Source organism: Clostridium sp. TJA038 (genome assembly GCF_058310255.1).
Window position 1 is genome coordinate 173015 of record NZ_JBZEFA010000001.1, and the last position, 57671, is coordinate 230685.

55 protein-coding genes (1 of these 55 cut by a window edge) are annotated in these 57671 nt (G+C 28.8%); 50 read left to right on the plus strand and 5 right to left on the minus strand.

All coding sequences use genetic code 11. The features are described 5' to 3' along the window. A protein-coding gene (gene recJ / locus AC4FQV_RS00805; RefSeq protein WP_491163825.1) for a single-stranded-DNA-specific exonuclease RecJ crosses the window boundary here: on the plus strand, positions 1-110 show its 3' end. It extends 1669 nt beyond the left edge of the window; the window shows 110 of its 1779 coding nt (coding positions 1670-1779); the start codon falls outside the window, past its left edge; it ends in the stop codon at positions 108-110. Between the two features lie 154 nt (positions 111-264). On the opposite strand, the gene AC4FQV_RS00810 is transcribed toward recJ, so the two are convergent. Then, positions 265-444 carry an alpha/beta-type small acid-soluble spore protein gene (locus AC4FQV_RS00810; RefSeq protein ID WP_491139359.1) on the minus strand — a complete coding sequence of 60 codons (180 nt, stop codon included), beginning with the start codon at positions 442-444 and terminating at the stop codon, positions 265-267. Between the two features lie 155 nt (positions 445-599). Between AC4FQV_RS00810 and murG the strand changes: the two genes are divergently transcribed. From murG to AC4FQV_RS00845, 7 genes are all read left to right on the plus strand, one after another. Then, positions 600-1676, plus strand: coding sequence for an undecaprenyldiphospho-muramoylpentapeptide beta-N-acetylglucosaminyltransferase (gene murG / locus AC4FQV_RS00815; protein ID WP_491163827.1), 1077 nt, complete (start codon positions 600-602; stop codon positions 1674-1676). Between the two features lie 207 nt (positions 1677-1883). After that, a complete protein-coding gene (locus tag AC4FQV_RS00820) occupies positions 1884-2309 on the plus strand; it encodes a flavodoxin (RefSeq protein ID WP_491163831.1) in 426 nt (141 codons plus the stop codon). 111 nt (positions 2310-2420) lie between these two features. Further along, a complete protein-coding gene (nifJ, locus tag AC4FQV_RS00825) occupies positions 2421-5930 on the plus strand; it encodes a pyruvate:ferredoxin (flavodoxin) oxidoreductase (protein WP_491139532.1) in 3510 nt (1169 codons plus the stop codon). A 474-nt stretch (positions 5931-6404) separates the two neighbouring features. Then, positions 6405-7832, plus strand: a complete 1428-nt coding sequence (gadC, locus tag AC4FQV_RS00830; protein WP_491139356.1) for a glutamate/gamma-aminobutyrate antiporter — start codon at positions 6405-6407, stop codon at positions 7830-7832. Between the two features lie 448 nt (positions 7833-8280). Then, positions 8281-9675: a glutamate decarboxylase gene (gad, locus tag AC4FQV_RS00835; RefSeq protein WP_491139355.1), complete on the plus strand. Its 1395-nt coding sequence runs from the start codon at positions 8281-8283 to the stop codon at positions 9673-9675. 183 nt (positions 9676-9858) lie between these two features. Continuing rightward, the gene (locus AC4FQV_RS00840) at positions 9859-10236 is read left to right on the plus strand and encodes a DUF1292 domain-containing protein (RefSeq protein ID WP_491139354.1); all 378 of its coding nucleotides are present in this window, start codon (positions 9859-9861) and stop codon (positions 10234-10236) included. Positions 10237-10320: 84 nt separating this feature from the next. Beyond that, entirely contained in the window at positions 10321-10962 is a 642-nt protein-coding gene (locus tag AC4FQV_RS00845) for an HAD-IB family hydrolase (RefSeq protein ID WP_491139353.1), read from the plus strand. A gap of 38 nt (positions 10963-11000) precedes the next feature. On the opposite strand, the gene AC4FQV_RS00850 is transcribed toward AC4FQV_RS00845, so the two are convergent. Further along, positions 11001-12650 (minus strand): putative manganese-dependent inorganic diphosphatase, encoded by a 1650-nt coding sequence (locus AC4FQV_RS00850; RefSeq protein WP_491139352.1) that lies wholly within the window; start codon positions 12648-12650, stop codon positions 11001-11003. Between the two features lie 244 nt (positions 12651-12894). Here AC4FQV_RS00850 and AC4FQV_RS00855 point away from each other — a divergent pair, with 244 nt between their 5' ends. Next, positions 12895-15444, plus strand: a complete 2550-nt coding sequence (locus AC4FQV_RS00855; protein ID WP_491163835.1) for a calcium-translocating P-type ATPase, PMCA-type — start codon at positions 12895-12897, stop codon at positions 15442-15444. 33 nt (positions 15445-15477) lie between these two features. Here AC4FQV_RS00855 and AC4FQV_RS00860 read toward each other — a convergent pair whose 3' ends face one another. Then, complete coding sequence (locus AC4FQV_RS00860) at positions 15478-15885, minus strand: hypothetical protein (protein WP_491139350.1); 408 nt, start codon at positions 15883-15885, stop codon at positions 15478-15480. Between the two features lie 257 nt (positions 15886-16142). On the opposite strand from AC4FQV_RS00860, the gene deoC reads away from it, so the two are divergent. The 10 genes from deoC to holA all read left to right on the plus strand — a co-directional run bounded on the left by deoC (position 16143) and on the right by holA (position 25818). Continuing rightward, positions 16143-16817 carry a deoxyribose-phosphate aldolase gene (deoC, locus tag AC4FQV_RS00865; RefSeq protein WP_491139349.1) on the plus strand — a complete coding sequence of 225 codons (675 nt, stop codon included), beginning with the start codon at positions 16143-16145 and terminating at the stop codon, positions 16815-16817. 180 nt (positions 16818-16997) lie between these two features. Next, the gene (locus AC4FQV_RS00870) at positions 16998-19280 is read left to right on the plus strand and encodes an AAA family ATPase (RefSeq protein WP_491163840.1); all 2283 of its coding nucleotides are present in this window, start codon (positions 16998-17000) and stop codon (positions 19278-19280) included. 154 nt (positions 19281-19434) lie between these two features. Beyond that, a complete protein-coding gene (spoIIAA, locus tag AC4FQV_RS00875; protein WP_491139347.1) occupies positions 19435-19770 on the plus strand; it encodes an anti-sigma F factor antagonist in 336 nt (111 codons plus the stop codon). A 13-nt stretch (positions 19771-19783) separates the two neighbouring features. Beyond that, positions 19784-20206 (plus strand): anti-sigma F factor, encoded by a 423-nt coding sequence (gene spoIIAB, locus AC4FQV_RS00880; protein WP_491139346.1) that lies wholly within the window; start codon positions 19784-19786, stop codon positions 20204-20206. Positions 20207-20224: 18 nt separating this feature from the next. Next, entirely contained in the window at positions 20225-20980 is a 756-nt protein-coding gene (gene sigF / locus AC4FQV_RS00885) for an RNA polymerase sporulation sigma factor SigF (RefSeq protein WP_491139345.1), read from the plus strand. Between the two features lie 135 nt (positions 20981-21115). Further along, on the plus strand, positions 21116-21583 hold the full coding sequence (gene spoVAC / locus AC4FQV_RS00890; RefSeq protein ID WP_491139530.1) for a stage V sporulation protein AC: 468 nt from the start codon (positions 21116-21118) through the stop codon (positions 21581-21583). A 6-nt stretch (positions 21584-21589) separates the two neighbouring features. Beyond that, complete coding sequence (gene spoVAD, locus AC4FQV_RS00895; protein ID WP_491163844.1) at positions 21590-22606, plus strand: stage V sporulation protein AD; 1017 nt, start codon at positions 21590-21592, stop codon at positions 22604-22606. A gap of 35 nt (positions 22607-22641) precedes the next feature. Further along, the gene (spoVAE, locus tag AC4FQV_RS00900) at positions 22642-23007 is read left to right on the plus strand and encodes a stage V sporulation protein AE (protein WP_491163849.1); all 366 of its coding nucleotides are present in this window, start codon (positions 22642-22644) and stop codon (positions 23005-23007) included. A 65-nt stretch (positions 23008-23072) separates the two neighbouring features. Beyond that, positions 23073-24728: a ComEC/Rec2 family competence protein gene (locus AC4FQV_RS00905; protein ID WP_491163852.1), complete on the plus strand. Its 1656-nt coding sequence runs from the start codon at positions 23073-23075 to the stop codon at positions 24726-24728. A gap of 43 nt (positions 24729-24771) precedes the next feature. Continuing rightward, a complete protein-coding gene (gene holA / locus AC4FQV_RS00910; protein ID WP_491163855.1) occupies positions 24772-25818 on the plus strand; it encodes a DNA polymerase III subunit delta in 1047 nt (348 codons plus the stop codon). A gap of 95 nt (positions 25819-25913) precedes the next feature. Here the strand turns inward: holA and rpsT are convergent, their stop codons facing one another. Further along, positions 25914-26177: a 30S ribosomal protein S20 gene (gene rpsT / locus AC4FQV_RS00915; protein WP_491139340.1), complete on the minus strand. Its 264-nt coding sequence runs from the start codon at positions 26175-26177 to the stop codon at positions 25914-25916. 195 nt (positions 26178-26372) lie between these two features. On the opposite strand from rpsT, the gene gpr reads away from it, so the two are divergent. From gpr to ppdK, 31 genes are all read left to right on the plus strand, one after another. After that, the gene (gene gpr, locus AC4FQV_RS00920; protein WP_491139339.1) at positions 26373-27350 is read left to right on the plus strand and encodes a GPR endopeptidase; all 978 of its coding nucleotides are present in this window, start codon (positions 26373-26375) and stop codon (positions 27348-27350) included. A gap of 108 nt (positions 27351-27458) precedes the next feature. Further along, positions 27459-28538 carry a stage II sporulation protein P gene (locus AC4FQV_RS00925; RefSeq protein ID WP_491163857.1) on the plus strand — a complete coding sequence of 360 codons (1080 nt, stop codon included), beginning with the start codon at positions 27459-27461 and terminating at the stop codon, positions 28536-28538. 59 nt (positions 28539-28597) lie between these two features. After that, positions 28598-28960, plus strand: coding sequence for a sporulation-related protein NgaS (locus AC4FQV_RS00930; RefSeq protein ID WP_491163859.1), 363 nt, complete (start codon positions 28598-28600; stop codon positions 28958-28960). A gap of 120 nt (positions 28961-29080) precedes the next feature. Beyond that, a complete protein-coding gene (lepA, locus tag AC4FQV_RS00935) occupies positions 29081-30883 on the plus strand; it encodes a translation elongation factor 4 (RefSeq protein WP_491139336.1) in 1803 nt (600 codons plus the stop codon). A 198-nt stretch (positions 30884-31081) separates the two neighbouring features. After that, entirely contained in the window at positions 31082-31351 is a 270-nt protein-coding gene (locus AC4FQV_RS00940) for a hypothetical protein (RefSeq protein ID WP_491163863.1), read from the plus strand. A 130-nt stretch (positions 31352-31481) separates the two neighbouring features. Further along, the gene (gene hemW / locus AC4FQV_RS00945; RefSeq protein WP_491163866.1) at positions 31482-32615 is read left to right on the plus strand and encodes a radical SAM family heme chaperone HemW; all 1134 of its coding nucleotides are present in this window, start codon (positions 31482-31484) and stop codon (positions 32613-32615) included. A gap of 195 nt (positions 32616-32810) precedes the next feature. Beyond that, positions 32811-33830 carry a heat-inducible transcriptional repressor HrcA gene (gene hrcA, locus AC4FQV_RS00950; protein WP_491139333.1) on the plus strand — a complete coding sequence of 340 codons (1020 nt, stop codon included), beginning with the start codon at positions 32811-32813 and terminating at the stop codon, positions 33828-33830. Positions 33831-33859: 29 nt separating this feature from the next. After that, entirely contained in the window at positions 33860-34489 is a 630-nt protein-coding gene (grpE, locus tag AC4FQV_RS00955) for a nucleotide exchange factor GrpE (protein WP_491163868.1), read from the plus strand. A 53-nt stretch (positions 34490-34542) separates the two neighbouring features. Further along, the gene (gene dnaK / locus AC4FQV_RS00960; RefSeq protein WP_491139331.1) at positions 34543-36393 is read left to right on the plus strand and encodes a molecular chaperone DnaK; all 1851 of its coding nucleotides are present in this window, start codon (positions 34543-34545) and stop codon (positions 36391-36393) included. Positions 36394-36508: 115 nt separating this feature from the next. Then, positions 36509-37663 carry a molecular chaperone DnaJ gene (dnaJ, locus tag AC4FQV_RS00965; RefSeq protein ID WP_491139330.1) on the plus strand — a complete coding sequence of 385 codons (1155 nt, stop codon included), beginning with the start codon at positions 36509-36511 and terminating at the stop codon, positions 37661-37663. 135 nt (positions 37664-37798) lie between these two features. Next, positions 37799-38503: an ATP-binding cassette domain-containing protein gene (locus AC4FQV_RS00970; protein WP_491163872.1), complete on the plus strand. Its 705-nt coding sequence runs from the start codon at positions 37799-37801 to the stop codon at positions 38501-38503. Next, on the plus strand, positions 38478-39305 hold the full coding sequence (locus AC4FQV_RS00975) for a hypothetical protein (protein WP_491139328.1): 828 nt from the start codon (positions 38478-38480) through the stop codon (positions 39303-39305). Before AC4FQV_RS00970 ends, AC4FQV_RS00975 begins: the two co-directional genes overlap by 26 nt. Positions 39306-39319: 14 nt before the next feature. After that, positions 39320-40486, plus strand: a complete 1167-nt coding sequence (locus AC4FQV_RS00980) for a hypothetical protein (protein WP_491163874.1) — start codon at positions 39320-39322, stop codon at positions 40484-40486. Positions 40487-40488: 2 nt separating this feature from the next. Further along, complete coding sequence (locus AC4FQV_RS00985) at positions 40489-40845, plus strand: GntR family transcriptional regulator (RefSeq protein WP_491139326.1); 357 nt, start codon at positions 40489-40491, stop codon at positions 40843-40845. 201 nt (positions 40846-41046) lie between these two features. Next, positions 41047-41988 carry a 50S ribosomal protein L11 methyltransferase gene (gene prmA / locus AC4FQV_RS00990; RefSeq protein WP_491163877.1) on the plus strand — a complete coding sequence of 314 codons (942 nt, stop codon included), beginning with the start codon at positions 41047-41049 and terminating at the stop codon, positions 41986-41988. A 22-nt stretch (positions 41989-42010) separates the two neighbouring features. Next, the gene (locus AC4FQV_RS00995; protein ID WP_491163879.1) at positions 42011-42760 is read left to right on the plus strand and encodes a 16S rRNA (uracil(1498)-N(3))-methyltransferase; all 750 of its coding nucleotides are present in this window, start codon (positions 42011-42013) and stop codon (positions 42758-42760) included. Further along, positions 42761-44065, plus strand: coding sequence for a tRNA (N(6)-L-threonylcarbamoyladenosine(37)-C(2))-methylthiotransferase MtaB (gene mtaB, locus AC4FQV_RS01000; protein ID WP_491139323.1), 1305 nt, complete (start codon positions 42761-42763; stop codon positions 44063-44065). A 62-nt stretch (positions 44066-44127) separates the two neighbouring features. Next, the gene (locus AC4FQV_RS01005; RefSeq protein WP_491139322.1) at positions 44128-44472 is read left to right on the plus strand and encodes a histidine triad nucleotide-binding protein; all 345 of its coding nucleotides are present in this window, start codon (positions 44128-44130) and stop codon (positions 44470-44472) included. Positions 44473-44591: 119 nt separating this feature from the next. Next, the gene (gene rpsU / locus AC4FQV_RS01010; protein ID WP_003451446.1) at positions 44592-44768 is read left to right on the plus strand and encodes a 30S ribosomal protein S21; all 177 of its coding nucleotides are present in this window, start codon (positions 44592-44594) and stop codon (positions 44766-44768) included. 49 nt (positions 44769-44817) lie between these two features. Continuing rightward, positions 44818-45267: a GatB/YqeY domain-containing protein gene (locus AC4FQV_RS01015; protein WP_491139321.1), complete on the plus strand. Its 450-nt coding sequence runs from the start codon at positions 44818-44820 to the stop codon at positions 45265-45267. Between the two features lie 165 nt (positions 45268-45432). Then, complete coding sequence (gene yqfC / locus AC4FQV_RS01020; RefSeq protein ID WP_491139320.1) at positions 45433-45714, plus strand: sporulation protein YqfC; 282 nt, start codon at positions 45433-45435, stop codon at positions 45712-45714. 1 nt (position 45715) lies between these two features. After that, positions 45716-46849 carry a sporulation protein YqfD gene (gene yqfD, locus AC4FQV_RS01025; RefSeq protein WP_491163883.1) on the plus strand — a complete coding sequence of 378 codons (1134 nt, stop codon included), beginning with the start codon at positions 45716-45718 and terminating at the stop codon, positions 46847-46849. Positions 46850-46885: 36 nt separating this feature from the next. Next, positions 46886-48940 carry an HD family phosphohydrolase gene (locus AC4FQV_RS01030; protein WP_491139318.1) on the plus strand — a complete coding sequence of 685 codons (2055 nt, stop codon included), beginning with the start codon at positions 46886-46888 and terminating at the stop codon, positions 48938-48940. Beyond that, positions 48941-49447 carry an rRNA maturation RNase YbeY gene (gene ybeY / locus AC4FQV_RS01035; RefSeq protein WP_491139317.1) on the plus strand — a complete coding sequence of 169 codons (507 nt, stop codon included), beginning with the start codon at positions 48941-48943 and terminating at the stop codon, positions 49445-49447. A gap of 30 nt (positions 49448-49477) precedes the next feature. Beyond that, the gene (locus AC4FQV_RS01040; RefSeq protein WP_491163887.1) at positions 49478-50176 is read left to right on the plus strand and encodes a diacylglycerol kinase; all 699 of its coding nucleotides are present in this window, start codon (positions 49478-49480) and stop codon (positions 50174-50176) included. 43 nt (positions 50177-50219) lie between these two features. Continuing rightward, positions 50220-50618 carry a cytidine deaminase gene (locus AC4FQV_RS01045; RefSeq protein ID WP_491139315.1) on the plus strand — a complete coding sequence of 133 codons (399 nt, stop codon included), beginning with the start codon at positions 50220-50222 and terminating at the stop codon, positions 50616-50618. Between the two features lie 8 nt (positions 50619-50626). Further along, positions 50627-51517 (plus strand): GTPase Era, encoded by an 891-nt coding sequence (gene era, locus AC4FQV_RS01050; protein WP_491139314.1) that lies wholly within the window; start codon positions 50627-50629, stop codon positions 51515-51517. Positions 51518-51538: 21 nt separating this feature from the next. Then, the gene (gene recO / locus AC4FQV_RS01055; protein WP_491139529.1) at positions 51539-52270 is read left to right on the plus strand and encodes a DNA repair protein RecO; all 732 of its coding nucleotides are present in this window, start codon (positions 51539-51541) and stop codon (positions 52268-52270) included. 5 nt (positions 52271-52275) lie between these two features. Continuing rightward, complete coding sequence (locus AC4FQV_RS01060; RefSeq protein ID WP_491139313.1) at positions 52276-52902, plus strand: DUF4342 domain-containing protein; 627 nt, start codon at positions 52276-52278, stop codon at positions 52900-52902. Between the two features lie 183 nt (positions 52903-53085). Continuing rightward, positions 53086-53718 (plus strand): transcriptional regulator CcpN, encoded by a 633-nt coding sequence (gene ccpN / locus AC4FQV_RS01065; RefSeq protein ID WP_491139312.1) that lies wholly within the window; start codon positions 53086-53088, stop codon positions 53716-53718. Between the two features lie 100 nt (positions 53719-53818). After that, entirely contained in the window at positions 53819-56449 is a 2631-nt protein-coding gene (ppdK, locus tag AC4FQV_RS01070; RefSeq protein WP_491163889.1) for a pyruvate, phosphate dikinase, read from the plus strand. 37 nt (positions 56450-56486) lie between these two features. On the opposite strand, the gene AC4FQV_RS01075 is transcribed toward ppdK, so the two are convergent. Continuing rightward, positions 56487-57542 carry a CotS family spore coat protein gene (locus AC4FQV_RS01075; RefSeq protein ID WP_491163893.1) on the minus strand — a complete coding sequence of 352 codons (1056 nt, stop codon included), beginning with the start codon at positions 57540-57542 and terminating at the stop codon, positions 56487-56489. Between the last annotated feature and the right edge of the window lie 129 nt (positions 57543-57671).

Sequence of the window (57671 nt, forward strand, 5' to 3'; positions counted from 1 at the left end):
TAGATGGGGGAAGTTGTAATTTTAATATTGATTTAATTTATTATCCTAATATAAATGAATTTAATGGAAATAAATCAATTCAAGCTAATGTAAAATATTTTAGAATATAAAATTAAAGGAGCAATATTTTTATATTGCTCCAGTAATTTTAAAATAAATATTTTTGCAAATATTTTTATATTTTAATTGTTAATTTTATTTAAAAGTTAAGCTTTATTTAATTGTTAAAGTTTATTTAATTATTAAAATTAAATTAGATATAAATTAAATTCCTTTTTCGTATTTTTCAACCATTCTTTTAACCATTTCTCCACCAACACTACCGCATTGTTTAGAACTTAAATCTCCATTGTAGTTTGAAAATGGTACTCCCATTTCAGCTGCTACCTCGTTTTTGAATTTAGATAATCCATTTTTTGCTTCTGGTACTAAATGTTGTGCCATTTTTAATTCCTCCTTTGTATTGATTGAGTTTGCATTTATATATTGTGCAAAATAGAGTAAAATATGATAGGGAATTGAAGGGGTTATTACAAAAAAATATTTATAATACCATTGTTAATTAAAATAAAATCACATTTTATAAGGGAGTTGATTTTTTGAAAAAATATAAAATAATTATGACAGGTGGAGGTTCAGCAGGACATGTTACTCCAAACTTAGCCTTAGTGCCTAAACTAAAAGAGTTAGGCTTTGATATAAAATATATAGGCAGTAAAAATGGTATAGAAAAAGAGATAATAACTAAGGAAAATATACCTTACTATTCAATATCCTCTGGTAAACTTAGAAGATATTTTGATGTTAAAAATTTTACAGACCCTCTTAAGGTTTTAAAGGGGGTAATGGATGCAAAAAGAATTCTTTCAAAGGAGAAACCAGATGTTATTTTTTCAAAGGGAGGCTTTGTTACTGTACCAGTTGTAATAGCAGCTTCTATGAAAAAAATTCCTGTAGTTTCCCATGAATCTGACTTAACACCAGGCTTAGCAAATAAAATTGCATCTCCTTTTTGTGATACACTTTGTGTTACCTTTCCAGAGAGTTTAAAATATATAAAGGATAATAAAGGTAAATTAACAGGTACACCTATAAGAGAAGACCTTTTAAAAGGTGATAAAGAAAAAGGAAGAAGATTTTGTGCTTTTAAAGATAACAATAAAAAGGTTTTAATGATTATTGGAGGAAGTTTAGGCTCTAAAGTTATAAATGAAAGCCTTAGAAAAAGTTTAAAAGAAATATTAAAAAATTATAATGTTATTCATTTATGTGGAAAAGGAAACTTAGATGAATCTTTAAATAATTTAGAGGGATATAGACAATATGAATATATATCTGATGAGTTACCTGATTTAATGGCTTTAGCAGATTTAGTTATATCTAGGGCTGGAGCTAATACAATATTTGAATTATTAGCTTTAAGGAAATTAAATATTTTAATACCTTTATCTGCAAATGCCTCAAGAGGAGACCAGGTTTTAAATGCTAAATCCTTTGAAAAGAGTGGCTATTCAATGGTTATTAAAGAGGAGGATTTAAGTCCTGAATTACTTTTAAAATCAATAAAAGATATAGAGAAAAACAAGGAAAAATACCTAAATTCTATGAAAATGAGCAAAATAGGTAATGGAGTTGACAATATCATAGATATAATAAAAAAATCTGCACATATGTAAATTTTTATGGACAATTCTAAGCATATGGAAGAACTTTTATAAGAATTGTTAATAAACATTAAAAATATGTTTTAAAATATCTAAATATGCAACTTGAAAAATTTCTCTCAAAGAGTATAATTATTAATGTCGAGAAAAATTAGTTTTATATCAATTAATATTGGGCCTTTAAGATAAAATATATTATCAAGTATAAGAGGTGTTTTTATGAGTAAAGTATCAGTAATATATTGGAGCAATGGTGGAAATGTTGAAGTATTAGCAAATACTATTGCAGAAGAATTAACAGACTTAGGGGCAGATGTTTTAATAAAGCATGTTTCAAGTGCGAAGGCAGAGGATGTTTTAGAAGCAGATGCAGTAGCCTTAGGTAGCCCTTCAATGGATAATAACAGAATAGAACAATACGATATGGAACCATTTGTAAAACAATTCAAGTTAACTCCAAATAACAACAAAAAAATGATTTTATTTGGGTCATATGGTTGGGATAATGGAGAATTTATGGTTGAATGGGTTGAAAGAATGAAGGATTATGGATTCGACGTTGTTGGTAGCTTAGCTGTAAATGAATCACCAAATAATGAGGAAATTCAAGAAGCTAAGGAATTAGCAAAAAAATTAATAAAATAATTTACTAAGCTAAAAAGTAGTTTTAATTAATTACTTTAAATATATTATAATTTTTAAGATTTAAATTTATATATCTACAAAATTAATGAAAGAGAGGTCATCTCAATGGCAATGAGAAAAATGAAAACTATGGATGGTAACACAGCTGCCGCTTATATATCATATGCGTTCACTGATGTTGCAGCAATATTCCCTATCACTCCATCATCACCAATGGCAGAGTGGGTTGATGAAAATAGTGCAAGAGGATTAAAGAACATATTTGGTCAACCTGTAAAAGTAATGGAAATGCAATCAGAAGCAGGTGCTGCAGGTGCAGTTCACGGTTCATTACAAGCTGGAGCTTTAACAACTACTTACACAGCTTCACAAGGTTTATTATTAATGATACCAAACATGTATAAAATAGCTGGTGAATTATTACCATCAGTATTCCATGTATCAGCTAGATCACTAGCTACTTCAGCATTAAGCATCTTCGGTGATCACCAAGACGTTATGGCTGCAAGACAAACTGGATTCGCTATGTTAGCAGAAGGATCAGTTCAAGAAGTTATGGACTTATCAGCTGTTGCTCATTTAGCAGCTCTTAAAGCTAGAGTACCATTTGTAAACTTCTTTGATGGATTTAGAACATCACATGAAATACAAAAAGTTGAACTTTTAGAATATGATGAATTAAAAGAATTAGTAGATATGGAAGCTGTAGATGAGTTTAGAAGAAGAGCTCTAAACCCTAACAGACCTGTAACTAGAGGTACAGCTCAAAACCCAGACATCTACTTCCAAGAAAGAGAAGCAGTAAACAAATTCTACGATGCAGTTCCAGAAATAGTTGAGAGCTACATGAAAGAAATCACTAAGTTAACTGGTAGAGAGTATAACTGTTTCGATTACTATGGAGCAGAAGATGCTGAAAGAGTTATAGTAGGTATGGGATCTGTTACAGACTTAGTAGAAGAAACTATAGATTACTTAAACGCTAAAGGAGAAAAGGTTGGTTTAGTTAAAGTAAGATTATTCAGACCATTCTCAAATGAAAGATTATTAAAAGCAATGCCTAAAACTGTTAAAAAGGTTGCTGTTTTAGATAGAACTAAAGAACCAGGTTCAGCAGGAGAACCTTTATACTTAGAAGTTAAAAATGCATTCTACGGATTAGAAAATGCTCCTGTAATAGTTGGTGGTAGATTTGGATTAGGTTCAAAAGATACTGTACCAGCTGACATAGTTGCTGTTTACGAAAACTTAAAGAAAGATGAACCAAAAGATGGATTCACTTTATCAATAGTTGACGATGTAACTAACACTTCATTAGAAGCTGCTGGAGATATCGATACTGCTCCAGAAGGAACTAAAGCTTGTAAGTTCTGGGGATTAGGATCAGACGGAACAGTTGGAGCTAACAAGAGTGCTATCAAAATCATCGGAGACCATACTGACATGTATGCTCAAGGATACTTTGCATATGACTCTAAAAAATCAGGTGGGGTTACAATTTCTCACTTAAGATTTGGTAAAAAACCAATAAAATCATGTTACTTAATAAACAAAGCTGATTTCGTTGCTTGTCACAACCAATCATATGTTAATAAGTACTTCGTTTTAGATGGATTAAAGAAAAACGGAACATTCTTATTAAACACTATCTGGAGTCCAGAAGAAGTTGCTAAGCACTTACCAGCAAGCTATAAGAGATTCTTAGCTGAAAACAACATTAAGTTCTACACTTTAAATGCTGTTAAGATAGCTCAAGAAGTTGGTTTAGGTGGAAGAATCAACATGATAATGCAATCTGCATTCTTCAAATTAGCTAACATAATACCAGTAGAAGACGCAGTTAAATACTTAAAAGATGCTGTTGTAACTTCATATGGTAAAAAAGGTGAAAAAGTTGTTAACATGAACCACGCTGCTATAGATAAAGGAATTGATGCTATAGTTGAAATTAAAGTTCCAGCTGAGTGGGCAAATGCTAAAGACGAAGTTGTTGAAGAAAAAGAAGTTCCACAATTCGTTAAGAACATAGTTGAGCCAATGAACAGATTAGAAGGAGATAAACTTCCTGTATCAGCATTTAACGGAATGGAAGATGGTACTTTCGAACCAGGTACTGCTGCATACGAAAAGAGAGCAATTGGTATAAACATACCAGAATGGATAGCTGATAACTGTATCCAATGTAACCAATGTGCTTACGTTTGTCCTCATGCTACAATAAGACCATTCTTATTAACAGAGGAAGAAGCTAAAAATGCTCCAGCTTCAACTAAGTTAGTTGCTGCTAAAGCATTAAAAACAGAAGAGCCAATGCAATTTACTATGGCTGTAAGTACTTTAGATTGTACTGGATGTGGAAACTGTGCTCAAGTTTGTCCTGCTAAGGAAAAAGCTTTAGTTATGAAACCACAACATACTCAAGAAGATCAAATAGAAGCTTGGGATTACTGTGTAAATGATGTTGCACCTAAGAAAAACCCAATGAACAAAAATACAGTTAAAGGTAGCCAATTTGAGCAACCATTATTCGAGTTCTCAGGAGCTTGTGCTGGATGCGGAGAAACTCCATATGCAAAACTTATAACTCAATTATTTGGAGATAGAATGATGATAGCTAACGCTACTGGATGTTCATCAATCTGGGGTGGATCTGCTCCTTCAACTCCATACACAACTAACCACAAAGGTCATGGACCAGCTTGGGCTAACTCATTATTTGAAGATAACGCTGAGTTTGGATTAGGTATGTTCTTAGGAGTTAAAGCTATAAGAGATAGATTAGTTGACCTTGCTGGAAAAGCAATCGAAGCTGGTGTTAAACCAGAAGCTAAAGAAGCTTTAGAAGCTTGGATAGCTGAAGTTGATAACGGTGAAGGAACTAGAGATAGAGCTGATGCTGTTATAGCTACATTACAAGGTGAAACTAACGAGTTCGCTTTAGAAATCTTAAAAGATCAAGATTACTTAGTTAAGAGATCACAATGGATCTTCGGTGGAGACGGATGGGCTTACGACATCGGTTACGGTGGAGTTGACCACGTTTTAGCTAGCGGAGAAGATGTAAACATACTTGTTATGGATACAGAAATCTACTCAAATACAGGTGGTCAATCATCTAAATCAACTCCAACTGCTGCTATAGCTAAGTTCGCTGCTGCAGGTAAGAGAACTAAGAAGAAAGATTTAGGAATGATGGCTATGAGCTACGGATATGTATATGTTGCTCAAATCGCTATGGGAGCTGACAAGAACCAAACTCTTAAAGCAATAGCTGAAGCAGAAGCATATAAAGGACCATCATTAATAATAGCTTACTCACCATGTATCAGCCACGGCTTAAAAGCTGGTATGGGTAACGCTCAATTAGAAGAAAAGAGAGCTGTTGAATGTGGATACTGGGCTATGTACAGATTTAACCCAATGTTAAAAGAAACTGGAAAGAACCCATTCACATTAGATTCTAAAGAACCAACAGGAGACTTTAGAGAGTTCATAATGGGAGAAGTTAGATATGCTGCATTAGCAAAAGCATTCCCAGAACATGCTGAAGCATTATTCGAAAAGACTGAAAGAGATGCTAAAGAAAGATTAGAAGGCTACAAAAAACTTGCTTCTAACTAGTAAGTAAATATAGCAACTAATTAGGTTTAAATATATAGATTGAAGTATAATAGATAAGAGTTAAGACTTTTTAAAAGACTTAACTCTTATTTTTTTGTTTTTGTTCATAATTTTAAAAGAAAAATATTTATATAAATTTGTAGTATTTTAATATTTATTTTAAATTTTTATTGATAAAATATTAATAAAAATGTTAATAAAATTATATTAATTTAAAATAAAAGAAAAATAAAGAAAATTGAAGTAATAAAGAGTAAAAATGGGATTTTACTAAGTTTTAACATATAACAGATAAAAATTGAAGAAAGGAAGTTTTGAATAAATTGTTAACAAAGGTTATTATTTAATATAGTTAGTAGCTATTATTCAAGAGAAGAATTTATTAAAGTTTAAATTTTTGTCTTAGATAATAGTTGTTGATTAAAGAGTTAAACTTCTAAATTTAAAATTAAAAATTTAAAGGAGGCGTTTGTTATGCCAAGTAAGTCAGGTGCAAGTGGAAAAACATTAACTTTATTTGGATTCTTTGCTATGACAGCATCTATGGTAATGACAGTCTATGAGTATCCTACCTTTGCAACATCAGGATTTCATTTAGTATTTTTCTTAATAGTAGGTGGACTTTTATGGTTTTTACCAGTTGCTCTATGTGCAGCAGAGATGGCAACAGTAGATGGCTGGGAAGAAGGAGGTATCTTTTCTTGGGTTGGAAATACCTTAGGGGAAAGATGGGGCTTTGCAGCAATATTCTTTCAATGGTTCCAAATAACAGTTGGATTTGTTACAATGATTTATTTTATATTAGGAGCTTTATCATATGTCTTTAATTGGCCAGCATTAAATAGTAATCCCTTAATAAAATTTATAGGTGTATTAGTTATATTTTGGGTATTAACTTTTTCTCAATTTGGAGGAACTAAAAATACAGCAAAAATAGCAAAAGCAGGATTTGTTTTTGGTGTTGTTGTTCCTGCTATAATATTATTTGCACTAGGTATAATTTACATAGTAAAAGGTAATCCAATTCATGTTGCTTTAAGTGCACATGATCTTATGCCTGATTTCACTAAAGTAAATACTTTAGTTGTCTTTGTTTCATTTATATTAGCATATATGGGAGTTGAAGCATCTGCATCTCATGTTAATAAATTAGAAAATGCTAATAAAAACTATCCTTTAGCTATGTTTATTCTTGTAGCATTAGCTATAATTCTTAATACTGTAGGTGGATTAACTGTTGCAGCTGTTATTCCAGAACAACAATTAAACTTAAGTGCAGGTGTTGTACAAGCATTCCATCAATTAGTAGTTGTAAATTTTGGAGAAGGTTTTGATTGGATAACAAGAATTGTAGCACTATTACTTGCTTTAGGAGTTATGGCAGAAGTAAGTTCTTGGGTTGTAGGTCCTTCTGAAGGTATGTATGCTGCTGCAAAAAAAGGGTTATTACCAAAAAAATTAACAGAAGTTAATAAACATGAAGTACCTGTACCATTAGTTTTAGTACAAGGAGTAGTAGTTACTATATGGGCAGCTGTTTTAACTTTCGGTGGTGGAGGAAACAATGTTTCATTCCTTACTGCAATTTCATTAACAGTAGTTATATACTTAGTTGGATATTTATTATTCTTTATAGGATATATTATTTTAATATTAAAACATGAAGATTTAAAACGTGCTTATCATGTTCCTGGTGGAAAAACATTTAAAATGATAGTTGCAATAGTTGGTTTCTTAGTATCAGTATTTGCTTTAGTAATATCATTTGTACCACCTTCTCAATTAACAGGAAAAAGTATATCAGAATATCTAACAATATTATCTGTAAGTTTTGTAATAACTGTATTAATTCCATTTGTAATATATGCTTTACATAAAAAATGGGATAAACAAGTAGGATAAAAATTAAGGTAACCAATATTTTTATTGGTTACCTTAATTTTATCTTTTAAAACTTTTAAAGAATATATTTCTAGTTATGGATTAATTTATTTAGATTATGAAATAATAACAGTTATTTTAATTAAATAGCTAAAAGAAACCACTAGGATTTAATAAATCTCTAATAAAATTTACTCTTTAATGCTTTAAAGAGAAAAATGGAGTAATTTAAAGAAAAAAGGAGAAATATGAAGAAAGATACATATTTATAAAAAAACAATAAAGTATTAATAAAATGTAACTGAATTGAGAATTTAATTATTATCTTTAAAAGGTGTATTATATATATAGCTTGATGAGAGAGTCATTTAGGCAATATAAATAAAAATTTATATAACTAAAAATTACTCTTAAATTTTTTTATAAAAGAACTTAAGAGTGGTTTTTGGCTAAATTAGGAGGTATTAAAATGCTTTTTGGAAAAAATCAATTAGGAAGCAAATTTGACACACCAATATTTGGTACTATGGAAAGTAATGAATCTATCCCTAAATATGAATTAGCTAAAAATCCTATCCCACCACAAGTTGCATATAGATTAATTAAGGACGACTTATTAGATGAAGGAAATGCTCGTCAAAACTTGTGTACTTTCTGTCAAACTTACATGGAAGATGAAGCAGTAGCCTTAATGTCAGAAACTTTAGAAAAAAATGCTATAGATAAATCAGAATATCCACAAACTACAGATTTAGAGAATCGTTGTGTAAACATTTTAGCTGATTTATGGCATGCACCAGAAGATGAAAGCTTTATGGGAACTTCAACAGTAGGTTCTTCAGAAGCATGTATGCTAGGTGGTATGGCTATGAAATTTAGATGGAGAAATAGAGCTAAGGCTTTAGGTATGGATGTTACATCTAAAAAACCAAACTTAGTAATTTCTTCAGGGTATCAAGTATGTTGGGAAAAATTCTGTGTTTATTGGGATATAGAAATGAGATTAGTTCCAATGGATGAAGAACATATGAGCATGAATGTAGATAAGGTTTTAGATTATATTGATGATTATACTATAGGGGTTGTAGGAATACTAGGTATAACTTATACAGGAAAATATGATGATATTAAAGCCTTAGATAAGAAATTAGAAGAATATAATAAAACAGCTAAATTATCAGTACCTATGCATATAGATGCAGCTTCTGGTGGTTTATTTGCACCATTTATAGAACCTAAACTAGAATGGGATTTCAAACTTAAAAATGTTGTATCAATAAGTGCTTCAGGTCATAAATATGGATTAGTTTACCCAGGTATTGGTTGGGTATTATGGAGAGATAAAGAATATTTACCTCAAGAATTAGTATTTGATGTAAGTTATTTAGGTGGAAAAATTCCAACTATGGCAATAAACTTCTCAAGATCTGCAAGCCAAATAATAGGTCAATACTACAACTTCTTAAGATATGGTTTTGAAGGATTTAGAGAAATACATCAAAGAACAAAAGATGTTGCTATGTATTTAGCTTCTGAAATTGAAAAAACAGGATTATTTAAAATTTATAACAATGGTGAGAATTTACCAATAGTTTGCTATAAATTAAAAGATGATGCTAATGTTGAATGGACTTTATATGACTTAGCAGATAGATTATTAATGAAAGGATGGCAAGTTCCTGCTTATCCATTACCTGCTAACTTACAAGATACAATAATTCAAAGAATAGTATGTCGTGCTGATTTAAGCCACAACTTAGCAGAACTATATATAAGAGATTTCAACGCTGCTATAAAAGATTTAAATAATGCAAGAGTTTTAAATAAAGAAACTAAAAAAGGCGTTCAAGGATTTACTCATTAAAAATAAAAAAATTCCTAAGGTTTTCCTTAGGAATTTTTTTGTTTTAAATATTTAATATATATTGATTATATTATTATATTGTGTTAAGAATATAATAAAGAATTAAAAATAAAAGACTTTTATTATTTTGTATTTAAGGTTACAATTAATATAAAGTAAATTTTCCACAAGGGAGGAAAGATTATGTCAGATAAAGAATTAAACAAATGTTGTGGAGGCAGCTGCGGTTGCGGAAGCGAAAAAGAAGAAAAGCATGAAGGATGCGGATGCAGCGGACACGGTCATGGACACGATCATCATGGACATCATGAAGGATGTGGATGTGGAGACGAACATGTAGAGCATTTCGTTGTAGATTTAGAAGATGAAGAAGGAAATACAATAACTTGTGATGTTATTGATGCCTTTGAATATAAAGATGAAGAGTACGTTTTAGTACAACATCCTGATGAATCAGTGTACCTATTCAAATCTCAAGGTGAAGAAGGAGAATTAATTCTTCCTTCAGAAGAAGAGTTTGATGAGGTTGTTAAATTCTACGAAGAAAACATGGCTGAATAATAAAAAAAGATGATGTGTTTTACATCATCTTTTTTTTAGTTTATAATATTTTTTATAAATTTGTTTAGAAATGTGGTGGATAAGGTGGAGAAATTAGCTATATTTGATGTTGACTTTACCATAACAAGCAAAGAAACTTTGCTTCAGTTATTTAAGTTTTCCATAAAGGAGCATAAGAAGAATTTAATATACTTACCAAGAGCTGCTTTTTCAGGACTTATGTATGGGTTGAAGTTTTATGATGAGAAAAAAGTAAAAGAATCTTTCTTAAAATTTTTAGATGGAATGAGTGAAGAAGATTTAAAGGTTTTTGTGAGAAAATATTATGATGAAGTTTTAAGCAAAATACTTTATAATGATGCAATTTCCATGATAAAAAAGTTAAAAGGAGAAGGTTATAAGGTTTATTTAATATCTGCATCACCAGAATTTTATTTAAATGAACTTTATAATATAAAAGAAGTAGATTTAATTATAGGAACTAGATTTGCTTTTGAAAATGGAAAATTCAAAAGAAAAATGATAGGAGAAAACTGCAAAGGAGAGGAAAAGGTTAAAAGACTTAAAGCTTATTTAAAGGAAAACAATATAAAGGTGGATTATAAAAATTCTTATATGTTTTCTGATTCTTTATCTGACAAGCCCCTTTTAGATTTAGCAGGAAAAGGATATTTAATAAACTATAAAAAAAGTAATCCAGAATTTGAAGTGTTAAATTGGACTTAAAAAAAGCAATCTCAAATAGAGATTGCTTTTTTATTAAATTACTTACCAACTCTTGTTGTGATTATTTGAGTTAGTGGTGGTACAACTTGTTTCTTTCTAGATAAAACTCCAGGTAAGAAGCAAGTTGAATCTTCTAAAGTAACCTTAAAGGCTTCTTCAGCTATTTCAGGACTTCTTCCTGCAACTAATATTTGAGAACCTTCATTTATGATATCAGTAAGTAATAACATAATCATTTCTAGGTCCATAGAATCAGCTTTTTGATTCATATATTCTAACATTTTATCTTTTAAAGGCATAAATCCTTCTATATCCATAGTGTTAACTTGAGCAACACCTATTTTAACACCTTCAATTGTGAAAGGTTTAAAGTCTGCATTAAATATTTCTTCAATAGATTTTCCTTTTAAAGAAGTTCCAGCTTTAAACATTTCTTTTGCAAAAGTTTCAGGAACTATATTAGCTATTTCTGCTAATTTTCTGCAAATCTTAATGTCTTGTGGAGTGCAAGTTGGTGATTTAAATAATAATGTATCTGAAATTATAGCACCACATAAAAGACCAGCAGCTTCTCTTGAAGGTCTTATTCCATTTTCAAAGAATCTTTTAGCAACAATTGTTGAAGTACTTCCTAAAGGTTCATTTCTAAAGTATATAGGGTTACCAGTTTGTATATCAGCAACTCTATGATGGTCTATGATTTCTAAAACTTCCGCATCTTCTAAACCATTTACTGATTGACCTCTTTCATTGTGGTCTACTTGAATAACTTTTTTCTTATGAGTAGATATTAAGTGGAATCTTGCAATTGAACCAACAACTTTATTGTTTTCATCTATTACAGGATAATTACTATATCTAGTTTCGCTCATTGTTACCTTTGCATCTTCAACTAGTTCATCAGTTGATATAGATACTATATTATCTTTAGTCATAACATAATCTACTGGTAAACTTTGAACTATTAATCTTGATGCTGTGAAAGAATCATGAGGAGTTGTAATAACAGTTATGTTATTTTCTTTAGCTAAATCTATAATTTCTTTAGTAGGTGTATGTCCACCTGTAACTATTAGTAAAGAAACATTAAGTTCTATTAATTCAGCTTGTATTTCAGCTCTATCTCCAGCTATAGCTATGTCTCCTTCTTTTATAAATTCTTTTAAAGAATCTGCTTGCATAGCAGCAACTACAACTTTTCCTGGAAATACTTTTATTCCTTCAGCTATATTTTCAGCTTTAGCTGATAAAGTATCTAATATATTATCTAAAGAAGTTTTGCTCTTTGCTAAAATATTGCTATCCCAAACATCCATGTAAGTTGCAGTTATGTTAGATGTAGATAACATTCCTAATAAATGATTATTTCCATCTGCAACAGGAATTGATTTTAAGTTTTTATCTCTCATTATGTTCCAAGCCATTTTTAAAGAAACTTCAGGAGCTAAAGGAGCTATTTTATCCATTTCTAAATCTTCAACCTTTAACTTAACAGTCTCTAAAAATTGAGGTGCTTCAACACCAAAATAATCAAGTATGTATTGAGTTTCTTGGCTAACTTTTCCTAATCTAACAGGAATAGCTGGTGTATCTTGAGTTTTATTTTTAAATTCAGCATATGCTAAAGCTGCACATATTGAATCTGAATCAGGATTTTTATGTCCTGTAATGTATATTACATCCTTCATTTAGGTTGCCTCCTTCATTGTTTTAAATTTTTTAATTCATGAATATATTTTAATTCCTAAACTATTAAAAGTAAAGTTTATCAACACTCATTTTATCATAGTTTAATATAATTTTCTATTAAAGAAAATTTGCTTTGTGCTCTTCTTTTCTTGTGTTACATAAGAAAATTTCTAGTTCTAAAATAAAGCTTTTTAAACATATATTACAATAGATTGCTAGGGAGAGAAGGAGGAGCAAAAAGTTATGGTAGAAAAGGATCTCTTTAGAGGGCTTACAACTAAAGAAGCTAAAGAACGACTAGAGAAGTTTGGATTAAATGAAATAACAGAAAAGAAAAAAGTATCTGCTATAAAGATATTATTACAACAATTTAACGATTTTATAATATGGGTATTAATTGGAGCTACTATTATTTCAGGCCTTATGGGAGATGTAGCAGATGCTATTACTATATTTGTAATTGTTGTTATAAATGGAATTTTAGGTTTTGTGCAAGAATTTAAAACTGAAAAATCCCTAGATGCACTAAAATCCTTAGCAGCACCTACATGTAAGGTTTTAAGAGATGGAAATATTAAGGTGATTAATGCTAATGAATTAACCATTGGTGATGTTGTAATATTAGAAGCAGGAGATAGAGTTCCTGCAGACGGAGAAATTTTTGAATGCACTAATTTAATGATTGATGAATCTCTATTAACAGGAGAATCTGTTGGAGTTAATAAGACTACAAGTTCAAAGGAATCTTCTTTAATTTATATGGGAACTAAAGTTTTAAAGGGAAAAGGAAAATTTAGAGTAACAGCTATAGGAATGAGTACAAAGATGGGTTCTATAGCAGATATGTTACAGGATATAGAAGAAGAAAAATCTCCTCTTAAAGAAAGATTAGATGGTCTTGGCAAAATTCTTTTAGTTTTATGTTTAGCTATATGTGCATTAGTTACAGTTTTAGGCATTATAAGAGGAAATGATTTAACAGAAATGTTTTTATTAGGAGTTAGTTTAGCTGTAGCTGCTATACCGGAGGGATTAGCTGCCATAGTAACAGTTTCTTTAGCACTTGGAGTTTCTAGAATGTTAAAGAGAAATGCTTTAGTTAAGAAGTTGCCAGCTGTTGAAACTTTAGGTTGTACATCTGTTATATGTAGTGATAAGACAGGAACTTTAACTCAAAATAAAATGACTGTAAAAGAAATTTTTGTTGACGGAAAGCATTCAAGGATAGATATAGACCCTTTTCCTAAATCATTAAATTTAATGAAAGCCTTTGTTTATTGTAATGATTGTAACTATGATTTTTCAAAGAAAAAAATAGAAGAGGTTTTAAATGGAGACCCTACAGAAACAGCTTTAATAAAGGCATATTTTAAAGATGTTGATTATTTGAAAAATACAGTAGGCAATATAAAAAGAACCTTTGACATACCTTTTGATTCTAGTAGAAAAATGATGTCTGTTATAGTTAAAGAGAGTGGAAGAGAGATTTGTTATGTAAAAGGTGCACCGGAAAAGCTTATAAATAGGTGTAGATATATACATGAAGAAGGAAGAGTAAAACTATTAACTTCTCAAAAGAAACAACAGATATTAAATATAGTTGAAAATATGAGTAATAGAGCTTTAAGGTGTATTGGAGGAGCATATAAAATAGATAATATAGTAAAGGATGAAAGTCTTGAAAATGAACTTATATTTTTAGGAATTGCAGGAATAATAGACCCACCAAGACCTGAAGTTAAGGATTCTGTTATAAAATGTAGATTAGCAGGAATAACACCTATAATGATAACAGGAGACCATAAAAATACAGCTTTTGCCATAGGCAAAGACTTAAATATTGCAAAATCACAGGACCAAATAATAACAGGGGAAGAATTAGATAAATTAGATGATAAGGAATTAAAAAGAAAGGTAAGTAAACTTAGAATATTTGCAAGAGTTACTCCTAATCATAAACTTAGAATAGTTAAGGCTTTTAAGCAAAATGGAAATATAGTTGCTATGACAGGAGATGGAGTAAATGACGCTCCTGCTATAAAAGAAGCAGATATTGGGGTAGCTATGGGGATTTCAGGAACTGATGTTACAAAGGAAGCCTCTTCTATGATTTTAATGGATGATAATTTTGAGACTATAGTATCTGCTGTAGAGGAAGGAAGAATAATATATGATAACATAAGAAAATTTATAAGATATTTATTATCTTGTAATTTAGGAGAAGTTTTAACTATGTTTTTAGCAACAATATTTTATCTTCCAACGCCTATGCTACCTATACAAATTTTATTTGTAAATTTAGCTACAGATGGTCTTCCTGCTATAGCTTTAGGAGTAGATCCTGCTGATAAGGATATAATGAATCAACAGCCTAGAAGCAAAAGAGAAGGAATATTTGCAAGAGGACTTACTGAAAAAATATTAGTAAGAGGATGTTTAATTGGAATATGTACCTTATTAAGTTTTATTATTGGTGGACTTTATGGAATGGATTTAGACACTTGCAGAACTATGGCTTTAGCAACATTAGTTATGTCTCAATTATTACATGTTTTTGAATGTAGGTCAGAGAGACATTCTATTTTTGAAATAAAATTATTTACTAATATGTATTTAGTAGGGGCAGTTGCTATTTCTATAATTATGTTACTTGCTATAATATACATTCCATTCTTTAGTGCGATATTCCACACTACAGTTTTAGGACTTAATCATTGGTTAATAGTTCTATTCTTCTCAACTATAATATTCTTTGTAAATAGCTTATATTTATTTATAAAGGTTAAAAGATAAAAATAAAAAAAGCTGTATTTAAAATACAGCTTTTTATCTTTGCTTAAATTGTTGTTGTCTTGCCTTTTTAAGTTGAGAATGATCAACTGGAACTAAGTCTTGCTTAGTAGTTAGGTTAAGAACGTTATTTAAAATTATATATTCCTTTTCATTTTCTTTGTTTGATTTAAGTCCTTGTACTATAACATTATTCCCTTTTTTTACACTTATAAAAGTAGGTTTTTTAAACCAACGATTCTTTCTATAGACGCATTTTATTATTTGTCTGCTTCTTTCAGGTTTAACTATTAAAGTAACAACTAATTTGTGGAATATCCAAAGAATAGTTTTTTCTTCGATTTTTTCAGAAATTACGCTTCCTTGAAATTGAGCCATTCTATCGCCGTATTTTTCAAGATAAGAATCAGTGTAATATTTAGATAGTTTTTCTTTGAAACCCATAATTATATAACTCCTTTAAGTTTACGAATTTACATTTATTATTACTATAAATACATATTATATGATAGATAGTATTATAACATAATATTTAATATATTAAAATACTTTGATATGCTTGCAAAAGCCATAGAATAAGAATTAGACATACATAAATGCTATTTAAAGAACAAAATGTAAAGATTTAAATTATGGACTTATTAAAAGTTATATTCTATAATAAAATATGAAATGAAAATGTTATCTTAGGAGGAAGTATTATGGATAAAAAACAATTAGCAAAAATGATAGACCATACTATTTTAAAACCAGAAGCAACTAAAGAGTCAATAGAAAAGCTTTGCAAGGAAGCTTTAGAATATAATTTTGCTTCAGTTTGTATAAATCCTACTAATGTAGAATTAGCTGCTAACCTTTTAAAAGGAAGCGATGTAAAAGTTTGTACAGTAATAGGTTTCCCTTTAGGAGCAAACACTATGGAAGTTAAGGCTTTTGAAACTAAAGACGCTATAGAAAAAGGTGCAGAAGAAGTTGACATGGTTATAAACATTGGAAGATTAAAAGATAAAGATTATGACTATGTAGAAAAGGATATAAAAGCTGTTGTAGATGCGGCAGGAAAGAAAGCGCTTACAAAGGTTATAATAGAAACTTGTCTTTTAACTGATGAAGAAAAAGTTAAAGCTTGTGAGTTAGCTAAGAAAGCAGGAGCTGATTTTGTTAAAACTTCTACAGGATTTTCAACAGGTGGTGCTACTCCTGAGGATATTAAGCTTATGAGAGAAACAGTAGGAGAAGAAATGGGTGTTAAAGCATCAGGTGGAGTAAGAACTTTAGAAGATGCTGAAGCTGTAATAAAAAATGGTGCAAATAGAATAGGAGCATCAGCTTCTATAGCTATATGTGAAGGAAAAGAATCTAATTCAACATATTAATAAATATTTACTTAAAAAAGCCTATAGAATTTTTCTATAGGCTTTTTTGTCGAAGAAAAAACTAGATAAAAAATTAAAATTTATGGCTAATTTAAAAGTTAGAGAATATTAATATAATAAAGTACTTATAAAGAGGAGGTTGCTCTATTAAAACTATATTAGTTTTATGAGTGGATTTTTATGAAAAGAGAGTTAGCTCCAAAAGAAGTAATTTATAATGAAGATTTTACTCTTAAAAAAGGGCCTTATGGAAAAGAATATGAAGGAGTATTTAAGAAAATTGATGAAGCCTTAAGTATAAATAAAGAGGGATTCAATGTTTATTTAATTGATGAATTTTCTAAAAAAAAATTAGAGGATATAGTTCTTCATATAGAAGAAAAAATGAAACAAAGAAAAAGTCCAAAGGATATTTGTTATGTTACTCTAGAAGATATTAGAAATCCTAAGATTATATTTTTATCAACTGGCATGGGAGAGAAATTAGAAGAATGTTTAGAAGAAGTAAAAAATTTTTACTATGACAATATATATGCCTTTTATAATTCATCAATAAATAAGGAAAAGGAAGATATTTTAAGTGAAATACAAAAAAAGAGAAATGAATACATTGGAGATTTAATAAAACGTGCAAAGGAAGAAGGTTTTGATTTAAAGGCAACTTCCTCAGGTTTTGCCTTTATTCCTTTAGTTGAAGGAGAAGCTATGACAGAGGAAGAATTTGATGATTTAGAAGAAATAAAAAAAGGAAATATTTCAGGAAAAGCTGATAAATTAAAGTTAGAGGCAGAGGATGTATTAGAAGAATTAAAAACTATAGAATTAGATTCAATAGAAAAGCTTAAAAAGATTTTATTAAATTATTTAGAAAAGGAATCTATTTCAATTAAAGAAAAGGTAAAAGACATTTTTAAAAATGAAAAGGATGCTTTAAATTATCTTTTAAATGTTTGTGATAATTTAAAGGAGAATTTAATAGAAAATTACACAATAAATTTTGAGGATGATGAAGAAAGAATAAATGAAATTGTTTCAAAATACTTATGTAATATAATAAAAAATAGCAAAGGACAAGAAGCACCTAAGGTCATTTTTGAAGAGGACCCAAGTTTAAATAATCTTTTAGGAAGTATAGAATATGAAAATCATAATGGAGTTTATTCAACAGATGTAAGATTAATAAAATCAGGTTCTTTACTTGAGGCAAATGAAGGATGTATTATTCTTAGACTAGGCTCTTTAATTAATAATGGAAATAGTTATTACTATTTAAGAAGAGCTTTACTTCATGGAAAGATAAATTATGATTTTAATAGAGGATATTTAGAAGTATTATCTTTAAATGGATTAAACCCAGAGCCTATTCCTATTAAGGTTACTGTTATTTTAATAGGTGATTTTGAGAGCTTTGATATTTTATATAATAATGATGAGGATTTTAAGAAAATATTTAAAATAAGAGCTGAGTTTTCAAATTTAATAGATATAAATAAAAATAATCAGTCCTTAGTTAATTTAATTGAAAAAGTAATAGATAAAAATGATTTGTTGAAAATAGATAATTCGGGTATAAATGCTATAGGAAAGCAACTAGCAAGAAAAGCAGGAAAAAGGAAAAAAATACTTTGGGATGTTGATGAAATAGAAAAGATATTATTTCTAGCAAATGAAAAAGCTAAAAATACTTTTAAGGATTTAATAGATAAAGATATCATAGAGCTTGTTTTAAATGAAGAAAATGAGTTTGAAAAAGAATATTTAGATATGTATGAAGAAAATAAAATACTTTTAAATGTTAAAGATAGAATAATTGGAAGCGTAAATGGTTTATCAGTTATAGATTTTGGTTATATGAGCTTTGGTAAACCAATTAGAATAACTTGTACTTGTTGCAGAGGCGTTGGAAGAATTATGGATGCACAAAGAGAAAGTGATTTAAGTGGAAAAATTCATAATAAATCTTTAAGTATTTTAAGAGGATTTTTAAGCAGTTTTATTAATTCTTATCAAGGATTGCCAGTTGATTTTCAACTTAGCTTTGAGCAGTTATATGGGCAAATTGAAGGGGATAGTGCCTCTGTTGCAGAAGTTGTTGCTATGATTTCTTCTTTAAGCAAAATACCTGTAGACCAAAGCATAGCAGTTACTGGTTCCTTAAATCAATTTGGTCAAGTGCAACCAATAGGTGGAGTAAATGAAAAGATAGAGGGATTTTTTAATGTTTGTAAGAGAATAGATACTTATAAAGGAAAAGGGGTTTTAATACCTGAAAGTAATAAAGATGAAATTATTTTAAAGGGAGAAGTAGAAGAAGCTATAGAAAAAGGAGAGTTTAAAATATATCTGATGAAAGATATAGAAGATGCTTTATATACTCTTTTATTAGAAAGAGATATGGATTTTAAAAATATAGAAGATTCAGTAAGAGAGGAATTTAAAAAGTTTAAAGTTTTAAAAAAATAACTAATACCTTCATGAATGAAATCAATAATTTAGGCCTAAGAAATTTAATTCTTAGGCTTAATTTAATTTAGTATTATTTGACATAAATAATTAAAATATGTTAAAATATGGAAAAGAAGCTATATAGGAGGTGTAACTCTAAGGAGAGTAGGTTATGTGGTTAGATTTTGAAAAGATTGGTAATGTTTTGGTTGTTAGTCTAATTGGAGAATTAGACCATCATAGTGCAGAGGAAGTTAGAGTTAAAATTGATGATAGGATAAGTAGAGAGAATATAAAAAAACTTATACTAGATTTTTCAGGAGTAACTTTTATGGATAGTTCAGGTATTGGTGTTATTATTGGAAGATATAAAAAGATAACTATGCATTCAGGAGAAGTTAACATAATATCAGTAAGTAAAAGTATAAAGAGAGTTTTTGAATTATCTGGAATATTTAAGATAATAAAGTATTACGAAAATTTGGATGAAGCTCTAAAGGCGAGTTAATGGAGGGTTAAATATGGATAATAAAATGAGATTAGAGTTTTTGGCTAAATCTGAAAATGAAGGCTTTGCAAGAGTTAGTGTATCTGCTTTTATAGCTCAATTAGATCCAACTATTGAGGAGCTAACTGATATAAAAACTGCTGTTTCAGAGGCTGTAACTAATGCTATCATTCATGGGTATGAGGGAGATGAAAGTAAGGTAGTTATTATAGAGTCTATTATTTGTGAAGAGGAAATAATAATATCTATTGAAGATAATGGAATAGGAATAGAGAATTTAGAAGAAGCAAGAGAACCCTTATATACATCTAAGCCAGAGTTAGAAAGGTCAGGCATGGGATTTACTGTTATGGAAACATTTATGGATTCTTTAGAAGTTTATAGTGAAAAGGGTAAGGGTACTAAAATAATAATGAAGAAAAAATTAAATACATAGGCAGGTGATAATAAGTCTATGGATATAAGTAGTATTGAGAAAGATAACTTTAATTATGATAAAAATACAACTCTTATAATTATGGCTAAAGAAGGAAATAAGGAAGCAATGAATAAATTAATAGAGGTTAACACTCCTTTAGTTTCTTCTATATGCAAAAGATTTATAAATAGAGGATATGATTATGAAGATATATTTCAAATTGGCTCAATGGGTTTGGTTAAGGCCATAAATAATTTTAATGATGATTTTAATGTTAAATTTTCAACTTATGCAGTACCTATGATTATAGGAGAAATAAAAAGATTTTTAAGAGATGATGGAATTATAAAGGTTAGTAGAAGCACTAAAACCTTAGCAAAAAAACTACATTACAACAAGGAGGAATTAATAAAAAAATTAAATAGAGACCCTACCTTAGAAGAATTAGCAGAATATTCAGGGGTTGACAAGGAAGAAGTCATAGTTGCTTTAGAATCTGCAAATAGTATGCAATATTTATATGATACTATTCACCATGATGAGGGGACTCCTGTTTTGTTGATTGATAAGCTTAGTGAAAAAGGTGAAGATGAGGACATGGTAAATAAAATAGCTTTAAAAGAAGCCATAAGTTCTTTAGATTCAAAAGGAAAGCAAATTATAATGCTTAGATATTTTAAAGATAAAACTCAAATTCAGGTTGCTAAGATGCTTGGAATAAGTCAAGTACAGGTTTCTAGAATAGAGAAAAAGGTACTTAAAATTATGAAGGAAAAATTAGAAGAGGATTGATTATAAATGAAATTTTTAAGAAGTCTTATTTTGTGTGTTTAATCATATGAAATAAGACTTATTTTTTTGTATAGATTAAGCATAAGAACAAATAATATAGATATATTCAAGTAGAAAAGGATGATTAATATGGCTATTTATAAAAATGACAAGAAAATACAAAGTAAATTTAAGAAGCTTGAAGAAGAAATAAGACCAAAACCTAAGCTTTTAAGAAATTGTATTATGGCTTTTATAGTAGGTGGAATAATTTGTGTTGTTGGACAATTTATTAGAAATAGTTTTTTATATTATGGCTTTAGTGAAGAACAGGTAAGTACCTTAACTCCTATGACTATGATTTTTTTAGGAGCTCTTTTAACAGGACTTGGTCTATATGATAAAATAGCTGCTAAGGCTGGAGCTGGAACTATTGTACCTATAACTGGGTTTGCAAATGCAATAGTATCACCAGCTATAGAATTTAAAAAAGAAGGGTTTGTTATGGGTGTTGGAGCAAAGATGTTTACTATTGCAGGACCTGTTTTAGTCTATGGAACTGGAACATCTGTTATAGTTGGAATTATTTATTATTTTTTATTGCATTTTGGAGTAGTGAGGTAAATAAATATGAGTAATGTAAAGAAGGTAGGTTCTCAAACTGTATTTTTAAAGAGTAAGCCTAGAATATTATCAACTTATAGTATAGTAGGTCCTAGAGAAGGGCAGGGACCTTTAAAAAATTATTTTGATAAGATACTAGAAGATGATTGTAATGGCTGCGAAAGTTTTGAGAAGGCAGAAAGTAGCTTAATGATAAATGCTATAGAGGAAGTTTTGAAAAGCAAAAATCTTAAGGATAATGATATAGATTATCTTTTTAGTGGAGATTTATTAAACCAATTAACATCTACAAATTTTGTTGCAAGAGAATTTAAAATTCCTTTCTTTGGTGTTTATGGAGCATGTTCAACAATGGCTGAATCCTTAAGCTTAGCAGCTATGACCATAGATGGAGGCTTTGCAAATTATACAATAGCTTCAACCTCTTCTCATTTTAGTTCTGCTGAAAGGCAGTTTAGATTTCCTCTAGAATATGGTTCCCAAAGAAAGGAGTATTCACAGTGGACAGTAACAGGGTCTGGTGCAATGCTTTTAGGAAGAGAGGGAGATTATCCATATATAACATACATAACTACAGGAATTGTTAAGGATTATGGAATTAAAGATGCTGATAATATGGGAGCGGCTATGGCACCAGCAGCTGTAGATACTATATATAAACATTTTATTGATACAGGAAGAAAACCAGAGGATTATGATGTTATAGCTACAGGAGATTTAGGTTCTGTAGGGAAAAAGTTAGCAGAGGAATTATTAAAGGAATATAACTATGATATTAGCAATGTTTATATAGATTGTGGTGAAGAAATTTTTGATTGTGAAAAACAAGGAACCTTTGCAGGAGGTAGTGGATGTGGATGCTCTGCTGTAGTAGCTTGTGGCTATCTTTATAAGTCTTTAAAAGAAAAAAAATTTAAAAGAGTTTTATTAGTATCTACTGGTGCACTTTTAAGTTCTACATCTTCTTTGCAAGGAGAAAGTATCCCAGGAATAGCTCATGCTGTAGCTATAGAAAATGTTTAGATATATAAATTTTTATTACTTAAATAATTAGGGAGATGATGATTTTGCAAGAATATATAAATGCTTTTTTAGTAGGAGGAATAATATGTGTAATAGGACAAATTTTAATTGATAAAACAAAACTTACTCCAGCTAAAATATTAGTAGCTTTTGTGTCTATAGGAACAATACTTGGTGCTTTAGGAATATATGAAAAGTTAGTTAGTATAGGTGGGGCAGGAGCAACAGTTCCATTGCCAGGTTTTGGTTATGCTTTAGCTAAATCTACTTTGAAGGAAGTTGCAAAAGAAGGGCTTATAGGCGCATTTACAGGAGGATTAAAAGGAGCTTCTGGTGGTATAACAGCAGCAATATTTTTTGGTTATATAATGGCTTTAATATTTAATCCTAAAACTAAATAAATAAGATTAAATTTTTCTTAGGGGGTCAATAATTAAAAAAGAAGAATTTTTAAGGAGATTTTTTCATGAGAAAATTTGAAAAGATTTTAATAAATAGACCCTTAGGATTAATTTGTATATTTACAATAATAGGTGTAATAACTTATTATTTTAGTACTTTAAATTTTATAGGTACAGCTATTTTGCTTGTACCTTTAATTGTTTTTTCTTATATCCTATTAGATTTAGATAATTTTTATATAGCTATTATATTTTTTTTAATTTCAATTTTAAGTTGTAATATTTATTACAATCCAAGTTTTGAAAATAATGAAATTGAAAAAATAAGAATAACTGAAGTTAAGGAGGAGAAAATTTTAGGGAAAATAGATGGCAGAATAGTTTCAATAAAAAATGAAAGTGGACATGAGTTAAATTATGGAGAGAAAATTTATGGGATTTTAAAGTTTAAGAAAGAGAAAGATTTAGAGAAAGGAATTGTAGGAAAGGTTTTTTTAAAAGATGTAATCAAAAAAGAAAAAGACTTAGTATATAAAATAAAAAATATACCTAAAAATTATTATGAAAATTTAAATAAAGAATTTTCTCCTTCTGAAAGTGCACTTTTAAATTCTATATTATGGGGAGATAAAGAAAATTTAAGTTACCAACAAAGAGATTATTTAAGTGATATGGGAGTAATTCATTTAATTTGTATATCAGGTTTTCATATTTCTCTTTTATTTTCTTTAATATATAAAAAGTTTTCTTTGAGTTTATCTTTAATTATCTGCTCAATATACGTTTTGTTAGTTGGAGCTTCTAGTTCATCAATTAGAGCCTTAATTATGATAACTATTTTAAAAGCTTCAAAAAGATTTTTTAAAAATTATGACTCTTTAAGTGCTATATCCTTAAGTGCTGTTATTTTATTAATATATAAACCATATAATTTATTTTCTTTGGGCTTTTTATTGTCTTTTTTAGGAACTTTAGGAATAATATTATTTTATAATGTTTTATTAAAAGCATTTTATATTTTACCTAAAAGATTAAACGAATATTTAAGTTTATCATTATCTGCACAAGCTTTTATATATCCTATTTTGATTATATGTTTTGGAAAATTTTCAATAAACTTTTTGATATCTACATTTTTTATAACACCAATAATAGTAATTTTACTACAAATATTGTTGTTTTCAATTTTAATTGGTGCAAATTTCATAGGTTTTATGGTTTTTTTAATAAACATTATATTTTTAGTATTTAGGGGGATTTTGATATTTTTAAATAAATTTTCTTGGGTTACTCCTTATGCTTCTCCTATTTTTGCTTTTGCATACATGACAATGTTTTTATGTATTTATATGAGTTTTAAAGGGTTTAAGAAGTTTAAGTTAGGAGTTTATTTAGTATGTCCTATTTTAATTTTAAATTTATATGTCTTAGGTTCTAAAATTAAATACATAGAAAATAAATGGAATAAAGCTATTATAATAGAGTCAGGATTTAAGAAAGTTGCTTTAGTAAATAATAATAGTGATTATTTTAAAAAATTAATAATGAAAGATAATTATATAAATGATGTTTTTTATATTAAGGAAGATTTGTCTTTTAAAATTTCTACTAAATATTCTTTAGCTATAGAGGAGGGGTTTAAAAGTGTAACTTTAATGCCAGAGAATAGGGATTATGATATAATTGATTTGATTCAAAGGAAAAGTGCGTATATACTTTAACTTATGTAAATAAGTATCTGGGATTTGAAAGGTTGATATTTTAATGATAGATTTAGAAGGTTTATATGAAAATTTAAAAAAGGGAAAGATAGAAAATAGTTATATACTAGTAGGATTAGATGAACTTTTAATTAAAGAGGGAATTGATAATATAATTAATAATGTCTTAGATGAAAACTTTAAAGAGTTAAATTTAATTAAGTTAGATGGAAATAATTTTACTTTTGATGAATTTATGAATGCTTGTGAAACTTTGCCTTTTATTAGCGAAAGAAAAGTAGTTGTTTTAAGTAGAACTAATATATTTAGAGACAAACAGGATAAGGAAACTGAAAAACTATATAAACAATGTGTAGAGTATTTTGAAAATACACCAAAGCATTGTGTTTTAATAGCTTATACAACCTTAAAAGATAAAAGAGATAGGGTAAGTAGATTGAGTAAACTAAAAAAACTTGAAAAAAGTTGTTGCATAGTTTCTGTGGAAAAATTAAAGGGAGTAAAGCTTCAGCAGAAAGTAAGTAAGATTTTTCAAAAGTATAATAAGGATATAGGAAAAATAGAATTAAAATATTTTTGTGATTCTGTAGAAAATAATTTTGATGTCATAGAAAGAGAAGTTGATAAAATTGTAAATTATGTAGGGGATAGAAAAATAACTAGAAAAGATATAGAATTGTTACTTCCTCCTAGATATGAAGATGATATTTTTGATTTAGTTGAATTAATATCAATAAAAAGAGCAAAACAAGCAATAGATTTAATGGATGAACTTGTAGGAAGAGGGCAAGACCCTATATTTATATTAAGTCAAATAAGAGAACAATTTCAAAAATTACATAGAGTAAAGGTTAGACTTTCTGAAAAATATAACTTACATGAGATAAAAAAGGACTTTTTAGAAAATAGTAAGACTAATTTACCTGATTTTGTTATAGAGAAGTTTGTAAATCAAAGCAAGAAATTCTCTACTGCTCAACTTAATAAATGTATTAAACTTTGTTTATATACTGAGAAAAAGCTTAAAAGCAATTCTAATTTAAATAAAAAAACTGAACTTGAACTTATGATTGTGAGTACTGTAATATAAAAAAATCCAGATTAGAAAATCTAATCTGGATTTTTTTCTTTTAGAAATACTTCTAATAAAAGAAAATGGTGTTAGAAATTCTAACACCCATATAATTAAGCCATAGCGTTTAACTTAGCAGCTAATCTTGATTTCTTTCTAGCAGCCATGTTTTTATGAACTACTCCTTTAGAAGCAGACATATCTAAAGCTCTAGCAGCTTCAACGTATAAAGTTGCAGCTTCTGCTTTGTTCTTAGCTTCAACAGCTACTTCAAACTTCTTTATAGCAGTTTTAAGAGCTGACTTAATCATCTTATTTCTTAAAGTTTTCTTTTCAGTAACTTTTATTCTTTTCTTTGCTGATTTAATATTTGCCATTCTAGTTCACCCCCTTCAACTTTTATAGCGTATCTGCAGTTTTGGGGAATCTGCGTACGAGTTCATTATTAACAAAGGTAATTATAACATCATAAATATATAAGTTCAAGTCTTTTTTCTTCTTTATCGACATAATTATCATTTTTACGGATATTATATATAATATATAAATTTAAATTAAAAAGAGGTGGAAAAATGTATAATGTAAGAACGGATTTAGCCATTGAAAGCAGGGAGATTTATAAGCATAGATATAACAGAGATATTGAAGGTGTTGTTTTTGAAGAAAAAACAGTAGAAGATGATATAAAAATAACAAATGTTGATATATTAAATGAAGAAGGTGCTAAGGCAATGGGAAAACCTATAGGTAGATATGTTACTATAGATATTCCTGAATATACTCATTATGATGGAGGTATTATGGATCAAGTATCTCATGTAGTTGCCTCATCTTTAGAAGAACTTATTAAACTTTCAGAAGAAAGAACAGCCTTAGTAGTAGGGTTAGGAAACTGGAATGTTACACCAGATGCTATTGGGCCTAAGGTTGTAGGTAAATTGATGGTAACTAGGCATTTAAGAAAAGTTATGCCAGATATTATAGATGATTCTGTAAGACCAGTTTGTGCTATAGCACCAGGGGTCTTGGGGATAACTGGAATTGAAACAGGAGAAATTATAAAATCTTTAGTAGAGAGAATAAAGCCAGATTTGGTAATCTGTATAGATGCTTTAGCTTCAAGAAAACTTGAAAGAGTTGCTAGAACAATTCAAATAAGCAATACTGGAATATCACCAGGAGCTGGAGTTGGAAATCATAGGATGAAAATAAATGAAGAAAATTTAGGAATACCTGTAATTGCTATAGGAGTTCCTACTGTTGTAGATGCAGCTACTATTGCAAATGATGCTATGGATTTGGTTTTAGATGAAATGATAAATCAAGCTGAAAATGGAAAAGAGTTTTATGATTTACTAAATAAAATAGATAAAAATGAAAAGGGAGTTCTTATAAAAACTCTTTTAAATCCTTATGTAGGTGATTTAATGGTTACACCAAAGGAAATAGATGACATAATAGAATCTGTTTCAAAGATTATAGCAAATGGTATAAATATTTCATTACAACCTAATATGATTTTAGAGGACATAAATAAATTCTTAAATTAAAGCTTTCTGTAAAAAGCAATTTAAAAATTAATATGAGAAAAATATAAATAGAGTAACATAATAATTAACATACCCTCATATAAATGAAAATATGAGGGAGGGGATAATGTGAGAGGTATTAATAAGAGAGAGATACCTATAGGGATGATTATTCTCTTATCTTTACTTATATTATTTATGTTTAGATTTATGAAAATTGCAGCAAGTAAAGATATGAGAGAAAATTTATCATATATACAACTTTTAAATGCAGGAATGCCTGTTGCAAAGGGAACATATTATGATGAAAATGCTTATTTAGAAAGCAATATTACATTACAGAGTTTAGCTTTAGAAACTTTAAATATAAAACCAATAGAGCCTATGGAAATTGTTATGAAAGAAGTTCCATATTTTGATGCAGTAGAAAAAATTACTTCAATTGATAAGCTTGATTATTCATTAGGTGAGAAAGTAGATTCATTTGATTTAAATAAAGAAAGCATAGATATAGTTTCTAATGAAGAAATTAATAAAAATCAATTAGAGGCAAGTAAAAATAATGAAGTTTATGACCCAACTTTAAAGAAGGAGTTAGACCAATCTAAGCCAGAAGTACTTATATATCATACTCATAATTCAGAAGGATATAGTGAAGAAAGAACTTCAAATAATGAAGAAAATAATGTAGTTGGAGTAGGAACTTTAGTTGCAAAAGAATTACAGGAGAATTATGGAATATCAGTTATACATGATAAAACAAACCATTCAGTTTCTTATGAACAGTCTTATAATAAATCAAGAGAAACTGTGAAAAAATATACTAGTGAATATCCTGATTTTAAGTTAATAATAGATATTCATAGAGATTCTGTTGGAGAACGTAATAAAAAGAATTTAACTGCTAATATAAATGGAGAAAACTTAGCAAAAATTATGTTTGTTACAACTAAAAATAATCAATATTTTAATGAAGCTGAAGCTTTAGCTTATAGATTTATTAATAAAGCTAATGAACTTTTCCCAAATATTTTAAGAATGCAGGAAACCTATAAGTATGATAGGGGAAGAAATGCCTTTAATCAAGACTTTAGTAAGAATTCTATGCTTATTGAAGTTGGTGCAGAGGTTAATACCTCTAAGGAAGCACAGGCTACAGCAAAATATATAGCTAGATTAATAGCAGAGGAATTAAATAGGAAAAAGTGAATAAAATAAAAGAATTTTGAACATCCTTATAGATAGTAGTTCTATGGGGGTGTTTTGTTTTGAAGAAATTTATCATTTATTCTACTCTTTTTATCCTCTTTATATCAATAATATTATGGGGAGTTATAGGAATTAATATTGAAAACACAGAGGCTTTTAATAATAAAGATTATGAGTTAAGTGAAAAGGTAGATTATGAAAAAATAAAAGAAGAAACAGGAATGGATTTAACAATATTTAGTGAAGATAATAGTCCAGTAAAAATATATGAAAACAAAGATGAGTTTTATTTGGTTTTTAAAGAACATACTTTAAATTTAAATAAAAGTTTGTTTGGTAATATTTTAATTGGTACCTTTAATTTAATAAATACCTTAATTTTAAATGTAAATGAGTTTATAGGAAGGTATGTAACAATGTAATTTAAAGAATATTGACAGTTTCCCTTAGCTTTGTGATATAATGTAACTTGACTTATTCTACAATGTGGGGGTGAAAACTGTTCAAAAACTTTTTAAATAGTTTAGAGAGCAGGTTTAGATATGGATAAAAAAAAGTATATAAGAAACTTTTCAATCGTAGCTCATATAGATCATGGTAAATCAACATTAGCGGATAGGCTTTTAGAGAAAACTGGAACATTAACTCAAAGAGAAATGGAACAGCAAGTACTAGATACTATGGAGCTTGAAAAAGAAAGAGGAATAACAATAAAGTCTCAAGCAGCAAGACTTATCTATAAGAGAGAGAACGGCGAAGAATATATATTAAATCTTATAGATACTCCAGGTCATGTAGACTTTACATATGAAGTTTCAAGAAGTTTAGCAGCTTGTGAAGGTGCTATTTTAGTAGTAGATGCTACACAAGGAATACAAGCTCAAACTTTAGCAAATTGTTATCTAGCTTTAGATAATGATTTAGAAATAGTACCTGTTATAAATAAGGTTGATTTAGCAAGTGCTAGACCAGATGAAATAAAGCAGGAAATAGAGGATGTAATAGGAATAGAGGCGGAAGATGCACCTTTAGTATCAGCTAAAACAGGATTAAATATAGAAGATGTTTTAGAAGAAATCGTTGAAAAAATTCCTGCACCAGAAGGAGATGAAAATGCACCTCTTAAAGCTTTAATATTTGACTCATATTATGATAGTTATAAAGGTGTTGTATGTCATATAAGAGTTAAAGATGGTAAAGTTAAACCAGGAACAAAAATTAAATTAATGTCAACAGATAAGGTTTATGAGGTTGTTGAAACAGGAGTGTTTACACCTGCCTTAATGCCCCTAAAAGAAGGATTAAGTGCAGGAGAAGTTGGATATATAACAGCTTCAATAAAAAATGTTAGAGATGCTAGAGTTGGTGATACAATAACTGAAGCAGCTAGACCAACAGCAGAAGCTTTACCAGGATATAAACCAGCAATTCCAATGGTTTATTCAGGTATATACCCAGTTGATGGAGCAAAATATGAGGAGCTAAAAGAAGCTTTAGAAAAACTTCAAATAAATGATGCTGCCTTATCTTTTGAACCTGAAACATCAGTAGCTTTAGGCTTTGGATTTAGATGTGGATTCTTAGGATTATTACATATGGAAATAATCCAAGAAAGAGTTGAAAGGGAATTTAACTTAGACATAATTACAACAGCACCATCAGTTATATATAAAGTAACTAAAACAAATGGAGAGACTTTTGATTTAACAAATCCAACAAATCTTCCACCAATGACAGAAATTGCATATATGGAAGAACCAGTTGTTAAAGCTTCCATAATAACTCCAACAGATTACACTGGTGCGGTAATGGAATTATGCCAAGATAGAAGAGGTAAATTTATAGATATGCAATATCTTGAAGAAACAAGAGTTGTTATACACTATGAAATTCCACTAAATGAAATAGTTTATGACTTCTTTGATACTCTTAAATCAAAGACAAGAGGATATGCTTCATTAGATTATGAATTAAAGGGTTATGAACAATCAAAGCTTGTTAAGTTAGATATTCTATTAAATGGAGATAATGTAGATGCTTTATCTATGATAGTTCCAGAAGTTAAGGCTTATCATAGAGGTAGAGCTATTGCAGAAAAGCTTAAGGAGATAATTCCAAGACACATGTTTGAAGTACCAATTCAAGCAGCAGTAGGTTCAAAGATTATAGCAAGAGAAACTGTTAAGGCTATGAGAAAAGACGTATTAGCTAAGTGTTATGGTGGAGATATCTCAAGAAAGAAAAAACTTCTTGAAAAACAAAAAGAAGGTAAGAAGAGAATGAGACAATTAGGAACAGTTGAAGTTCCTCAAGAGGCATTTATGTCAGTATTAAAGGTTGATTAATTATCTATTAAGCAAGAGTAAATGAAATTTATTTACTCTTGCTTTTTTTTATTGTAAGTTTATTTAAAAATCATAGTATATAAGAAATTTTAGGAAAAAATTTATATTTAAAATATATTTTATTTAGTCATTAAAAGGAAAGATACTCCATATATTTATAGTAAATTAATAAAACTTATGTAGAGGAGTTGAGTTTTTATGATAAAGGCTGAAAAAAGAGATCCTAAAATAAAGAATAGGAAATTTAGAAATAATGGAAGAGCAACTGGTGTTATAAATAGAAAAAATGGAGAGAATATTTGTATAAGTCTTAAAATTTCAGACTTAGATAAATTTTTAGCTAAGTATGGAGAACATAGCAATATAAATGTTTATTTAGAAGGAGAAGAAATAAATACTTCAATTATAGAGGTTCAAAGAGATATATTAATTCATAATGCTATAAATATAAATTTAAGAGAAATTTAAAATAACTATTTTAAGTATTTAAATTTTAAGAAATAAAGTAAAAGTTGTGAGTTTATTCACTCATGACTTTTTTTATTATAATATATAAGAAAGACTTTTTAGTCTAAATGAATTTTGGAGGAAATAAGATATGGAACAAATTTCTTTATATATACATATACCTTTTTGTGCTCAAAAGTGTTTTTATTGTGATTTTCCATCCTTTGCTGGAAAGGATTATTTAAGAAAAGATTATATAGAAGCATTAAAAAAGGAAATAAAAATTTTTAAAGAGAAAAATAAAAATTTTGAGATTGAAACTATATTTATAGGAGGTGGAACTCCTAGTGTTTTAAATTGTGATGAATTAGAAGAGGTTTTAAAAAGTATTAAAGAATTAAATATAGTTTATGATGTTGAATATACTATAGAATGTAATCCTGGCAATTTGACTTATGAGAAGCTTAAAGTTATGAAAAAATATGGAGTAAATAGAATAAGTATGGGACTTCAAGCTAAGCAAGATAATTTATTAAGAAAGATTGGTAGAATACATAATTATGATAGTTTTAAGGAAAACTTTTTAAAAGCTAGAGAGGCTGGCTTTGAAAATATAAATGTAGATTTAATGTTTGGATTACCTAATCAAAGTGTGGAAGATTTTAAGGAAACTTTAAAGGAAGTAGTATCTTTAAATCCTACACATATTTCAGCTTATAGCTTAATAATTGAAGAAGGAACAGCTTTTTATACCTTATATGAAAGGGATAAATTAAATTTACCTAGTGAAGAAGAAGAAAGAGAGATGTATGATTTTTGTAAAAGTTATTTAAAAAGCAAGGGGTTTAATCAATACGAGATTTCTAATTATTCTAAAAAGGGAATGGAGTGTAGACATAATTTAGCTTATTGGGACATGAAAAATTGGATAGGATTAGGTTCATCTTCAGCTTCTTATATTAATGGAAAAAGAATTAAGAATATAAGTAATATAGAAAATTATATAAATTCAATAAATGAAAAGGGAGAAGCTATTGAAGAAATAATAAACAATTCTTTAAAAGATAATATGGAAGAATTTATGTTTATGGGCCTTAGAAAGATTAAAGGAATTAAAGAAAAAGAATTTGAAGAAAGATTTAAAATGAATATAAATTTAGTATATGGTGAAATAATAAATAAGTATATAAATAGAGGGCTTTTAATAAGGGAGAATGGAAGGCTTTATTTAAGTGAAAAGGGCATTGAAGTATCTAATATTATAATGGCTGAATTTCTTTTATAAACATAAAGTAAATTTGTATGTAACTTAAAGAAAATAAAAGAAAATAGAAGAAAGAGTAGAATAAACATTATAAAAATCAAAAATTTGGTTTAAAATGATAAAAAATGGGATTGACAAAAAACTTGTAAGGTAATATATTAATAGTGTACTAGTTAGCACTCGTTGATAGTGAGTGCTAATAAAGAGGTGAGATTAGTGATAGATGATAGAAAGCTTCAAATATTAAGAGCTATAATTCAAGACTATATATCAACAGGAGAACCCGTTGGTTCAAGAACTATCGCTAAAAAATATAATCTTGGAGTAAGTTCAGCCACAATAAGAAATGAAATGGCTGACTTAGAGGATATGGGATTTTTAGAACAGCCTCATACTTCGGCAGGAAGAATTCCATCAAGCAGAGGATATAGATTATATGTAGATAGAATGATTGAATTTGAAAGATTGTCTTCTGAAGAAGAAGGTCTTATTAGAAGTTCAATAATAGATGGTACATTGTATGAAGTTGATAAAATAATCAAGCAAACTAGTGCTCTTCTATCAGAACTTACTAAAATGACTTGTATAGTAAAAGCACCTTCTGTGCATAAAAGTTTTGTTAAGTCTATACAACTTTTGAAGGTTGATGATTTAAGTATTTTATGTGTATTAGTAACAGATAGTGGTGTTATAAGAAATACAGTTATAAAAGTAAGGAGCGTACCTATATCTGAAGAACTTATTAAAATTAGTAAGATAATAACTGAAAGGCTTAAAAACCTTACTATTGAGCAAATAAACTTAGAGGTTATAAGTAACTTAAATAAAGCTTTAAGTGGATATGAAGATATAGTAAATGCTGTGTTACCAGCTCTTTATGAAAGCTTAAAGGGTGATGAAACATCTGAGGTATTCTTAGAGGGAGCAATTAATATATTAAATTATCCAGAATATAATAATATTCATAAAGCTAAGGAAATTTTAGAATTTTTACATGATAAGAAAAGTATTTCAGAACTTATAAGTGATAGTGAAGATATGACTGTAAAAATAGGAGATGAAATTTTTGTCCCAGAGGCTAAGGAATGTTCCATTATATCAGCTGGTTATCATGTAGGAGATAGATCTTTAGGTACAATAGCTTTAATAGGGCCTAGAAGAATAAATTATTCTAAGGTTTTAGCAATCATGACTGAGGTTATGAAAGAATTAAATGAAACCTTAAAAAATAAGTAGTAAATAAAGAGAAGAGGTGTAACTGCTTTATGGTGGATGATAAAGATTTTAACGAAGAGTTAAAGGATGATAATATCAAAGAGGAATTAGACAAAGAAACAAAGGCTGAAAATCCTAATATTGATGAAGAGGTAGAAGAAGTTTCAGAAGATATTAAGGCTGATGAAAAAGTTATAGATTTTGAAGAATTAAAGGCTTTAAAGGAAGAAAATAATATGTTTAAAAATAAAACAAAGAAACTAGAAAATGAATTAGAGGCCTTAAAAGATAGATTATTAAGAATATCTGCAGAGTATGAAAACTACAGAAAAAGAACAGATAAAGAAAAAGAAAGAATATATACTGATGCTTGTGAAGATGTTTTAGTAAAAATGCTTCCAGTTTTAGATAACTTAGAAAGAGCCTTAGATGTAGATGGAACTGTTGAGGACCTTAAAAAAGGTGTTGAAATGACAGTAAGACAATTTGAAGATGCTTTAGATAAACTTCAAGTTGAAGAAATATCTACAGAAAATGGTTTTGACCCAGAATTACATCAAGCTATGATGGTTGTAGAAAAAGAAGGAGCAAAACCAAATGAAGTAGCCCAAGTATTCCAAAAGGGATATAAAAGAGGGGATAAAGTCATAAGACATTCTATGGTAACTGTAACTAAATAATTAATTAGAATTTGACAAATTATATATAGATATTTATAGAGGAGGAATTTTCAATGAGTAAAATAATAGGTATAGATTTAGGAACAACAAATTCATGTGTAGCTGTTATGGAAGGTGGAGAACCAGTAGTTATCACTAACTCAGAAGGTGCAAGAACAACTCCATCAGTAGTTTCATTCCAAGCAAATGGAGAGAGATTAGTAGGTCAAGTTGCTAAAAGACAAGCAATTACAAACCCAGATAGAACAATAATGTCAATAAAAAGACACATGGGAACTGACTACAAAGTTAATATAGATGGAAAAGATTATACACCACAAGAAATATCAGCAATGATACTTCAAAAATTAAAAGCTGATGCTGAAGCATATTTAGGAGAAAAAGTAACAGAAGCTGTTATCACAGTTCCAGCTTACTTCAATGATGCTGAAAGACAAGCAACTAAAGATGCTGGTAGAATAGCTGGTTTAGATGTTAAGAGAATAATAAACGAACCAACAGCTGCATCATTAGCTTATGGATTAGATAAAATGGATAATGCACACAAAATCTTAGTATATGACCTAGGTGGTGGTACTTTCGACGTATCTATCTTAGATTTAGGTGATGGAGTATTCGAAGTTGTATCAACAAATGGTGATGCTAGATTAGGTGGAGACGACTTTGACCAAAGAATTATAGATTATATAGCAGATGAGTTTAAAGCTCAAAATGGAATAGATTTAAGACAAGATAAAATGGCTCTTCAAAGATTAAAAGAAGCAGCAGAAAAAGCTAAAATTGAGTTATCATCATCAACTCAAACATTAATAAACTTACCATTTATAACTGCTGATGCAACTGGTCCAAAACACATAGATATGACATTAACAAGAGCTAAATTCAATGAATTAACTCATGACTTAGTTGAAAGAACAATAAACATAATGAAAGAAGCTTTAAAATCAGGTAACGTTTCATTAAATGACATAGATAAAGTAATCTTAGTTGGTGGATCAACAAGAATACCTGCAGTTCAAGAAGCTGTTAAAAACTTCACTGGAAAAGAGCCTTCAAAAGGAGTTAACCCAGATGAGTGTGTAGCAATGGGTGCTGCAATACAAGCTGGTGTTTTAACTGGTGATGTTAAAGACGTATTATTACTAGATGTTACTCCATTAACATTAGGAATCGAAACTTTAGGAGGAGTTGCAACTCCATTAATCGAAAGAAATACAACTATCCCTGCAAGAAAGAGTCAAATATTCTCAACTGCAGCAGATAATCAAACTTCAGTTGAAATTCATGTAGTACAAGGTGAAAGACAAATGGCTGCTGATAACAAAACTTTAGGTAGATTTACTCTATCAGGAATTGCTCCAGCTCCAAGAGGAATCCCTCAAATCGAAGTTACTTTCGATATAGATGCAAATGGTATAGTTAAAGTTTCTGCAACAGATAAAGCTACTGGAAAAGAAGCTAACATAACAATCACAGCTTCAACTAACTTAAGTGATGCTGAAATTGATAAGGCTGTAAAAGAAGCTGAACAATTTGCTGAAGAAGATAAGAAGAGAAAAGAAGCTATAGAAGTTAAAAACAATGCTGAACAAACTGTTTATCAAACAGAAAAAACTTTAAATGAGCTTGGAGATAAAGTTTCAGCTGAAGAAAAATCAGAAATAGAAGCTAAAATAGAAGCTGTTAAGAAAGTTAAAGATGGCGAAGATATAGAAGCTATAAAGAAAGCTATGGAAGAATTAACTCAAGCATTCTATAAAGTATCAGAAAAATTATATCAACAAAATGGTGGAGCACAAGGTCAAGGCTTTGACCCAAACAACATGGGTGGAGCTAATGCATCAAACGGAAACAATGATGACAATGTTGTAGATGCTGACTTTGAAGTTCAAGATGATAAATAATAATTAAAACTATCACAAGACTTAAAGCTTTGATATAATAATAAAGTAATCAATAGAGGGAAGGCTCAAGATAGTCTTCCCTTTTTATAAGTAAACTTATAGGTGGTGAAAGATAGTGGCTAAAAAAGATTATTATGAAGTGCTTGGACTTAAAAAAGGTGCTTCAGATGATGAGATAAAAAGAGCTTTTAGAAAAATGGCTATGAAATATCATCCAGATAGAAATCCTGGAGATAAAGAAGCAGAGGAAAATTTTAAAGAAGTAAATGAAGCTTATGATGTTTTAAAGGACCCAGAAAAGAAGGCTAAATATGATCAATTCGGTCATGCTGCTTTTGATGGAAGTGGTGGCTTTGGCGGTGGCGGTTTTGACGCTGGTGGCTTTGATTTCTCTGAAATGGGTGGCTTTGGAGATATTTTTGAATCTTTCTTTGGCGGTGGCTTTGGTGGAGGTTCTTCAAGAAGAAAAAATGCTCCACAAAGAGGTGCTGATTTAGAATATAGTTTAAATATAACTTTTGAAGAAGCTGTTTTTGGTTGTGAAAAAGAAATATCAATTACTAGAACAGAAAACTGTGAAACTTGTCATGGAACAGGAGCTAAGCCTGGTACTTCTCCTAAGACTTGTCCAAAATGTAATGGTTCAGGACAAATAAGAGTACAAAGACAAACTCCATTAGGAAGTTTTGTATCTACAACAACTTGTGACCAATGTGGTGGAACAGGAAAAATAATTGAAGAACCATGTCCAGATTGTAAGGGTAAAGGAACTGTTAGGAAGCATAGAAAGATAACAGTTAAGATACCAGCTGGTGTAGATACTGGAAACATAATACCATTAAGAGGACAAGGGGAACAAGGAGCTAATAACGGCCCTGCTGGAGATTTATATATAAGAGTAAATGTAGCACCTTCTAAGATATTTAGAAGAGAAGGTTCTGATATTTACTATGACTATAGAATAAGTATGGCTAAAGCAGCTTTAGGAGCTGAAATTACTGTGCCTACAGTAGATGGCAATGTTAAATATAAAGTACCTGCAGGTACTCAACCTGGAACTAAGTTTAGATTAAAAGGAAAAGGAGTTCCTTTTGTTAATGGTGGTGGAAGAGGAAATCAATATGTTCATATGATAGTTGAAGTTCCAAAACACTTAAATAAAGAACAAGAGGAAGCTTTAAAAGAATTTATGAGAGCTTCTGGGGAAAATATAGATAGCACAGAAGAGAAAGATGAAGGATTTTTCTCAAAATTTAAAAAGAAAAAATAATAAATTTTAAATACTCTAGTTAATATATAACTAGAGTATTTTTTTATTTTATTTACAAAAATAAGTTATTATGATACACTACAGATAGTATTAGTGTATTAATATAATAATACACTATAGTTAAGGGGTGATTTTTTGTTAGAAGTAAAATGCGTTAAGAAAAAATTTAAAAGAAAAATAGTTTTGAAAGATGTTTCTTTTAAAGCTAGAAAAGGAGAGATAACAGCTCTAGTAGGTTTAAATGGAGAAGGAAAGTCAACTTTATTAAAAATAATAATGGATATTGTTAAAAAAGATTCTGGGAAAGTTTTATTAGATGGAGAGGAGGTAAATTATAAAACTTATGAAAAATTAGCTTTTGTTCCAGATGTAATAAATACTTATGGAAATATGACCATAAAGGATGCCTTTGAGTATATGGAAAATATTTATGAAAGATGGGATAAAGAAAAAGCGTATTCTATGTTAAATGATTTTAAGTTAAAGGATGAATTAAAAATAAATACTCTTTCTAAGGGAAATATTGCAAGGGTAAAACTTATTTTAGGCTTTGCTAGAAATCCAGAGTACTTACTTTTAGATGAGCCTTTTTCAGGAATAGATATTTTTACTAGGGAGAAGTTTATTGCATCTTTAATAGGATATATAGATGATAACATATGTATTTTACTTACAACTCATGAATTAAAAGAAGTTGAAAATATAATTGATAAAGTTATTTATTTAAGTGATGGAATAGTTAAGAGTGAGTTTTATGTTGAAGAGGAAAAAGAAAGAGAGGGAATTTCTATGGTAGAAAAAATAAGGGAGGTATATGAAAGTGAAGAAAGGGAATCTTAAAAAATCATTTTATCTTTTAAATTTAGAAATATTAAGAGATTTAAAAATAACTTTAGGCTCTTCTTTAGGAATTATGGCACTTAGTATTTTGTATTTTATATATAATTTAAATAAAAATTTAAATATATATTTAGAAAAAACAGAGGGAATAGGTGCTATACAAATATTTTCTCCTTTTGGCAGTTTTGGAGATTTTTTTAATCAAGCAAGTAGTAAGCTTTTAATTTTATTAATATTACTTTCTTTTTGTTTATATTGTATGTATTTGTGGATTGGAGAGTTTAAAGGAGAAAATAAAAGTGCATATACTCTTTTAACTTTGCCTATACCTAAAAAGTATATACTTTCATATAAGTTTTTATCAGCCTCATTTTATTATTTAGCTTTAGTATTTTTTCAATTATTAGGAGTAGTTATAGATTATATTATATTTAATTTTATGGTGCCTCATGATGCAATAGTTAAGGAAGGGTTTTTAGATATAATAAATAAAACTATAAATATCTTTTATGGACTTATACCAAATAGTTTTACTAATATAATAACTCAATTATTATTTTTCATAGCAATGATACTTTTAACTTTTCTTTTTATATTATTAGAAAGAAGTTTTGGAATAAAGGGAGGTATATTAGGTATTATAATTGGAATTTCATTTTTAATAATTTCTCTTTTCCTACCACAATATTTAAGTTTATTTAGATTTGAAACTTTTCTTTGGTTTACAATAATAGCTATTTTATATAATTTAATAGGATTTTTTGGTTCTAAATATTTACTTGAAAGAAAGGTTCATGTATAGGAGAGGTGAAAGTTATGAAAAAAAGAATTCCTTTAATTTTATCAATTGTATTTTTTATCACTTTTTTAAGTGTTGTTTCAATATATATTTATATTAATTCTTCTTCTATAGATTTTAAAACTGTTTATGGAGATAAAAGTAATCTTGGAAATTTTGAGATAGTCTTATTTAAAGATAAGGATATATATGAAGAAGATATTGTTATTAACTCTAAATCAACTAAAAATTTAAATACCATAAATGAAAGGTATTATAATGGAATAGATGTTTTAAAAGATAAAAAATTCTTTAGAGGAATATATCCAACAAATAATACATTTTTTGAAAATGATGAAGTTATGGTTAATGTTAATGTGAAATATGATTCTGTTGTACCTAAATTAGAGGTTAGACTTAAGGATAAAAAAGAAAATATTTATGAGTTCTTTGAAGTTAAAACAGAGGAGTTTATAAAAACAAGTAATATAGATAAGGTTTCTTATAAAGAGGGAAAAATAAATATAATATTTAATGGTAGTAATGGTCTTATATTTGGAGAAATTCCTTTAAATGAAAAGGAGTTAAACTTAGTAGGAAATTTAAATTTAGGAGATAAATTAAATATAAATAAAGAAGACTTTAATGTTATTTTAGTAGAGAATGAGTTTGCTTCTTTAGAAAAACATGATTTAAATAAAGCTTATTATAGAGTAAATAGAATTGTTACAGATATTAATGAAGTTAATTATATAGATGGTACTATTGTTGAAGTAAATTCAGATACTAGAGAATTTAATGTTTATAATGTAGATGAAAAGACTTTAAAAGACTTTAATAACTTTGAAGGTGAAGGAGATATTATAGGAGATGTTTTTAAAGCTTATGGTAAAATATATTTAACTAAAACTTGTAATAATAAAACATCAGCTATAGTATTTGATACTGAAAAAAAAGATTTTGTTTTATATAAGGATATTGTAGAAAATGAAAGGTTAGAAAGGTTAGGAGTAAATATTAGTTCTATTGGAACTTTTATAATTGATAAAGATAAGCTTATAATAAATTTTATAGATTATAATGAGAAGGAGCAGAAAAATTCTAGATATATAGCTGTTATAGATATACCTAGTAAGAATCCGATTTATATAGGAGAAATAGTAACAGGATATTTAGGTAGTATTGAAATAATAGGTGGTAATTAAAAATGTTTTTTGAAGTAAATGATAGGGAGCCGATTTATCTACAAATAATAAGACATGTGAAGGAATCAATAGTCAGAAAAAGTTTAAGACCAGGAGAGCAGATACCTTCTAGGAGGGAGCTTGCTGAAATGTTAAAGGTTAATCCAAATACAGTACAAAGAGCTTATAGAGATATGGAAAATATGGGGCTTATAGATACTGTAAGAAATAAACAAAGTACAATAACAACTAATGAAGAAATATTAAAAAATATTAGAAAAGAACTTTTAGATGATTCCTTAGATACATTTATTAAAAATATGAAGGCTATAAATTTAACTAAGGAAGAAGTTTTAGAAATTATTAAAGATAGATATTAAATAAGATTAAGTTTAAAGGTTATGTCAATAATAGACTATAGCCTTTAATTTTTTTATATGGGATAATAAACATAAATATTTATTTTTGAAAAGATTAACAAAGTATATAAATATAATAAGGATTATAACCTAGACAGATAATACACTAAAGTGTAAAATAAATTATTAGTCAAAGTAGCATAAGAAAGGATTGATACATAAATGGAAGGAACTTGGATTGAAGTTAAAGTTATAACTAAAAGTGAGGCCTTAGAACCTATATCAGGAATATTTTACGGATTAGATTGTAAAGGGGTCGCTATAGAGGATCCAAATGATATATTAGGAAGAGAACAAGGACCTTTAACTTGGGACTTTGCAGATATAAATATATTAGAACATAAGGGGAAGGTTGCTGTTGTTAAGGGATATTTCTCAGAAGAAGATAATATTGATGAAGTAATAGCTTATGTTAAGGAAAAAGTTAAGGAATTAAAAGAATCAGGATTAGATGTTGGCGAAGGAACAGTTGAAGCAGAAAAAATGTTTGAAGAAGACTGGGCTAACAATTGGAAAAAGTATTATAAGCCAATAAAAATTGGAGATAAGATAGTTATAAAACCAATATGGGAAGAGTATGAACCAAGGGAAGAAGAAATGGTAATAGAGTTAGACCCAGGTATGGCTTTTGGTACTGGAGACCATGAAACTACAAGAATGTGTGTTCAAGCTTTAGATAAATATGTTAAAGAAGATACTACTGTATTTGATATTGGAACAGGTTCAGGAATACTTGCTTTAGTGGCTTCTAAGCTTGGTGCAAAACAGGTTATAGGAGTTGATTTAGACCCAGTTGCTGTAGACTCAGCTAAAGAAAATATATCTTTTAATAATGTTGATAACATAGAAGTATTATACGGAAATCTTTTAGATGTTGTAGAAGGAAAAGCTGATATAGTTGTTGCAAATATTATAGCTGAAATAATCTGTATATTAGTAGAAGATGTTAAAAAAGCATTAAATAAAGATGGTATTTTTATAACTTCAGGTATAATACATGAAAGAAGACAAATGGTCATTGATAAATTAGAAAAAGAAGGTTTTGAAGTTATTGAAGTTAATAAAGATGGAGAATGGAACTGTATTGTTGCTAAGTTAAAATAATTTAGTAAGGGAGTATAAAATTATGCATAAGTTTTTTACACCAAGTAATATGTTTTCAAATACTCATGCAAAAATAATAGGAGAAGATGTAAAACATATTTATAAGGTTTTAAGGGTAAAGCCAGGGGAAAAGGTTATTATAAATAATCTTGAAAGTGAAGAGTTTTTAGGTGAGGTAGAAGAGGTTAATAAGCAAGAGGTTTCTATAAAAATCTTAGAAAAGCTTAATATAAATAATGAAAGTAATTTAAATATTACTTTATTTCAAGGGATGCCAAAGGCTGCAAAGATGGACTTAATAGTTCAAAAATCTGTAGAACTTGGTGTTTTAGAAATAATTCCGACTATAACAGATAGAGTAGATGTTAAGTTAAAAGGTGAATTTAAAAAATTAGATAGATTAAATAAAATCGCTTTAGAAGCATGTAAACAAAGCAAAAGAACTGTAATACCAAAGGTTTTAGAACCTATGGATTTTAAAGAGGTTTTAGAAAAGATAGATGAATTAGACCTTATGGTTATTCCTTATGAAAATGCTACAGGATACGGAATAAGAGCTATGGTTAACTCTATAGGTGATAAAAATATAAAAAATGTTGGAATAATGATTGGACCAGAAGGCGGATTTGAAGATTTTGAAATAGAAGCCCTAAAAGAAAAAGGAGCTCATATTGTAACTTTAGGACCAAGAATTTTAAGAACAGAAACAGCAGGATTTACCTGTGTTTCTCTTATTCAGTATGAGCTTGGTGATTTAGGAGGAAATATTTAAATGAAAGTTGCATTTGCTACACTAGGTTGTAGAGTTAATACATATGAATCAGAAGCGATGACTGAAAAATTTGTTAGAGAAGGCTATGAAGTTGTTGATTTTAATGAAATAGCAGATGTTTATGTTATTAATACTTGTAGCGTAACTAATATGGGAGATAAAAAGTCAAGACAGATAATAGGAAGAGCGAGAAGACAAAATCCAGAATCAATTATAGCTGTTGTTGGATGTTATGCTCAAATAGCACCTAAAGAAGTTTCAGGAATAGAAGGCGTAGATGTTGTTTTAGGTTCAAGAAATAAAGGTGAAATAGTTTATTATGTAAATAAAGCTAGAGATGAAGGTAAACAACAAGTTAAAGTTGGAGCTGTTTTAAAAAATAAAGTTTTTGAAGATTTAAAAATTGAAGAATATAATAATAAAACTAGAGCTTTCTTAAAAATACAAGATGGATGTAATAGATTCTGTGCTTATTGTCTAATTCCATATACTAGAGGGTCAGTTTGTTCAAAGGACCCTAAGAAAGTTTTAGATGAAATAAGAAGTTTAGCATCTCATGGTTTTAAGGAAATAATATTATCTGGTATTCATACTGCATCTTATGGTGTTGATTTAGATGAAAAAGTAACACTTGTAGATTTATTAGAAGAAATAGAAAAGATTGATGGAATAGAAAGAGTTAGAATAGGTTCAATAGACCCTACTTTCTTTACAGAGGATGTTGTAAAGAGAATATTAGCTCTTAAAAAATTATGTCCTCATTTCCACTTATCACTTCAAAGTGGATGTGATGCTACTTTAAAGAGAATGAATAGAAGATATACTGCAAAAGAATATGAGGATATAGTAAATCTTCTAAGAGATAAAATAAAAGATGTTTCCATAACAACAGATGTAATTGTTGGGTTCCCTGGAGAAACTGATGAGGAATTTGAAGAAACTTATACTTTCTTAAAGAGAATAGCTCTTTCAAAAACTCACATATTTAAGTATAGTCCAAGAAAAGGTACTAAGGCTGAACATATGGAAAATCAAGTTGATGGTAAGAAAAAAGATGAAAGAAGTAAAAAGTTAATTGAGTTAAATAAAATTAATGAAAAAGCTTTTGCTGAAAAGTATATAAATAAAATTGAAGATGTTTTATTTGAAGAGGAAGTATCTTTAGGAAGTGGAATTTATACTGGATATACAAGAAATTATATAAAGGTAAATGCTAAGGCAGACTGTAATGTTTCAGGTAAAATACTAAATGTTAAAATAGAGTCCTTTGAAGGTGAAGTTGCAAAGGGTGAAATAGAATTATAAAAAGAAAGTTTTTGTAATTAAAATGAGTTATAATATATTATAAAGGGCTAGGAGGTGATATTATGTCAGATTGTATTTTTTGTAAAATAATAGCTGGAGAAATTCCTTGTAATAAGATTTATGAAGATGATAAGGTATTAGCTTTTTATGATATAAATCCAGAAGCACCAGTACATTTTTTAGTTATTCCTAAAGAACACATAGCTAGTTTAAATGATGTTAATGAAAAAAATAAAGAAGTATTTGCACATATTTTTGAAACAATTAGTAAAATAGTAAGAGAGTTAGGAATTTCAGAAGATGGATACAGAGTTGTTTCCAATTGTGGAGTACAAGGGGGTCAAACTGTAGGTCATATTCATTTTCATGTTCTTGGAGGAAGAAATTTAAGTTGGCCACCAGGCTAAATTTTAGATTTAACTTCTTGACATTGAAGAAAACTATGTTGTATAATATAGCGTGTGTTATTTAGCCCATGGCTGTGAATTACATTAATAATTTACGCTAGCGGAGGGAGGGATAAAGAATGTCAGAAATCAGAGTAAAAGAAAACGAATCATTAGAACAAGCATTAAGAAGATTTAAGAGACAATGCGCTAGAGCTGGAGTTCTTTCAGAAGTAAGAAAAAGAGAACACTACGAAAAGCCAAGCGTAAAGAGAAAGAAAAAATCAGAAGCTGCAAGAAAGAGAAAATTCAAATAGTTTTTGGTTTAAATTTATAGAATAATTTCTTTTGAAAGAAGGTACGCAAATGCCAACTATTAAAGAAAGACTTCAAGAGGACTGGAAGCAGGCTTTAAAAGCTAAGGATAAGTTCAAAGCTGGAGTTTTAAGCACTGCAAAGTCAGCAATACTTTTAGTCGAAAAGACTGACGGTGTTAAGCTTGAGGATGAACAGGTTATAGAAATATTAGCAAGAGAAATCAAGCAAAGAAGAGAAGCTGCGCTTGAATTCGAAAAGGGAAATAGACAGGATTTAGTAGATCAGAACAACAATGAGATTGAAATCTTGTTAAATTACCTTCCTCAGCAGTTAAGTGAAGAAGAAATAAAAGATATCATAAAGCAAGCAGCTGAAGAAGTGGGCGCAAATAGCATGAAGGACATGGGAAAAGTTATGTCAAAGGTTAGACCGCAAACAGTTGGTAGAGCTGATGGTAAACTTGTAAGTCAATTAGTTAAAGAATATTTAAATAAGTAAGAGAGTTCAGTAGAACTCTCTTTTATTTTTTTATAAAAAGGCATGTGTATAGGCAAAATTCCTATACATATGCCTTTTTATGTTTATTGAATTTTTATATAAGAATAAAAAAATATAAATTTTCATAGATTTAGTATGAAAATATTTTAATTAGGAGGGGTAAGTTTGGGAAATAAATTAAGGAAAGTTACAAATAAGATTGCAGAGGAATTAGATTTACCTAAGGAAATATTAAATGGGGAGCCAAAGATTATTGTATATGGAAAAAGTGAAATAATAATTGAAAATCATAAGGGAATAGAAGTTTTTAAGGAAGATGAAATAAAGATAAACACTAACTTAGGAAATATAATAATTAAGGGATTGAATCTTGGAATTAGTTTTATAGGAACTGAAACTATAGCTTTAACAGGACAGCTTAAAAACTTAACCTTTGAGGAGGAATAATATGAACTTAGATTTTTTAAAAAGAGGTTATATTAGAGTTGAAATTAAAACCTTTGATGTAAATAAACTTTTAAACCTTTTATGGAAAAAGGGTATAAGAGTTGAAAATGTAAGAAAGATAGATATAGTAACTGTTTGCTTAACTATAGAATACTCTGATTATGGAAAGGTTAAAAGCTATGTTAAAAGATTAAATGGAAAAATTAAAATAGTATCTTCAAGAGGTATAGTGTTTTTTTTATCAAAAGCTAAAAAATCTTTAGGAATATTTTTAGGGGCTACAGTTTTTTTACTAGGATTATATTTTTATTCTTCATTTATATGGAGAATTGATATTGAAACAAAAAAGAATATAGCTCCTTCAGAAATAAGATATATGTTAAAAGATTTAAACTTGAAACCAGGAATTAAAAAAAGTTCTTTAGATGTTTATGCACTTGAGAAGAAGTTAGAAAACTCTCATGGAGACATAATGTGGGTTAATGCAAGGATTGAAGGAGGAACTTTAAAAATAAAACTAGAGGAGAAGATAAGTCCTAAAATAAGAGAAGATGAAAATAAAGAGTTTAAAAATATAATAGCTTCAAAGGATGGAGAAATAAAAAAAATATACACAACTTCAGGTACTGCTTTAGTAAAGGAGGGAGATATAGTTAAAAAAGGAGATGTTTTAATAGAGCCAAGACAAGGTATAGAAGGAGAAGAATATGAAGTCAAGGCAGAAGGAGTAGTTAAAGCTAACACCTTTTATGAAAAGAGTATTGAAATGCAAGTTTCAGGAAAAGTTTATGAAAGGACAGGTTTAGTAGATAGTGAAATTTACTTAGAAATATTAGGGAAGAAAATTTATCTAAAAAAGGCTACTAAAGAATTTAATAAGTATGATAAAATAGAAAGTACAGGAAAGTTTATTAAGAAAAATTTATACTATGAAAAAAAAGAAAAGGATATAGGAAAAAATAAGGATGAATTAATAAATAAGTCAGTAGAACTTATGAAAAAATCAATAAGCAAAGAAATAAGTAAGGAAGCTAAGGTTGTTGATAACATAATAACAACAGAAGATTTAGGTAATGGTAAAATAAAATTAAAGGTTCTTTTTGTAGTTGAGCAAAATATAGCTTTAGGTTACTAAGAAAAGTTAATCCTAAGGAGGAGAAGATGAGTAATTATGGGGAATTTTAAGAAAAGGATATTAGGCTTGTTTAAAGATTATAGAAAAATAATTCTATACATCATAACCTTTATTGTTTTATATTGCACCTTAATGACTGGTATTATAACTAGAAAATATGATTTAAAAGTAGGGGATATACCAAAGGCAGATATTAAGGCGCATAGGGAAATAATTGATGAGTCTGCAACCGAAGCTAGAAAAAAGGAAGCTGAGGAAAAGGTTGATAAGCAATATTCCTTGAGGACAGATGTACAAAAGCAAAGTGAAGAAAAGATTAAAGATTATTTTTCATCAGTTGAAAAAGTTTTATCTCAAGATAAACCAGAGGAAGAAAAGGCAAAACTTATACCAAGAATGCCTTTTAAAATAACAGAAATACAAGCAGCAAAGCTTGCTTCAATGAATGAACAAGATATTAAAAAGATAGAAAATACATGTATAGAAGGGCTAAATAGGGCTTATGAAACACCAATTGAAGAAGGTAGTGAGCAGGATTTAAAAGATGCTAGAAAGCAATATACAGATTTTATATCCTCTAGTAATTTAGATGACCTTGAAAAAACAATTGCCTTAAATTTTGTAAGTGTTATAGAGCCTAACTTTTTCTATGATAAAGAAAAGACTGATGAGTTAGTAAAAGAGACTTTAAAACAAATTCCACCAGTTATGATAAAGAAAAATCAAATAGTTGTAAGTGAAGGAGAACCAGTTACAGAACATCAGTTAGAACTTTTAGGAACCTTAGGACTTTTAAGTGATTCAGCTTCTTCATTTTATCTTTATATAACTTTAGGGATTTTAGTAATAATAGTTATGTATTTACAGTATGGATATATACACAAATATTATAAGGATATAAATAAAGATTTTTCTAAGATTGTAATGATAAGTATATTAAATGTTTTTCCTGTAATACTTGCTAGATTATTTGGTATGATGTCAAACTACATAATACCTTTAGCATGTATGCCTATGCTTTTAACTCTTCTTTTAAATTACAAAATATCGCTAGTTTTTAGTATGTTAAATGTAATATTAATAGGAGGAGCTGTAGGATTTAATCCTAATATAATAATTCTTGCAGTTTTAAATGTTGTTTTAGGTGGAACATTACTTAGAAAAATGCAACAGAGAAATGATATATTATATTCTTCAATAACAGTAGCTGTTTTAAGTGCTATTTTAACCTTTAGTGTAGGTACTTTAACTACAAATAACTTTATGGAAATTCTTGCAGATAGTACTTTTGCAGCTGGAGGGGCTATTTTATCTGGTATACTTACTATTGGAGTTTTACCATTTTTTGAATCTACTTTTGATATAGTTACTAATGCTAAATTATTAGAATTATCTAATCCTAATAATCCATTATTAAAGAAATTGTTAATGGAAGCACCAGGAACTTATCATCATAGCATATTAGTTGCTAATTTAGCAGAGCTTGCTACTGAAAAGGTTGGAGGAAATCCACTTTTAGCTAGAATAGGTGCATATTATCATGACATAGGAAAGACTAAAAAGCCTTATTTCTTTAGAGAAAATCAATTTGGGAAGAAGAACCCTCATGATAAATTAAAACCAGAGATAAGTAGCAAAATAATAATAGCTCATGTTAAAGAAGGTTCAGAACTTGCAAAAGAATATAATTTACCAAAAACTATACATGATTTTATAGTTACTCATCACGGAGAAACCTTAGTTAAGTATTTTTATTTAACTGTAAAAAATAATTCTGAAAATCCAGAGGAGGTTAAGGAGGAGGATTTTAAATATCCAGGACCAAAACCTATGAGTAAGGAGCAAGGAATTGTTATGTTAGCAGATTCAACAGAAGCTGCAGTAAGGTCTATTAATGAACCAACAGAAGAAAAAATTGAAAATATGGTCAATAAGATTATTGATGATAAATTATCCTCAGGACAATTAGATAATTGTGATCTTACACTAAGAGATATAAGTAAAATAAAAAAATGCTTTTTAAAAGCCTTAAATGGAATATATCATGAAAGAATAGAGTACCCTGATGATAATAAAAAGGAGAAAAAGTAAATGATTTTTATAGATAATAGACAAAGTAAATTTGAAGTTACAGAAGAATTAAAGAGTAAATTAGAAGAAGTTATTTCTTTTGTGCTTAAAGAAGAAGAAGTAAAGGAAAAGTGTGAGGTTTCTTTAGTTTTTGTAGATAATGAAGAAATTAAAGAAATTAATAAAGAAACTAGGGGAATAGATAAAGCAACAGATGTTTTATCTTTCCCTATGATAGATTATCCAAAGGATAAGGTTTATAAAGATGTTTATTTAGAAAAAGAATTTGATAAATCTTATTTTGATGGAGATGAACTAATTTTAGGTGATATAGTTCTATCTTTAGAAAGAACAAAGGAACAAAGTATAGAATTTAATCACTCTTTCGAAAGAGAAGCTTGTTATTTAGTAACTCACTCGGTTTTACATCTTTTAGGATATGACCACATGGAAGAGGAAGAAAAGAGTAGAATGAGAAAAAGAGAAGAGGAGTTACTTGGAAAATTAAATATAACAAGGGAAAGCTAAGATATGAGAAAAGGGTAATAGGAGAGGAATATGAAGGTAAGAAAACTTATAGATAGCTTTAATTATGCAATTGATGGTATAATATATGCCTTAAGAACTCAAAGAAATATGAGGATACATTTTATAGTAGCTCTAGTTATATTATCTGCTTGCTTTGTATATGATATAAGCAAAGTAGAGTTTATACTATTAGCAATAACAATTACTATGGTAATCGCAGCTGAATTACTTAATACTGCCATAGAGAGTGCTATAGATTTAACTACAAATTATTATCATCCTTTAGCTAAAGTTGCAAAAAATACAGCAGCTGGGGCAGTTCTTATAACTGCTATAAATGCTGTTTTAGTAGGGTATATTATATTTTGGGATGACCTTAAAAATGTTACTTTTAGAATTATGGATAGAGTAAAAGAAACAGAACCTTATATAATATTTATTGTTCTTGCTATAGTTTGCATAGTGGTAATTGCCGCAAAGGCTTATTTTGGAGGAGGAACGCCTTTAAAGGGTGGAATGCCTTCAGGACATAGTGCTTTAGCTTTTTCAATAGCTACTGCTATATCTCTTATAAGTAACTCTCATATCATAATCATATTAAGTTATTTAATGGCAATAATTACTGCACAAAGTAGAGTTGATTCAGAGGTGCATAGCACCTGGGAAGTTATTGCAGGAGCCATATTAGGAACGCTTATAACAATTTTAATTTTTAAAATATTTAGTTGATAAATTTTGGGTTTTTAAATTTTAGGATGGAGGATGAATTATTATGAAAAAGGAACTTATAAAAAAAGCTTTAGAGGCAAGAAACTTAGCATATTGTCCATATTCAAACTTTAAGGTGGGAGCAGCAGCTTTATTTGAGGATGGAAATATATATACAGGATGTAATGTTGAAAATGCATCCTTTGGAGCAACAAATTGTGCAGAAAGAACCGCTATATTTAAAGGAGTTTCAGAGGGGGCTAGAGTTTTAAAAGCTATAGCTTTAGTAGGAGATTTAAATTCACATACATATCCATGTGGAATATGTAGACAGGTAATGGTGGAGTTTGCAGAAAATAAAGATATAAAAATATTCATAGTAAAAAATGAAGATGATTATATAGAGACAACATTAGGAGAAATTTTACCTGGATCTTTCACAAAGGAAGATTTAGAAAAGTAGGAGGAAATATGTTTAAATCAGGATTTATAACAATTGTAGGTAGACCAAATGTAGGTAAGTCAACATTAACAAACTTATTAATGGGAGAGAAACTTTCAATTGTTTCTAATAAACCTCAAACAACAAGAAATAATATTCAAACTATATTAACTGGAGAAAATTATCAAATGATTTTTGTAGATACTCCAGGGATACATAAACCTAAGCATAAATTAGGAGAGTATATGGTAAATAGTGCTACTGATTCAATAAAGGATGTAGACTTAGTTTTATTTTTAAGCAATCCTTGTGATGAAGTAGGAAGAGGAGATAAATTTATAATAGAGCAACTTAAAAATCAAAAAGCTCCTGTTATATTTGTATTAAATAAAGTTGATGAGAGTACTCCAGAGAAAGTTGCTAAAACTTTAGAATTATTTTCAAAAGAATATGATTTTGCGGAAATGATTCCAATATCAGCTATGAAGGGAAAAAATACAGATAAGCTTTTAGACCTTATGATTAAATACTTACCAGAAGGGCCTAAGTATTATCCAGATGATATGATAACAGATGTTCAAGAGAGATTTGTTGTAGCTGAGATAGTTAGAGAAAAGGCACTTAAAAATTTAAGCCAAGAAGTTCCACATGGAATTGCTGTAGATGTTATACAAATGAAGCAAGATGATAGTGGAAAATATAATATAGAAGTAGACTTAATATGTGAAAAGGCATCTCATAAAGGGATAATAATTGGGAAAAATGGTCAAACGCTTAAAAAAATAGGTTCTACAGCTAGATATGAGTTAGAAAGATTTTTAAGAGCAAAAGTAAATATAAAAATATGGGTAAAAGTTAGAAAAGAGTGGAGAGATAATACCTCTTTATTAAAAGAATTAGGTTATAAAAAATTAAAGTAGGAGGGATAGCTTCTGGCACTTATAGAAAGTGGTGGAGTTATCATTAAGGCTCAAGATTATAAAGAGAATGATAAATTGCTTTGGATTTTTACCGAGAAAATGGGTAAGATAACAGCTATAGCTAAGGGTGCAAAGAAAAGTAAAAATAAACTCTTTTCATTAACGCACCCTTTGTGCTATGGTGATTATTTATTATTCAAGGGAAAGGGTTTATATAGGTTATCTGAAGGGAAAATAAGAACTTCCTTTCAGACATCTTTAACTGACCTAGAAAAGCTTACTTATGCATCTTACTTATGTGAGCTTATTGATATATCACTACAGGATGAAGAAGAAAATTTTAATTTATATAAGGAATTTGTAACTTGTCTTTACTTATTAAATACGGAGGCTATAAGTTATGAATTGTTAATAAGAGCTTTTGAGCTTAAATTATTAAAATACACTGGGTATGGATTAAGATTTGATAATTGTGTGTTTTGTAAAAGTAAATTAAGCGTTTCAAACTATATTAGTTTAAGGTATTTTGGAGGAGTATGTAATAATTGTAAAAAAGAACATGGGCTTTACATAAATAAAGCAACTTATAATGCCTTAAGATTTTTAAATAATACTCCTTTAGATAAGGTTTATAGATTAACTTTATCAAGGGAGATTATGGATGAGGTTTATAAAGTAACTAGCTTTATAATATCTTCAGTTTATTCAAGAAAACCTAAAAGTTTAGAAATGTTAAAATTTATAAAGGAGTGATTTAAATGAGTGAAATAACATTAGAAAAAGTAGACCAAGTAATAGATAGAACTTATGCAACATATGCAGAGGCTAAAGAAGCTTTAGAAGCTTGTGATGGAGATGTAGTTAATGCATTAATATATATTGAGAAAAAAAGAGAAGAAGAAAGTAAAATTAATGAAGAAGCTTTCAATGAAGAAAAAGCAGAGAGTTTTGAAGAAATAAAAAAATTTATAAAAGAATTAATAAATAAGGGAAATGTGTCTAGAATAAGAATACTTAAAGGAGATAAGGTTTTAGCTGATATTCCTGTTAATGCAGGGATTGCAGCAGGAGCAATTGCTATTGCATTTCCAAGTGTCTTAGCCTTAGGTTTTGTTGCTGCAATTGCAACTAAAATTACAATTGAAATAACTAAATCAGATGGAAGCGTTGAGGTTATAAATAAATTAGTTAAAGATGCAGCTTATGATATTAAAGACAAGGCATCTAATTTAAAAGATAAGGCATTTAGTGTAGCAAATGGTATGAAAGAAAAGAGAGAAAAAGGGAAGGTTTGTGAAAATAAAATAAATAAATTTCACAGACACAATAAATTAGATAATGAAACAAGTTTTACATATACAGTAAAATTTGATGAAGTTGAATAAGAGTAGATGTAAAATATAGGAATATGGAATAAAGAGGAAAAAACGCGTGATTTTAAATGATAATTATCAGATTTGAATGATTTTTCAGAAAATTTGCTATACTAAAAAGATTTAGGTTGTGTTACAATTAATATATAAAAATTCCTTTTTGTTCCTAGTTTATTTAAGGAAGGAGCATTCAAATTGAAATTAACACCAAGGCAGGAAGAAATAGTTAAACTTGTGAAAGAAGGTCAACCAATAACTTCAGAGGCTTTAGCAGGAAAGTTAGGGGTTACAAGAGCAGCCTTAAGACCAGACCTTGCTATACTTACTATGATAGGGGTATTAGATGCAAGGCCTAAGGTTGGGTATGTATATTCTGATAAGCCTTCTAATAGTTTTATCTATGAAAAAATAAAAAATATAAAGGTTAAAGACATAATGTCTAAACCGGTTACAGTTTGTGAAGAAACTATGCTTCATGATGCTATAGTACATCTTTTTTTAAATGATGTTGGGACTATGTTTGTAGAGAATGGAGGAGTTCTAACGGGAGCTGTTTCAAGAAAAGACTTTTTAAAGGTTGCTATAGGGGGAACAGACATCTATAAAGTTCCTGTTGGTGTTATAATGACAAGAATGCCTAATATAGTATGTGCTGTAGAAGAAGATTGTGCTTTTGACGTAGCAAAAAAAATAATAGAACATGAAATAGACTCCGTACCAGTTGTAAAAAGAATTGAAGATAATGAGGGAAAAGAGAGGTTAGAAATCATAGGAAAAATCTCTAAGACTAACATAACAAAGCTCTTTGTTAAGCTTGGAGAAAATTAAATTATAGTTAAAAAAAGAAAGATTAAATGGGTAGCTATCGGGGTTAATACTCTGTTAGTATATAAATTTCAACTATAGTATTGAACGGAGGAGTATTGAGATGAAAAAAAAGCAGTATGTTTATCTTTTTAATGAAGGTAATGCTAGTATGAAAAATTTATTAGGTGGAAAAGGTGCTAACTTATCTGAAATGACTATGTTAGGAATACCAGTTCCACAAGGATTTACAGTAACAACTGAAGCATGTAATAAATATTATGAAGATGGTAAAAAGATTTCTGAAGGAATAATAGAAGAAATTGAAAATAAAATGGCTGAACTAGAAAAAATAACAGGTAAAAAGTTTGGTTCTCTTGAAAATCCATTACTAGTATCAGTAAGATCTGGTGCAAGGGTTTCAATGCCAGGTATGATGGATACAATATTAAACCTTGGTTTAAATGATGAGTCAGTAGAGGCTATGGCTAAATTAACAAATAATCCAAGATTTGCTTATGACTCATATAGAAGATTTATTCAAATGTTTGCTGATGTTGTAATGGGTGTTGAAAAGAGATTATTTGAAGATTTATTAGATGAGGTTAAGGAAGAGAAAGGTTATAAAATAGATACAGATTTAACTGCAGAAGATTTAAAAGATTTAGTAGTTAAGTTTAAAGCTCTTTATAAAAAAGAAAAAGGAGAAGATTTCCCAAGCAATCCAAAGGAACAACTTATAGAAGCTGTTACAGCTGTATTTAGATCATGGAATAATCCAAGAGCTATAGTTTATAGAAGATTAAATGATATTCCAGGAGAATGGGGTACTGCTGTTAATGTTCAAGAAATGGTGTTTGGAAATAAAGGAGAAACTTCAGGAACTGGAGTTGCTTTTTCAAGAAATCCAGCTAATGGAGATAATGAGTTATATGGAGAGTATTTAATGAATGCTCAAGGTGAGGATGTTGTTGCAGGTATAAGAACTCCAGAGCCAATAAGCCACTTAGAAGCTCAAAATCCAACTATATACAAACAATTTACTGATATAGTAAACACTTTAGAAAAGCATTATAGAGATATGCAAGATATGGAGTTTACAATAGAGGATGGAAAGTTATACTTCCTTCAAACAAGAAATGGTAAAAGAACAGCACAAGCAGCATTAAAAATAGCTGTTGATCTAGTTGAAGAGGGAATGTTAACTAAGGAAGAGGCTATATTAAAGGTTGAGCCTAAACAATTAGATACATTACTTCACCCAGCTTTTGCATCAGAAGGATTAAAAGAAGCTAAAATTGTTGCAAAAGGATTACCAGCATCACCAGGTGCAGCTTGTGGTAAAATAGCCTTTACAGCAGAAGAAGCTAAGGAAAGAAAAGCAAATGGTGAAAAGGTTGTGTTAGTAAGATTAGAAACTTCTCCTGAAGATATTGAAGGTATGATTGCAGCAGAGGGAATTTTAACTGTTAGAGGTGGAATGACTTCTCATGCAGCAGTTGTAGCAAGAGGTATGGGTACTTGTTGTGTAGCAGGTTGTGGAGAATTAAAAATAAATGAAGAAAAGAGAACCTTAGAAGTTGACGGTCAAATTTTAACTTTTGATGATTATATATCAATAGATGGTTCAACAGGACACATTTATGCTGAAAAAGTTAAAACAGTATCTCCAGAAATTACAGGTCATTTTGCTACATTCATGGCTTGGGCTGATGAGATAAGAAAGTTAAAAGTTAGAACAAACTCAGATACACCAAGAGATACTAAGCAAGCTGTTGAGTTTGGTGCTGAGGGTATTGGATTATGTAGAACAGAGCATATGTTCTTTGCAGAAGATAGAATTTTAGCTGTTAGAGAAATGATATTAGCTAAAAATGAAGATAGCAGAAGAATTGCTTTAGATAAGCTTTTACCAATGCAAAGAGAAGATTTTATAGGAATTTATGAGGCGCTTGAAGAAAGACCTGCAACTATAAGATTTTTAGACCCACCTCTACATGAATTCTTACCAAGTGAAGAAGAAGATATAAAGGATTTAGCTAAAGAAATAGGAGTAAGTCCAGAGGAAATTAAGAATGTAGTTGCTGAATTACATGAATTTAATCCAATGATGGGACATAGAGGATGTCGTTTAGCAGTTTCTTACCCTGAAATAGCAGAAATGCAAACAAGAGCTGTTATAGAAGCTGCTATTGAAGTTAAGAAAAATAAAGGCTTTAATATAGTTCCTGAAATAATGATTCCTTTAATAGGAGATATAAAAGAATTAAAGTATGTTAAGAAGGTAGTTGTTGAAACAGCTAAAACAGTAATGGAAGAAAAAGGTGTTACTTTAGAATATAAAGTAGGAACAATGATTGAAATTCCAAGAGCTGCTTTAACAGCTGATAAAATAGCAGAAGAAGCTGAGTTCTTCTCTTTTGGAACAAATGATTTAACTCAAATGACATTTGGATTCTCAAGAGATGATGCAGGTAAATTCTTAAAAGATTATTATGAAAAAGGAATATATGAGCAAGACCCATTTGCTAAGTTAGACCAAGAGGGTGTTGGAGAGCTTATGAAGATTGCTTGTGAAAAAGGTAAGAAAACAAGAGCTGATATTAAGTTAGGTATATGTGGAGAACATGGAGGAGACCCTTCCTCTGTTGAATTCTGCCATAACTTAGGATTAGACTATGTAAGTTGTTCACCTTATAGAGTTCCTTTAGCAAGACTTGCAGCTGCACAAGCACAAGTAAAAAATAAAAGATAATATTAAAAGGAGTATTCTTTAAAGAATACTCCTTTTTTTAAATTTTAATTTTAAATTCCTTTTTAACTAAATCTTTAAATTCTTTAACAAAATTAATTTGATAAGAGGTGCTTTGGGCTACTTCTTTTAAAGAATCTAAAAAAATTTTTTTGTTACATTTTTTTATGTTGCTATAATAATCTTTTGATAATCTCCAATACTTTTGTGGGAAAGATAAGTAAGCAAATATATATCTAAAATCATCTTCATTAATAGGTGAGATTGAGTTATATGTTTTTAATATTTTTCTTGTAAGTTCTATGTCCCAGTTTATTTTAGACCTTTTTAATAATCTCCTCATAAAATAACATAAATCATACATAGAATAGGTTAAAAGTGCTTTATCAAAATCTATTACATAAATTTTATTATCATCTATTAAAATATTTTTGTTTACATAATCACCATGACAAAGGGATTTACTTAAATTTTCATTTCTAATGGAATTAGAAATTTCTAGAGAAGTTTTTGCAAGAAAAATATTTTCATCAAAAATATCTAAAAATAAAGAAGAAAATTTATCCTTATGTTTTAGTTTATTAGCTAAGTTAAATGATAGTAGAATTTTATTAAAATGTTTTAGAGTGGATATGTAGAGACTATCAAATCCAGTTTTAATTAAACTTCCTTCAATTGCTTTAAAATTTCTAGAACAGTTGTGCATTTTAGCTAAATTATCTATAGATAATAATACATGATTTACATTATCAAAATCACATTTTTCTCCACTAATCCAAGGTGATAGCATAAAGAGCATATCATTAGCTTTTACAAATCTTCCACAATCCTTAGAAGGTAATAATTTAGGTAGATTTATTTCATTTCTAGAAAACCATTCCATAACAGAATATATAAATAATAATCTTTCTTCATCATAATAGACTTTTTTTAAACAGAAAGTATTTTCATTATTTATTAATTTATAAACTGCTCTATTTTTATCTGTATTTTTAAATTTTATCCTTTCTATAGCATAATTTTCTAGATTATACATAGGTAATACTAATGATTCTACAGTATTAAAAATATCAAAATCCTTAGAATGCTTAGACATTATTAACCTCCTAATAAAAAAATACTTATTATAAGAATATTATAATTAACTTTAGATTATACTTTAAAATATGAAATACTTTTATTTTGTTATAAAAGAGGCTTTTAACATAAAATTTTACAAGGATAA

What these genes read in the sequence shown, in the direction of transcription:
- AC4FQV_RS00810 (WP_491139359.1), bottom strand. Translation starts at nt 444, where the DNA reads ATGGCACAACATTTAGTACCAGAAGCAAAAAATGGATTATCTAAATTC.
- AC4FQV_RS00985 (WP_491139326.1), top strand. Translation starts at nt 40,489, where the DNA reads ATGTTTTTTGAAGTAAATGATAGGGAGCCGATTTATCTACAAATAATA.
- prmA (WP_491163877.1), top strand. Translation starts at nt 41,047, where the DNA reads ATGGAAGGAACTTGGATTGAAGTTAAAGTTATAACTAAAAGTGAGGCC.
- mtaB (WP_491139323.1), top strand. Translation starts at nt 42,761, where the DNA reads ATGAAAGTTGCATTTGCTACACTAGGTTGTAGAGTTAATACATATGAA.
- AC4FQV_RS00940 (WP_491163863.1), top strand. Translation starts at nt 31,082, where the DNA reads ATGATAAAGGCTGAAAAAAGAGATCCTAAAATAAAGAATAGGAAATTT.
- sigF (WP_491139345.1), top strand. Translation starts at nt 20,225, where the DNA reads ATGGATATAAGTAGTATTGAGAAAGATAACTTTAATTATGATAAAAAT.
- grpE (WP_491163868.1), top strand. Translation starts at nt 33,860, where the DNA reads ATGGTGGATGATAAAGATTTTAACGAAGAGTTAAAGGATGATAATATC.
- AC4FQV_RS01005 (WP_491139322.1), top strand. Translation starts at nt 44,128, where the DNA reads ATGTCAGATTGTATTTTTTGTAAAATAATAGCTGGAGAAATTCCTTGT.
- rpsU (WP_003451446.1), top strand. Translation starts at nt 44,592, where the DNA reads ATGTCAGAAATCAGAGTAAAAGAAAACGAATCATTAGAACAAGCATTA.
- dnaK (WP_491139331.1), top strand. Translation starts at nt 34,543, where the DNA reads ATGAGTAAAATAATAGGTATAGATTTAGGAACAACAAATTCATGTGTA.
- AC4FQV_RS01030 (WP_491139318.1), top strand. Translation starts at nt 46,886, where the DNA reads ATGGGGAATTTTAAGAAAAGGATATTAGGCTTGTTTAAAGATTATAGA.
- rpsT (WP_491139340.1), bottom strand. Translation starts at nt 26,177, where the DNA reads ATGGCAAATATTAAATCAGCAAAGAAAAGAATAAAAGTTACTGAAAAG.
- gad (WP_491139355.1), top strand. Translation starts at nt 8,281, where the DNA reads ATGCTTTTTGGAAAAAATCAATTAGGAAGCAAATTTGACACACCAATA.
- AC4FQV_RS00850 (WP_491139352.1), bottom strand. Translation starts at nt 12,650, where the DNA reads ATGAAGGATGTAATATACATTACAGGACATAAAAATCCTGATTCAGAT.
- ppdK (WP_491163889.1), top strand. Translation starts at nt 53,819, where the DNA reads ATGAAAAAAAAGCAGTATGTTTATCTTTTTAATGAAGGTAATGCTAGT.
- spoVAD (WP_491163844.1), top strand. Translation starts at nt 21,590, where the DNA reads ATGAGTAATGTAAAGAAGGTAGGTTCTCAAACTGTATTTTTAAAGAGT.
- AC4FQV_RS01040 (WP_491163887.1), top strand. Translation starts at nt 49,478, where the DNA reads ATGAAGGTAAGAAAACTTATAGATAGCTTTAATTATGCAATTGATGGT.
- AC4FQV_RS00855 (WP_491163835.1), top strand. Translation starts at nt 12,895, where the DNA reads ATGGTAGAAAAGGATCTCTTTAGAGGGCTTACAACTAAAGAAGCTAAA.
- nifJ (WP_491139532.1), top strand. Translation starts at nt 2,421, where the DNA reads ATGAGAAAAATGAAAACTATGGATGGTAACACAGCTGCCGCTTATATA.
- AC4FQV_RS00980 (WP_491163874.1), top strand. Translation starts at nt 39,320, where the DNA reads ATGAAAAAAAGAATTCCTTTAATTTTATCAATTGTATTTTTTATCACT.
- gpr (WP_491139339.1), top strand. Translation starts at nt 26,373, where the DNA reads ATGTATAATGTAAGAACGGATTTAGCCATTGAAAGCAGGGAGATTTAT.
- AC4FQV_RS00820 (WP_491163831.1), top strand. Translation starts at nt 1,884, where the DNA reads ATGAGTAAAGTATCAGTAATATATTGGAGCAATGGTGGAAATGTTGAA.
- AC4FQV_RS01015 (WP_491139321.1), top strand. Translation starts at nt 44,818, where the DNA reads ATGCCAACTATTAAAGAAAGACTTCAAGAGGACTGGAAGCAGGCTTTA.
- AC4FQV_RS00905 (WP_491163852.1), top strand. Translation starts at nt 23,073, where the DNA reads ATGAGAAAATTTGAAAAGATTTTAATAAATAGACCCTTAGGATTAATT.
- holA (WP_491163855.1), top strand. Translation starts at nt 24,772, where the DNA reads ATGATAGATTTAGAAGGTTTATATGAAAATTTAAAAAAGGGAAAGATA.
- yqfD (WP_491163883.1), top strand. Translation starts at nt 45,716, where the DNA reads ATGAACTTAGATTTTTTAAAAAGAGGTTATATTAGAGTTGAAATTAAA.
- ybeY (WP_491139317.1), top strand. Translation starts at nt 48,941, where the DNA reads ATGATTTTTATAGATAATAGACAAAGTAAATTTGAAGTTACAGAAGAA.
- AC4FQV_RS01075 (WP_491163893.1), bottom strand. Translation starts at nt 57,542, where the DNA reads ATGTCTAAGCATTCTAAGGATTTTGATATTTTTAATACTGTAGAATCA.
- AC4FQV_RS00995 (WP_491163879.1), top strand. Translation starts at nt 42,011, where the DNA reads ATGCATAAGTTTTTTACACCAAGTAATATGTTTTCAAATACTCATGCA.
- era (WP_491139314.1), top strand. Translation starts at nt 50,627, where the DNA reads ATGTTTAAATCAGGATTTATAACAATTGTAGGTAGACCAAATGTAGGT.
- lepA (WP_491139336.1), top strand. Translation starts at nt 29,081, where the DNA reads ATGGATAAAAAAAAGTATATAAGAAACTTTTCAATCGTAGCTCATATA.
- AC4FQV_RS00860 (WP_491139350.1), bottom strand. Translation starts at nt 15,885, where the DNA reads ATGGGTTTCAAAGAAAAACTATCTAAATATTACACTGATTCTTATCTT.
- spoVAE (WP_491163849.1), top strand. Translation starts at nt 22,642, where the DNA reads ATGATGATTTTGCAAGAATATATAAATGCTTTTTTAGTAGGAGGAATA.
- gadC (WP_491139356.1), top strand. Translation starts at nt 6,405, where the DNA reads ATGCCAAGTAAGTCAGGTGCAAGTGGAAAAACATTAACTTTATTTGGA.
- spoIIAA (WP_491139347.1), top strand. Translation starts at nt 19,435, where the DNA reads ATGTGGTTAGATTTTGAAAAGATTGGTAATGTTTTGGTTGTTAGTCTA.
- AC4FQV_RS00870 (WP_491163840.1), top strand. Translation starts at nt 16,998, where the DNA reads ATGAAAAGAGAGTTAGCTCCAAAAGAAGTAATTTATAATGAAGATTTT.
- AC4FQV_RS00840 (WP_491139354.1), top strand. Translation starts at nt 9,859, where the DNA reads ATGTCAGATAAAGAATTAAACAAATGTTGTGGAGGCAGCTGCGGTTGC.
- deoC (WP_491139349.1), top strand. Translation starts at nt 16,143, where the DNA reads ATGGATAAAAAACAATTAGCAAAAATGATAGACCATACTATTTTAAAA.
- hemW (WP_491163866.1), top strand. Translation starts at nt 31,482, where the DNA reads ATGGAACAAATTTCTTTATATATACATATACCTTTTTGTGCTCAAAAG.
- AC4FQV_RS01060 (WP_491139313.1), top strand. Translation starts at nt 52,276, where the DNA reads ATGAGTGAAATAACATTAGAAAAAGTAGACCAAGTAATAGATAGAACT.
- AC4FQV_RS01045 (WP_491139315.1), top strand. Translation starts at nt 50,220, where the DNA reads ATGAAAAAGGAACTTATAAAAAAAGCTTTAGAGGCAAGAAACTTAGCA.
- spoIIAB (WP_491139346.1), top strand. Translation starts at nt 19,784, where the DNA reads ATGGATAATAAAATGAGATTAGAGTTTTTGGCTAAATCTGAAAATGAA.
- AC4FQV_RS00975 (WP_491139328.1), top strand. Translation starts at nt 38,478, where the DNA reads ATGAAAGTGAAGAAAGGGAATCTTAAAAAATCATTTTATCTTTTAAAT.